This is a genomic window from Gordonia sp. NPDC003424 (assembly GCF_053588655.1).
The window spans coordinates 55,664-101,034 of record NZ_JBSFQJ010000022.1 but is presented as its reverse complement, the minus strand read 5'-3'; the positions used below and the strand labels follow the sequence as shown (position 1 = coordinate 101,034).

Below are 45,371 nucleotides of genomic sequence, written 5' to 3'. Positions count from 1 at the left end.
GGGGCCAATACGTAGGGGTTGGCGTAATTGGTCCTGGGTTTGACCACCCCCGGAAAAACACCCGCTGGTCTCAAACCCCTTGACAAGTTCCGAGGCGGGTCGGACCTCCTCGGCCGGCTCGCCAGGCGGTGTCGGTAAGCGAGACGGCCACGGCCAGCGCACTGCGCCCCTTGTCGACAGGTCTCTCTATTTCATCCGCCGCGCTTGGTTGATAGTCGTACTCGGCCGTCGATGCGTGCGACACCGATCGGGACTGTCCGCCGCGGGGTATCGACGAGTGCAACGTCATCAGGATGGAGCATCATGATCGGCGTGACGCGCTTTGACGAAACCTGGCACCGCCTGCGGGAGTGGACCGCCGGCCAGACCCCGTCCGAACGATTGGCCGCCCTCGTGCTGGACGTCGAGGGCTATGAGGCCATCGACCCCGCCCATCCGCTGGGCGGTAAGGATGGAGGAGCCGACGCGCTCGTCGTGAAGGACGGCCAACGGTGGGTCATGGCTGTGTACTTCCCACGTGGCCAGCAGACGATCGCCGACATCACCAAGAAGTTCACCTCTGACCTCGCCGCGGCCAAGGAGAAGGCGCCGAACCTCGCTGGCCTCGTCTTCGTCACCAATCAGGAGTTGCTGCTCGCCCAGCGCCGGGACCTCTGCGCCCTTGACGACGCCGTCGAGATCGACCTGATCCATCTGGAGCGATTGACGACGATCCTCGACCGTCCGCGCATGTCGCAGGTCCGCGAGCAGTTCCTCGATATCTCCGCGCGCCCTCGTCCGATGCTGGTTTCCGTCGAACTCGACGGCTTCGTCCGCGCCTTCGACCGGACTGAGGAGGTGCTCGACAAGGTAGTCGAGCTACATGACCGTCGCCTCCGCGAGGACAACGCGCGCGCGAAGGAGCGGGCCGCGGCGCCTTCTCCTGTCTTGCCGATCATCGCCCTGCAGACCATGGGAATCTCTGAGACCCCGCAGCCGGTGCTTAGTGACGACGAGATCACCGAGCGTGTCAAACGCTTCCGCGATGAGCTCACCGCGCGCTGGCCGCTATGCCAGGACTACCTCGCCGCCGTCGCGTGGCCCGCGGTCGGCCTCACCGTCGTCAACCGTGAGGCATCCTTTCTCACCGACGTCCAGGTCATCCTGACGTTCCACGGAGCGCGGGGAGTGAAGCACGCCGCGATCGACACATTCAAGTGGCAGCGCCTCGAGGACCCGTCATGGCAGCCACCGCCGGGACCGTACGGCATGAGGCCCCCGACCCTCCCGGACTTCACCCCGCTCGGCTACCCGGTCTCCTGGGGGTATGACGACGATGGGGAGCTGCAGATCACCATCGACCTTCCCAACCTGCGCCCACACCCGCCGTGGCGGCATACCGGGGACGACGTCGTCCTGGTCATGAGGACACCTGCCCGCAAGGCCGTCACCGTCACCTACACGGTGACCGCCGCGGGCCACGGCACGGTCTTCGAGGGCGAGCCGATCGAGCTGCCAGTGGAGCGTGTCGACATGTTCGACTCATTACTGGCAGCGCTCGACGCTGTCAGCGGCGAGGACTAATTGAAGACCCGAAGCACTTCTGCCCAACTGGCGGTTACCTCTTCCGCTCTTCGGTCGTGTCCTTGGCGCCGCCGTAGCGCTCGAGATGCCAGCGGACATGTTTTAGCCGCTCTACTAGGCGCCGACCCTCTTTCGATCGTGAATTGACAGCGTTGATGTGCTGCTGGAGTTCGTCGGCTTCGGCACGAAGCCGACGCCGGTGGCCGGCATACTCGGTTGAGCAGTTGTGGCTGCAGAACAGTGCTTTCCTGCCGGGTTGCCCGACGGCGTAGGTCACCTTGTTGACGCAGCTCGGATTCATGCAGAACGCTTCGATCGAGTGGTCGCTCAGGGATGAGTGCAGTGTGGAGGCGGGTCGCGACGAGCGTGCTGCGGGTCGGAACGGCTGATCTGTTGGAGTCAGTGCTGCCTTGTACACGGCGATGTCACCTCACGGAGAATGGGCTTCGATGTATGTGGTAATCATAGCGAGCTGACGTCTTCTCATGCTGGTAGCAAGGGGTGGGCGGGCAACATGCGGTTCCTGTCAATCACTTGACCTTGGGCCGATCAACACTTAGCTTGTTCACAAGCCCGCCGTAAGGCGGGACGACCGGCGAGGCTGCGCCAACAGCCTGAGAACCGGCCGTCCCATGGCGAGCCCTGATGAGAACGGAACGAATCCGAAGGAGCCCTCCGTGGGCGATTGTATCGACGTACCCCGACATCGTGCACCTAGCTGTGCGCTCCCACTGCCGCTGTCTCCGCCTACCCGGTCGTTCAGGACGTGTGTCCTCGGTTCGGGGGCGGAGGCCGCGCGATGCGGTCGCTGACCAGTTCGACGCTGTGGCGATCGGTTCCCGACCCGGCCCACTTCGCCAGGATGGAGCGGGGGAGCGGCTACGACGGGGACGATGTCGCTGTCAGGACGACGGCCCGCTACATCCCTGCCGGCGCGTCCGAGGTGACGAAACCGCTCCTGGATGTCGATCCGTTGTGTGTCGACGGTGGGGAGATGACGCGGCCGATCCCGAAATACAAAGGCCGCAAGAACTATTCGGGGCACGACGCGCTGACTACGGGTGGACGTGTCGTCGACTTCGAGTCGAGGCTTGAGCACTGTCGCATCATGATCGCCGATTTCGACCCGACGGTGACAGCGATCAACTCGCAGATGATGGAGTTGGTGTTTCGTCCATCGAATGATAAGCCGCGCAGGCATTTTCCGGATCTCTTGTTGCTGGGTGCGGATGGGCCGACGGTCGTCGATGTCACCAGTGAAACGCGACTGTACAACGCGAAGCGGGTGGAGACCTACACGTGGACTGGTGCTGCCTTACGCGGAGCTGGGTGGCGCTATGAGGTGTGGTGCGGCGCGGACCCGATCGCGATGGCGAACCTGAGCCTGTTGAGTGGCTATCGGCGGGAATCGGTTGTGGACCCGGCGATTGTTGCGGCCGCGACATCACGCGGCCGGTCGTCGACCATGGAGGATCTGGTGGCGTACCTCTCGGCAGACTTCCCGCCAATGTTCGTCAAAGCTGCTGTGCGACATTGTATGTGGAAGTCGATCTACCGGTTCGACATGTCGGAGTCGTTGGAGTCGTCGACCTGGCTGACCTACCACAAGCTGCGCGATGCCCGTCGTTGAGGCCGCGGCGCCCCTGGATGTCGGCAGTTATGTCCGGTTCCGGGGCGATGTGCTGCAGATCGAGGGTTATGAACCGACACGCGTTACCGCCCGTGACATGGGCCGCCAGGTGGGACGCACGATATCGATGGCGACGTTCTTCGCCGAGGCGCAGCCGTGCACGCGCGCCGGCGAGACTCTCGCTATCGAGCAGGATTTGCAATGGGACCTGACCTCGGACGCTGACAAGCGGCAGGCGTCTGTGGAGACCCGGGAACTGTTGTGGGTCATCTTCGGTGCCGAACTCGACGACGTCTCCGACTACGAGCAAGCCGTTCCCCTCAAGGGTAAGACCCGGCGTGTCAAGGAACTTGCCGCACGACGGCAGGTATCTGAGCGCACAATCTGGCGGCAGCTGGATGAGCTGCAGGCGGCCGGTGGCCCCACGGGGGTGACCCGACCGAAAGCGACGCGCCGGCGCCGCAGCGCTATCGATCCCCGCTGGGAGGACAAATTCGGCGAAGTCATTTCGCGGTATACCGAAGATGCGACGTGGGATGTGGCACCCGTCCTCGAGGACGTCGAGGACGAACTCGTCGAGGAGTTCGGCGAGGGTGTCGTGCGGGTGCCGGGAAAGTCGACGGCCTACGCCTACGTAAAAGAGAACTTTTCGCATCTCAACTCGTTCAAGGGTTCGGCGAAAGGTCGCCGATCGATCGCTCAGCGGCCTGAAATCTCACTGCGACAACTGAAACCGACACACGCGGGCGAGTACGTCATCATGGACACCCAGGTCCTCGATGTTTTCGCGATGGAGCCCGCGACTCGGCGCTGGGTCCAGTGCCAACTGACCATCGCGATGGACCTGTACACCCGGGCGGTAGTGGGGCTGTCGGTGACGCCGGTGTCGACCAAGGCCGTTGATGTCGCGACCGTCCTGTTCGAGACGTGTCATCCACGCCCGATTCGCGGCCCGATCAACCCGCGCACTACCTGGAACTACCACGGTGTGCCGGAGAACATCGTGTTCACCGAGCGTAGCCACCACTGGGGCATGCCACTGGTGGCCGCGGAGAACTTGATCGTGGACAACGGGCGAGCGTTCATCTCGACCCACGTCATGGAGGTCTGCCACCGCAAGGGAATCAACCTCTGGCCTGCCCAGCCATACAAACCGACCGACAAGCCGACGGTCGAGCGGTTTTTCGGCACTCTGCGACGCCGACTGATCATGCGCCTCCCCGGCTACAAAGGCCCTGATGTCTACTCGAGGGGGCTCGACGCGGAGGATGATGCGTTCTTCTTCGTCGACGAGATCGAGAACATCATTCGGCATTGGGTCACTCGTCACCACCACAAACGCCGCCACGCAGGCTTGGTGGATCCTCGCTTTCCCCACGAAAAGCAAAGCCCGAACCGAATGTATGAGGTCTCGGTGGAGGTTCACGGCCTGCCGCGAATGGCCAGCGACCCGTACGCGTTCGTCGAGTTCTTGCCGACCGCCTGGCGCAAACTGCACCACTACGGTTTCGAGGTCGGTAAGAAGCGTCGCTATCGCGGCGATATCCTCAACACCTTCGACGGCCGTGTCTCGCCGTATTCCGGTCACCACGCCGGGCAGTGGCCGATCCGCTACAACCCCGACGACATCACCCTTGTCTACGTTCAAGACCCGCGCACACATCGCTGGCACGAACTCGAGTGGGAGCACGCCCACAAATTCACCGGCCCGATGTCGGAGGACACCTATGCGGTCCTGCGTAAGTGGGCTCTACGCCGGGGCGAGTCACCGGAGCGGACCAAAGACATTCTTGTCGACTGTATTTCGTCGATTGATATGAGCCGCCACGACCGGAACGCTCTCATACGGTCGGTCCACATGTCCGACAAGCGCACGCACGGCACTGCCGACACGATATTGGGTCCGGCACTGGACCCGGACCTTGCCGCGCCGGAAAGCCCACCGAAACCCGACGAATTGGAGGAGATCTCGACCTGGGATCTGTCCGACATCGACGATGTCGTGGGCGAATGCATGCGGGCCGCCGGTGTGGCAGGCGAGCAGGCCGAGCAACTGCGCTCCACCGATCCCGTCGAGGACACCGACAACGAGACGGCGGCAGACGACGAGGAGGAACCCGCCGACGGGTTAGGCGCGTTCACCGCCCGCACACCTGACGGGCTCGACGACGACGATGACGGAGATGGCGGCGAAGACGACGACTATGTCCCAAAAGCACCCGAAATTCGTTGACTGACAACAGAAATGGAGATCGAAGCATGACTCACGCCGGTCGATGGGACCTGACCCGCCGCGAGGGCTGGCGAGCGTTCGTGACATCCGAGCGCAGGGCACGCCCGGACGCGTTGACCGTGCGCGATCTGAACCGGCTGTCCCATGCGGCGCGAGAAGACTATGACGACAGGCGACTGGACTTCCACGCGAACTTCGGAGTCATCCGGACCCCTCAACTGGTTCAGGCACATGCTCTGATGACCATGGTCCTCGACACCGGCTTACGGGTGGACTCCGACAGAGTCAAACCGTCGGTTGTCATCGACGCCGACGCCGGCGTCGGGAAAACCACCACCGTCAACGAATACCTCCGCGAATTCGAACGACGAGAACTGCGCAAGTACGGGGAGCGAACCGATCGGGGACATGACAGGATTCCGGTGTGCCGGGTCGGCATGAGCGCAAAATCCGGACTCAAACCTGTTGTCGCGACCCTGCTCAGGTTCTATGGCGGCGCACAAGCCGACACCGACTCCCTCCGTCGCAACGAACTGTACGAGATGCTGATCGACTACGTCGACGGTACCGAAACCCGCATCATCGCCGTCGACGACATGCATTTCGTCGACCCCACATCGAGAGACGGCCTGACCGTGTCGAACTTCATCAAGGGCTGGTCCAACGACCTCGGTGTCGCGCTCGTCATCACCGGAGTCGCCCTCGCCAGCCGCGGCCTCTACACCGACGGCAAAGCCTTCAACACCACCAGTTCGCAGAACGGACGCCGGTGGACGCCGGTCAACCTGTCTGAATACAAGAACAAGGGGCGCGAGGGAAAACGGGCGTGGAAGGACCTACTGGCTGCCTACGAACAACAACTGGTCCTCGCCGCGCACGAACCCACCGACCTCGTCGCACATGCCCAGTTGATACATGATCGGACACAAGGCTATCTCGTGTCGCTCAATCACCTGATCACGCGCGCCGCGAGCTATGCCATCGCCACCAAATCCGAACGGATCACCGAGGAGATCCTGCGACTGGTGCCGCTGGACTACATCGCACAGTCCTACTGGGAGAACACCGCCGAAAAGAACATCGCCGCATGAACGGGCCGGAACCGGTGCGCCGGCTCCCGTTCGCGGCACGACTCGACCCCGGCCAAACCTTCGAAAGCCTCATCGAATCCATGGCGATCGACTACCACGTCAGCGTTACTGTCATGCTGCGGCGGCTTGACATCACCGCTGAGCGCACCACACACGCCCTGCTGAATCCCGACGCCACTACCATCGCCCACCTGGCCGATGCCTGCGACCTCGACATCGACCAGATCAGGGCCGCGACCCTCGGCTACTACCGAGACGTCGGGGTCGCACCGTCCAACTATGGGCGATCACGCAGCGCCACCGCGCAATGGACACTGTTCACCCGCGACAGCGGTGCCCGCTTCTGCCCCGCCTGCCTGACCGAAAAGCCCTGTGTCACACCAGTGACATGGCACTTGCAGTGGACCTTCGTCTGCCACCAACACCAGGCCGTCCTGGTAGACCGATGTCCCCAGTGCGCTCACGTGCCCCGCTCGGGAGAGAACCGGCGAACCCACCGACTCCAGCCATGGCGCTGTCAGAACGTGATCCGCAGCGGCGGCACGACAAGCCGTGAAGTCTGTGGCTTCGACCTTCGCGACGCCGAACCCACCCCACTGGGCACCGGACATCCACTCTTTGTTACCCAGGCATGGATCGATGGGCTCATCGGCACCCCACGCCGACCATCCTCGGCCACCACGCGCGTCTGCGGAATCGACGTCCCGCGCATCGAAACGCTGCGCGCGCTGTCACAACTGCTGCGGCGCATGGTGCTGCTACGCGTTGACACCATCGATGCGGTCACGCACAACCTCGGCACACCGCGGCGCATCACCACCGGAGTCACCCCACCACCCGGCGACGCCCCAGCCCAATCGATCCTCGCTGCCACCGTGGCGTGCGCAGCCCGCTTCGGGGAGGCCGCGACAATGGCCGTCGACTGCCTGGCCGCGCCCACCCTGGCCCGCGCTGCACACGAGATCGCCCGCTACGCCGACCTCGCCCTCTCGAAGACCCCGCGGGAGGACATGACCGACCGCGCGGCAGACTGGCGTTCGGACACACCGCGAGTGCAGACGCGTCACCGCGCGGGTCTCATCGATGCCATCGACCTCGCAGGCCAGGAACTGACCCCCAGCGACCAACTCACCTTCCGCGTCCACAACCGCATCCCCCGCAGACCCCTACCGTCGACCGTCGCCCTTCCCACCTGGCCGCACACCGCACTCACCGGACTGACCGCTCGCCACATCCCGCAACGCTTGTGGCCCAACGTCATCGCCGCACTCCCACAGAGCACGCATAAAGACACCGGAGCATTCCCCACGGTCGCAGCAATGATGCTCGCCCGAATCGGCACCTACACGCGCTGGAGCCCGATCGCACTGCAACTGGCGCTCCCCTCAACATTCGCCCGCACCCCCCAATCGGTGATGGCACGCCTGATCGACCACAACATGTTCGCAGAAACCGCGATGGTGCTCGATGCCCTTCGCGAATGCCTCGACGACACCCCACCCCCGATCAACTACGCCCGACGCCGATGGATCTTCCGCAAGCTCATCGACCCGGGCCGCGGCTGGCGCCAAGCCTGCCGCGACGCCGACATAGTCGCCACCGACCGCCGCCGAATGTTCCTGGGCCACGCACTCTACGAACTACTCACCGGCAGCGACGCCCGCTTCCGAACGCACCAACCACTACCGGCAGGAGAGATCCGCGTCGCCTACAAACACTTCCTGGCGTTAGAAGCGCGATCCCTCCACAAGTTTCTCCGACATAAAGCCGAAAGCCTTCTCCTGCGCCACAGGATCGACGAACCGATCCAGTGGGCTCCCAGCTTCGACTACGACGACGGATGGCGATCACCAACCCCCGATCTCGAGCGACACCTGCCCGGGTGGACCTCGCCGAGCCGGACCGACACGCTGCGCCAGTCCAGCCGCGACCACACCACTCACCAGGTACTCGACACACTCACCACCGGCGGCTACCTCGATCACATCCTGACCGACATTATCGCCCACCAACGCACCGGAACACTCGTCCACGGACCCACCCTCGACGTGGCCATCGCCGACCTATACCAAGTCACCCACCAGCAGTGGACCTTGGGCGCAGTGGGTAACGAACTGCAACGCCACCTCATCCACATCTTCGGCCCCACCATCGATCTCGACCTGTGGGAACCCCGCGCGCACCCACCGACCCGAATCCTTCCCCAGCAGAGGCCAGCATGACCCAATACCGCACGCCCCATCCCGATCCCACAGTGTTCTGCGTCTGACTTAATTCGGCATTCGGTGCGGAAAAATACCAGCCAGGATGCGGCGTGCCTGAGCGACTGGGAGGTCGGTGCAGGTGTCGAATCAGAGGGTGTCGAACACACGCAGGAAGCGGCGATTGTTGCCGCCGAGTCAGAAGTACGAGATGTGGGTGGCGGTGCTGACCGGCCAATCCACCCAGCGCGAGGCGGCCGAGAAATACCGGGTCGATCGGTCCACGGTGACCACAATCTGTCACACCGCCAAACAGGGTGCGCTCACAGCACTCTCAGCCACCCCGGGACGGCCCGGGCAGAGTCCCGAGCAGGCCGAGATCGCCGATCTGCGTGCCGAGGTCGAACGGCTCCGCGCCACGGTCACCGAGCAGGCCGTCGCCCTGCATCTGCACGAGGGAAAATCGCGCTGGGACTGACCGCCGGCCCGGTCCCAGTGCGTGTGGACGCGTGCGTCAAGGCCGGCCTGCTGGAGTTGATCGACCACGCCGTCGCCGAGGGCTGGTCACGCCGCCGAGCGTGTCGGCTGCTCGATGTCGACGAGTCCCGGGTGGCGGGATGGCAGGCTCGCCAGGCGGCCGATGGACCCGATGGGTTGGTCGATCACAGTCCCGGCGGCACCGCACTGCACGGCATCCTCGATACCGAACGCGCCGCTATCATCGACCTCTACCGAGAGTGGGGTGGGATTGATCGGTCACATCGCAAACTGGCCCACCGCGGTTCCCGGCTGGATCTGGTGCACGTGTCCGATTCCACAGTCCGCCGGGTCCTGCTCGCCGAAGGGCTTGTACTGGAAGGCAATCCACGCCGAGAACCGACTGAGCGGCGGCCGTGGCCGGACTGGCTGGAATGGAAACCCAACAGAATTTGGGCGTACGATTTCACGCACTTCACCCGGGCCAAACGGGCGGTGATCGCGGTACTGGATCTGGTCTCGCGTAAATGGCTGGCCACCCTGTGTTCCCCGGAGGAAACCTCCACCCAGGTCGAGGCCTGCTTCTGGTCGGCGTTGGAATCCGAGCAGCTGCTCGAGGTGATCGATGCCCGCGACACCACCCAGCTGCGCGCCGCGTTGCTCTGCGGTGAACCCGAACCACTCGCCGATGCGATCGGCGCCGGGCAGATCCCGCTGCTGCTCGCGGTCTCGGACAACGGCCCGCAGATGCGCTCACACACCACCCGCGAGTTCCTGGCCGGGGTGCACATCGCCCAACACTTCGGGCGCCCGCACACCCCGACCGATCAAGCCTGGATCGAGACCCTGTTCGGACACGTCAAAGGTGAATGGCCGCACCTGGAGAAGATCGTCGACCCCACCGTGCTCGAGGCCGAACTCGACGCCGTGCGCACCCAGTACAACACCGTCCGCCTGCATGCGGCGATCGGCTACGTCACCCCCGACGACGAACACGAAGGACGTGGCGAAGGCTACCGCCAACGCCGCCGCGACGGGATGGCCCTGGCCCGCCAGAAACGCCTCGACTACCGTCGAGGACAGCAAGGAGAACCATCATGAACGCACACCGTTCTTGGCTGGTATTTAATCCGGCCCGATGCCGAATTAACTCAGACACACCTCAACAGCACTGTTCGCCGACTGCAAGACCCCAAGAACCCGCCGCGCCTACACGGCGAAATGGTCATACTTCATCGACTGGTGCACCAGCCACGACGTTGCCGCGGCACCCGCCACCTCGACCACCGTCATCCGATACCTCTGGGCACGGACCGACATCGATCCGACCACCGGGGTGCCGAGACGCGCGAGGGCCACCATACGAAGCGACTACGCGGCCATCGTCTACGCGCACCGCCGTATCGACCGTGTCTCCCCTGATCCGGCAACCGGTGCGCCGGCCATCCCGATCTGGGCCGACCACCGAATCCAGGACGCACTCAAAGAGATTGACCTTCAATACCCCACCGACGCAGAGCCGGAACCTTCCGTGCGACCACTCCGCGCCGATCACCTCAAACACATGATCGCGACAGCACGCACCAACGCCGCAACATGGGAAGAACGCGCAATGGAGCGACGCGACACCGCGCTGATGCTGCTGCCGGCCATGAGTGGACTCACCGGCCAAGAAACGGTCCAACTACAAATCGCCGAGGTCCACCGGGCCCGACAACAGTGGTGGATACGCGTCGACCGAATCCGCTCTCAGACCAAGCAAGACGCCATCGCCATCCGCCACCACACCGACGTCCACCTCTGCGCCCCATGCGCGTGGGTGCGCTGGCTCGAAGTGCTCGACACCCACGCCACACGACAGCGACCGGGAGTCATCAGACTGCTTGCCCGCCGCGACGAGCAGCGCTGGCACGTCTGCAAGCGCAGACCCGCCATCCACGGTCTCACCGTCGACAGCCCCTGCTTTCCCGGCGGCGCCCCGGGACGCTTCCGCGAAGGACACCTCACCGAGCCAACCGCCACCAGTGCTGTTCGCCGCCGACTCGCGGCCGCCTACCCCGACGTCGACCCGACCGGGTATGGCGTCCCCAACCTGCGCGCCGGCTATCTCGCCGCCGCCATAGACGCCGGAGAAGACATCCGCCAGACCGTCCACAACCTCGGCGTCGCGTCACTGAACATCAACGCTCTCCACCGACTCGATCACCCCCACGACACAGAGGACGACCGTGTACATACACGCTGACGACCAACCCACCCAGACGACAGATGGCCCCGCACGACAATTCCTGATCATCGACGACACCACCCACACGATCCTCGCCGCATGGTGGGTTCTCGACAACGATCCTCTCCACCAGGACAGCAGCCCCAGCGGGCCCCAGCGACAGGAGCAGCATCGCCGACCCCGCACCATCGTGCCGCCGCGATACACCAACGAGTGGGCGTACTTCGTCGACTGGGCCTGCGCATTCGACCACGAGTACCTGCCGACCACCCCAGCAGTAGTGGCGGAATTCCTCGGATTTGAGAACCCGTCCGAATATACGCGCCGTGGCGCAGTGACGGCCATCAACGCCGTACACAGGGCCAATGGGTTCCCGCCGCCCGGACGCAGCATCATGCTGCGCGGCATGCTCTCCCGACGGTTCCGGGATGTCGACCTGGCGCGCCGTGCCATCGCGAACCAGCCCACCACCGGCTCAGCGATGCTCCGAGGCCGTCGCGATGCACTACTGCTGTGGCTGACCGAAATACTGTTGGTCCCCACCTCAGTGATCGCGAACCTGCGCACCGACGGCATTCGAATCACCGAGAACACAATCGAACTCGTCGATCACGACATCGCCGCACCCCTCGATCATGATGACCCCAACGGGTTGTATCGAGTCATCGCACGATGGGCGACCGTCGTAGCACGAGCCGACAACACAGCCGACGACAACTACCCGATGGATACCTTTCCGGACTGCGAAGAACTCACGCCGGCGGACGTCAGGGAAACACTCGCGAGCCGGTCCCAGCCGCTCATCCCAGGGATCGATCAGTGGGGCAACATCTTGCGACGCGGAGATCACAGCGCACGAGGACTCTCCGCAGGGGCGGCACGAATCGCCGTCAATCGCGCACTCCAGTACGGCGTCACCGGGCCGGACCCAATTGCGGGATGACCAGAATGCCATCGTGAGCACAACGACGATGGCGCCGTCGATCCGATCGCAAACTCGTTCGGCTGCAACTCATTCGACCTCAGAACACCGCCACACCCACGACAAAGGACATGGAATGAGAAGAAACAAACTCACTGCTGCCTACATCAAAGACGCCGCTGATGGTCCCTCCACCGATGCGCTCGCACTCCCTGACAAGCCAACCCCTGAAGAGAGGGCGAAACCGACATCGCGGCGCGCGATGAGCGAACGCATCATCGACAGAAGCTTTTGGAACGCTGACTACTCCGACCCGAGATGGGAGAACGTTGCGATCATAAGTCGTCAGATCAAGCGACATCGTCGCGAGCGCGCGGAGGACGACGCCGCCAACAACGAAGACGAATCGCTGAGTCCCACCGTCGACTTCGACGGCTTGGTGCAGGAGCTGACTCAGATGATGAAGAACGCCGACGAGATTCACCGCCTCCGAGCAGAACACGCAGACCGACGGCAACTCGACAAGTAATTGACCGAGTCCAAAGCCGAAGGCTGCCAGCATCACCCAAGCCCGGCGCGGGCGCGACTACCAGCGCAAGACAATGAGCTGACCCAAGAGGAGCGGAAAATGTCCACTACCCACGACCACGGGAGCACTGGCGACAAACGGGTCGACAACCAGACAGACATCGAGTCCTATCGTCGAAAGTGGCGAGCGAAAGCGAGATCCACCAGGCTCACCAACGCTGACCTGCTTTGGCTTCTCGACATCCCCGAGCCAGAAGCACACGGAGGCAACGCACTTGACTCTGACGCCGGCGTGACCGCAGTGACCCACCCCGACACCGGAATCCTACTGCTCGCAATCGGCAGCAAGGTGCACTGCGACGACGGCGACGCGGAAATCACCTGCCTCGACGACACGGAAGTGACCATACAGCTCGCGCAGACCGGCCATATTCGAACCTGTGCGATCTCGGATCTGGTCTTCCAGGCACAGTTCTACGTCATCGAGTAGCGCCCTGTGGTGTCCGCGCGGATGTATGGCTAGTGGCGGTTCACCCACGGCTCGTTCGCGTCCCGATACACAGGATCCGCATCTACCCACCGCGTAACCGGGTATTGGGGCTGAGCCGCTCGGTCTTCGCGCTCGCTTCCCTGATCTGCAGTGGCTCACTGCTTCCCGGTCTTCGAGCATTGCTGCATTGCGGCGCTCTTTGAAGGACAGGAATTCTAGAATTCTTGCCCCTTGCCCTCCTGACATTGAACCCAACGCCGTTCATGCCGCATCGGGGCTGCGTTCAGGCAAGTACACAACTCTATCCGCTGCAAGTCGTAGAGAGTTCGCCAGCGAGGATCGACTGCTTACAACTTCAGTCCTCAGATCGATACTGGCCACTGCGCTGCTGAAAATATGATCACCGGAGACGACTACCAGGCCACTGAATCTTTCAGCCACAGACTCATCCAGAACCGAAAGAAGTGCCTTGTCTGCGCCATCTGGGCCTGATTGGACCACAACCCGCACTCTCGGCCATTCGGTCATTACTTCTAAGAAATTGATATGGCTGATTCCGACAACAACTTGGTCGAGATCTGTGCAGCAAATAGCCTGCATAATCTTCGGTCGAATCGAGCTCGTCTGGCCGGGGCTAATGCGACCAGCTCCGATTGCATTTTCGATATCGACCAGAACAAGACGACGTCGAGTACGAATCGATGTGAACGATGGAACCTCAGCGTTAGGTAAATGGCGTCTCCGTGTCATAGTCCAATTTCAGCCCAACTTTGGAGCTGGCGGTAGTTCGCGGAAGCGAACCTACTCGGCTACGTCTATGAGTGGACAAACTGAGCCTCTGACCGGGCGTCGACGACCGAGTCCGGGTCCGTCGCTGACCGCCTTGGTGACAAATCGGGAAGGGGTGATCAGCATGCCCCGGTGGTAGTGGGCCGTCACGGCGATCTGACGCTGCGACGCTATGTCGAAGCGCTTCTCACACTGAACGTATGCTGCAATAGTCTCCTAAATTCGACGCCCGACGCTGCCGAAACCGTATAGAAGTCTTCGATGGCTAGCTTCAGCTGTGGTCCACGAGCGAGCTGGCTGAGATTCTGGATCGCGACAGCATCGAGCTAAGCGCTTTCGGAGTCGCTGACAATCAACAAGTCCACGAGTTGCTGCAGAGTTCGGTATTCACTCACAGAGCACAGAGCACAGAGCACAGAGCACAGAGCACAGAGCACAGAGCATCGGCTCGACGCGCAATCGGCAATCACTGGTCTCTGTTCCCTGACGCCGCAATTCGCTGCGCGCTGTCCCGTTGGTGTCGGTCGAACAGTGACGTCCAATTGGGATGCTGCCGCCGGATGTGGTTGTCGACTTCACGGACATCGCTGATCGTAAGTACATGGTGATCGACCAACCAGCGGCACAGAATGCGTGTAAGACCGCGCGGGTTCTCTCGCCTGAGCCTTACTAAGTCGAAGTGCTTACCCATCTGGTTCGCCAGGTTATTGATGACCCCGTTTTCGGTAATCATGTCGTCGAGGTACTTCTTGATGTAGTCGCGGTTGACAATCTCGGGATCAGGGACGCCGAGGATTGCCTCGTGTTCTCGGAAGGCCAACCAATAGCGAGTGGATCGGTGTGCGCGGAGGTACTTCTTTAGTTCCGCTGTGATATGCGCGTTGTCATCTACTTCGCGCATCGCGTGTCCCGTCGGTACGAGGGTTCCGGACATGAAGTCTTCCTCGTCAGACCCCTCCTTTACTCCGGGGGTGTCGACGAATAGCACGTATGAAGGTCGATCCGATGCGATCGCCCCGGGGGGCGGGCCGACGGCGATGCGGTAGCGCGCGGCAGGTTCGGTTAGTACGAAGCCGCGAGTGTTGGCTACTTCACGGGCGACCTCTTCAGGCTCTCGCTCGTCTCGGGGCAGTTTGTCGAGTACCGCCCCGTATTGACGGCTCCCCAAACGGTTTTGGGGGTCTTCGGCGTCCCGCTTGACTGCATTGTAGGCCAAACTCGTTGACTTCCCGGGCACACACATCGCGACGTAAACGGCGTAGCCGCTGTAGTTCACCAAACGCAATTCACCGCCGCGTTGGAGGTCCCACAGCAGTCCTGGGCACCACGAGTTGCTGAGGTACTTGTCGGCTTCGATGCGATTCAGTGTCCTGCGGTCGAAGGCGGTGAACGTGTTGTTGGCGGTGAACCCTTGGATGCCGGTGTCAAGCGGTGGGGTCACAAACGCCGGAGTAATAAACGGATAGGTGGATTGGTCATCCCGCGACATTGGTCATCCTTCTCATGTTGGTGGGTTTGACACAGCCGGATGCGGGTCAGGTGGCGTCGCGGATGTGCACCACCACGACGGTGACGTTATCGGCATTTGCGGCCGAAGGTCTTTTCTGATGCGCCTGGAGCGCTGCCCGCACGAGTTTCGATGCCTGAGTGGAGGGGGTGGCGTCGATGTGTGCGCTCAGCGTGGCAGCGATCGCGTCGGCGGGGTTGATTGATTCCCACACTTCGAGAAATCCGTCGGTGACCATCACGTAGATGTCGCCTGGGGTGGCCAGTTCGGTCCAGGTCGAGACTCGTGGGGACTGTTCGGCGCGGTCGGCAAAGAAGCCGACAGCGTTGGTCAAGGCCGCGTGATCTGGGTTGGTGGCCGTGACCGGGGCGATTGCCATCGGGGCTTTGCTGTGCGTACGGCGGACCTTGAATACTTGGCTGTCGCCGACGTGTCCCCCAGTAATGGTGGCCGTGTCTGCGTCGTACGCGAGGACGTCGAGTGTGGTGGCAGCGGTGCGGACGGGTGTCCTCCGCAGACGTCGAAGGGCGTGGTCGACGGCGTCGAACACCTCGCGCACCTGGTGTTCGGTGTGCACATGTGGCAGGTAGTCGCGCAGCACGGAGCGGATTGTGGCGGCGGTGGTCACGCCGTCGTCACCACCGCCGACGGCGTCCGCGATCGCGGCTGAGGTGCCTTTGATCAGGAAGACGTCGTTGTTGTTCGGTCGGGTCCCTGCTGAGGTTTCTCCAGCGGCGACGAGAATAGGCGGGACTGCGGTGATCCGGGAGTGCATGGCCGGCATACGCACATCCTTGAGAGGATGCCCGAGCTGGAGTTGGTCTTTCGAATCCGCACGCGCGTGGTTGATCGTCGGGGCCTGACTGTGTCGTCTCGACGCTTGATCGCCGGGGGCGGGAGTCGCTTCCAGTTGGTAGTCCATCTGCCACACCGTCTCGCCGAAGACGACGACGTCGGCGTTGTGCACGACGGCGGGTGGATCGCTTGGTTGGTGCCGACGACCAGAGACGAGGGTTAGTGCGTCTGAGGCTGCCTGTAGCGTCCACAGTCCTGTCAGTCGATCTCGGATCAAGACTGCGTGGCTGCGGCTGACGGTGTCGTGGGCGATGATGAGGTCGCTGTGACGGGACCGTCCGAGGCGGATGATGTCGCCGGTCAGTGCGAGTGCTGGCTGACGGGCGTCGAGTTGGTTGCGCAGGTAGGCGGAGATCGGTTGCTGGCTTTCGGGTGGCATGACTTTGCTCGTGATCTCGTCGTCAGGGTCTTGCTGCTCGTAGTCCGGGTGGCGGACTGTCTGTGTGTCGAATCGGTCGGTCCGCTCGGCGATGTCGGTGAACGGTCCTGGTTGCAAGGGTGCTGCCTGGTAGTGAGCGTCGCGGTCCTTTCTGGTCGTGGGCATCGTTCCGTTGCCGATGGTGGATCGCTGCGGCACCCTGAATGCGGTTGACTTCCAGGCGATCACGCCGAGCGCGAGCGCAACGAGGAGCAGCACGATCGCTACCGCCAAGTGATCGAGCACGACCGCCGGGATCGCTAGCAGCAATACGGCGACACCAGCAATGGTGACGCCACGGCGTGCACGAGTGGTGGCACCGGGATTCGTCGGTGGCTGCGACGATGTCGGCCCGTCGGTGGGTACTACGGAGTCGAGATGGGCTCGGTTGCGGCGCAGTCGTGTTCGATTCATGAGAACTCCATCAATGTGCGGTGACCAAGGAGGGTGCGTCGGGATCATCATCATCAGGACGAAGGTAGGCAGAGTGTTGTGTGCTTGCGCTCCACGATGGGTCCTGCTGCCATTGTTGCTGCGGTACGTGTCCGTTCTGTTGTTGCTGCTGAACGGCGTCGTCGATTGTCTCTAACGGCTTGAGAACGGGATTGGCCTTCTGGTAGCGGGTGAAGCCGCCGACCAGCAGGTCGGCGGGAACCTTCCCGTCCGGAGTGGCCTTCTCGATCTCTGCACGCACATATGACAGCTGCTGACGTAGTTCATCGAGGGTGTTGAAGGCGGCTTCCTGGCGAGCCACGAGGCTGCCGTCGCTGGCAGCGAAGTGGCGCTCTTCAGGTGTCGGGCTTAGGGAGCGCTGCAGTAGAGCTTCCAGGGTTGCAGGCACATGTGCGATGTGGTTCGACAGTGGCGGTGGCGGCTGTTGGCGCAACGTCGTGTAGATAGCGAGCGCATCCGGATGTCTCGCGACGATGCTGGGCAGTTGTGCACCGTGAGCCTCTGCTTCGGCGCGGTGCGGTGGTTGCCCGGTGATCATCTCGTACAGCGTGGCCGCCCACGCATACACGTCAGCGGCCACGAGGTGGGTCGGCCATAAATCGCCGGGCGCGTCCTGCTCGGGTGGGGCGTAGTAGGGGCTGCGCATGCTGATCCGAGAACTGGTGTGGCCCTGCTCGTCAAGAGGACGCGACAGCGCCCAGTCGAACACCTTGGGTGTGCCGTCGTGATCGACACCGACATTGGCGGGTTTGATGTCGAGATGCACTCGTGCCGAGTCGGGGACGCCGGGTTCGACGCGGGTCCACACCGAGCCGACCGCTTCGAGGATCTGCTCAGCGATGTCGAGCGCGTCACGAAGTGTGAAGGCGTTGTCATCGATCAGTTTGTTCTGCCAGGTCTTAAGTGTGTATGGGTACTTCTTTGTGATGATAACTACCTGGTTCTGGAAGACGCCGCTGAAGTAGACGCGGGCGATATTGCTGTTGATGGGCTCGCCGGGAGGGATGGCGTGCAGTTCAGCGCGTCCTTGCGCCTTCTGCTCTCGGCGGAGGCGATCGGCAGCGTTGTACACCTTGAGCACATATTCGACTCCATTATTGGCGGCGGCGTCGACGGCGATATAGAGCTTTCCGTCATGGGTGTCTCCCCACACGGACTTGATTTCCCATTCGCGGTCAGAATTGTTGTCCATCAAAGTGTTGTCAGGGAAGCGTTTTCCGACTCCGATGCCGTAGCCGTCGCGGGGCGCGCGGTCGGGCTCGGGTGCTGGTATAGGTGCGGGGGGCCGTGGAGGTTTCGATGGTGTACGCGATTCGGTGTCGAGTGCGTCGTCGTCAAACGGGCGGTACTGGGTGACTCTGCTGACCGGTGGGCGCGGTGTGGTCGGTGGTCGGTCGCCGCTGGCCGCGTCGTGCCAGCGACGGCTGCGTGAGCGCAGATGCGCGAACGAGGCTTGCAGGTAGCGGCGGGCGAGGTCGTTGACGCCAGGGTCATCGGCGGCTTGGGCGCGTAGCGCGGCGCGGGTGTGGCGGGCGGCGTGTTGTGCGGCGTCGGCAGCGACCTCGTACTCGTGGTCGCGGGTTTTGGCATCCATGCGGTTGCGGTGTTCGCGTTCGTCAGTGGAGTGTGCAACTTCGGCCAGTTCTCCCAACGCCCGGCGTCGAATCTGTTCGGTCTCGGCATATTTGGTGGCGGCGGCTCGGCGCGCGTTCTCCAGGTACGGGGTGTGGGGGGAGAACAGCTTCAGCAGTAATGGAGTGAGATCGACGACGAGGATCACCAGGGTGATCCCCACCCACCAGGACAAGTAGCCCCAGTCGTGGGAGACGAGGCTGACCAGTGCTTTGTGTCGGGTGGCCGCGTTGGTGTCTGCCTTGTTCACGGCCGCGTAGTCGGCGACCTTTCTGTCGATCTCGGCCTGGCTACTGTTCTTTAAGTCAGTCACCCTCTGCTGCGCAGCAGCCGCCGCATCTCGCGACGTGGCGGCTGTCCTCGCAGTGCTCTCTTTGACCTGCCCTGCGTCGCTCTCGGCGCAGATCGAGCGCCCATCAAAGGGTTCGAGGCAGTTGGCAGAATTCGGCGAGGGACCCTCGACGCCGGTTCCGCCCGTTCCCTGATACTCCCGCTCCCACGCGGTGTAGGCCTTGGCCGCTTCGGTGGCGTCGCGGTTTCTGTTCTCGTTGGCGGTGTCACGCGCCATCTCTGCGTCTTTGATCTTTTGGGCGTATTCGGCTTCGACGGTGTTGCTGTAGGCGGTGACGTTTTGAGATTGGATCGTTTCCATCTCGCGATCGATCGCGGAGGTAAACAGCGCGAGGGCAACTGATTCGGAGATAACGTAGCCGACGACGACGGCCATGAAAATGCGGGCGGCGTAGAACCAGAGGGTCTGCCACATTCGCTTTGCCCAATGCTGGGGCCCTGTCAGCAGCTCTCCGTAGTTGATCGAGGCGGTGATCCACCGGTCGATGCAGAACACCGTGGCCGCCCACAGTGTGGCGAGAACGAAGATGAACCAGTAGAGGCGGTGCTGGTAGTTGATCGACCACGCCGCGACGATCACACCTCCGAACGCCAGGGCCGAGGTGAACACGACGCTACCGCCCTGGGAGGCGAGTTTGGCGGCGTCGCTGCTGTTGTCGATCCATGGCATGTGGGCTCCGCCGATGCGTATCAACGCTTTGGTCAGCCACGAGCAGTCGGTGCTGGGGTTGAAAGCGTGACGGCCAGTGGGGATGTCGCTGCTCATGGCAGGGCTCCTCAAAGTGTGTTGGAACCTGAAATCGTTACATAGGCGTCGCAATGGTGCTGAACGAGATCACGGTTTTGGATTGCTCGGTGGACAGTTGGCCGCCGCGAGATAGAAGGTGGCGGACTGGCGGCTGGGAGTGGTGCCGAAGGTGAGGGTGTCTGCGTCCGACAGTCGGTTCCAGGTGCGTCGGGCGACCTGGTGGCCGTTGATCAGTACGCCGGTGCTGCTGCAGTCCTGGTACCACCAAACCCCATCGTGGAACGCGATGGTGAGGTGGTGGCGGGAGACGTGCGGGTCTGCGCTGATGGTGATGTCGCAGTCCGTGGATCGTCCGACTGTGATGTCGGTGCCGACCAGGTTGTAAGGGTGGGCGTCGGGGCCGACGAGAACTGGACCGACGCGGGGTGTGGCGGCGCGGTGGGTACGGTCAGCGATCTCGTCGTTGTAGGGGCGGGTCCGTTCGAGGGAGGTGGTCGAGTGGGGGTGGACGGCGCCAGTGAGGACGAAACGGTGTGCGTGCACTGCGGGGTTGGGGACGATCTGGATCAGAGTGGGCAGGCCGCTGAGGGTGCGTGCGTGGTAGCGGCGGGCGACGTCGGTGGTCTCACGGGTGAGGTCGCTGACGACGTCGTTGATTTCGAACTGGTCGAGCAACTCGCGGTAGTCGGCGGGGTGCAGTTCGATCGTGATGATGTCGGGCAGATACCAGTGGTGATCGGGGTGGCAGCTGGCCAGGGTGTGCAGTTGTTGGGCGGCGTTGTCACAGATGGTCAGGGGCGAGACGTATTGGGGGCGTCGCCATTCGCCGCGTATGAGTTGGATGGCGGCGACGATGATCAGTGCGGACATGATCAGCAACGCGGTGCCGCCGGCGATGCCGCAGGTGAATGCGAAGGTCAGCCACAGCACGGCGAAGGTGGCGACTATGGCGCGGGTGTGGGGTGCCCAAGCGGCCATCCACTGTCGGATTGCGATCAGCGTGTGGCCGACGGGAGCGAGCATGGCGCGAATGGCGGCGAGGTTCATAGTGATGGCGTCTTTCGTGTGGAGCGCGGGTGAGTGATACAGCGAGCATCGAGCTCTCATGCGGCGCCTGTGAACGGGTCGGGACGCGGCAGTGACCTCGCGATCGCACCTGTCATTAGGCACGGGCCGCCGATTACGACATCCCCTCGGAACGTCAGCGCAGGGTTCGCAATGATCTCGTCAGGCGACAAGTCTGCGATCAGGTTGAATATGTCCGCGAGAACCATTGCCGCCCAGGGGTTGGGACGGTGGTCTGCATGACGGTCACTATTCGTCCAAACCGAGACAGCAGTGGCACCGGCCCGTACGGTGCGTGCGCGAGCGGTGCTGCAGGCGAGGACGCGCAGCACTTCGGGCGGCGGGTCTGCATGTTTACCGGCGAGGCGGGCGGTGAACGGCGTGACATCGTAGGCTAGACCGGCGCGGATGAGGAGTGCGTGGAATGTATTCACAAGTGCCACTCCACTGCATTGGCGGGACTGATAGTAGTTCGCGCTTGCGCACCTACGACCTGCGGCCGTGCCCGAATGGGATCTGCAATGACCGGGACCAAGCGGCCTAACCGAGTCCCCGATCGACTGGGCAGACGACGACTTCAACATTGGCGTCGAACGGCTGACCCGCCACCACAAGGCCAAAGAGCACCAGCAGCTCGCCATCAACAAGGTCTTTGCCGTCTTCGCCATCGGCAATGATCGCGGCAACCTGATCATGGCCCGGGGTACCGGCAAGACTTTCGCCGCACTTCGGATTGCCGAGCGCACCGCCACCGCGAATGGTGGTCGAGCGAGAACTGTGTTCTGCGTGCCGTCGATCTCGCTGCAGCACATGCATCCTGATATTGGAGCGCCGATCTCGGACTCAGGACGGTTCATGACGGGAACCCGCAATACCCGGTAGTGTGCGAGGATCCCACTGGGCGGAGCCCGGTCGCCAAGGCGGCGATGTGACGACACGTGGTTGTGTCCTGGCAATGATGATCAGGAGGGAGTCAGGGTATGACGGGCCTTGATGCTGACCTGATACTGATTCACGGGTTTTGGTCCAAGCCGGATACCTGGGATAATTTCGCGGACGCAATAGGGCACGACACACAACTCGGTGGTATTCGCTTGCACCGTTTCGGCTACGAATCGCCAAAAACTCGCTTGCCATTTTCCCATGCCCGGATCCCGAATTTTGACGACATTGCTCAATCAATTCCTGCATATATCGCCGCCAACGCTCCTGCCGGCAGTCCCATCGCCTTCGTTACACACAGTCAAGGAGGGCTAATTCTGCAGCGGTACTTGGCGTGGATGCTTATCGAAGGCCGCGGGCGAGAATTGGAGCGCATTCGGTTAGTAGTTATGCTTGCGTGCCCGAATGAAGGATCTGAGTTCCTGCGGCCCCTTCGAAAGCTTGTGCGATTCTCTCGACATCCTCAAGCTGCCCAACTCGCTGTGCTGAACACGGCAGTAGGTGAGGCGCGCAAAATTGTCCTCCGACAAGTTGTTAGCGCCACGACGGTTGATGATCGGAACTGTCCGATCCCGCTATACGTGTACTCTGGCCGCACCGACAACATTGTTACCAAACAATCTGCCCAAAGTGTCTTTCCTGAGGCCGAGTCTTTGCCTGGTGACCACTTTTCTATAATCGACCCACGTTGCGACGGTAATCTAACGGAACCCACAATCGCAGGCCACCTTCTACGTCATTTATCACCGACGCCGCCGGTGCGTGACCTTACAGGCGCGCTAGGCGAAGACCTCGACGCAAGAAGGCAGAGCAGTCGTATTTCGTACTTGTATGGCTTGCCGGCAGCGGTGAGCGATTTCGTGGGCCGAAACAACGAACTTGCAGCGATACGACATGCTCTCGTATCGGGAAGTCCATCTGCGCCCTACATTGCAGCTATCTCAGGCAAACCCGGCGTAGGAAAGTCTGCGCTCGCCATCCAGGCGGCGCAGTGCGTTGCCGGTCATTTTAGCGACGGCCAGTTGTACGTAAACCTTCGCGGGCAAGGTGGCGAGGCGCTGGACCCGATGGAGGTCATAACCGGGTTCCTTCTTGCGCTTGGCGTCAAGCGCGATGAGTTGGGCCGTCGCGACGATCTTGTCGCTCAGTACCGGTCAGAGCTATATACGCGACGCTGCCTCCTGGTCATAGACAATGCTGCCGACGAGTCTCAAGTTCGCCCACTCGTACCGTCAACCCCGCGCTGCGCCATGATCGTGACGTCAAGGGCCGTGCTCGCGGCGCTCGATGGTGCGACAAAGTTTGATCTCGATCTAATCGGGATGGAAGAGGGCGTAGCCCTGCTTTCCGCCGTCTCGGGCAGGGACCTGACTAACGATAGCGACGCGGAAGTGGTGGTGAGCCTTTGTGGCTACTTGCCGCTCGCAGTGCGAATCGCAGGAGGGTTGTTAGCGCAGAGGCGTTATTGGACTTCGGAGCGGTTACGAACCGAATTGTCTGACGAGCAAAGTCGAATCCGCAAGTTGACAGTGGGAGACTTGGATATTCGAGCGTGCTTCGGCCTGTCACTTCAAGGACTTGAGGCGTTTGACCTAATGGCTTTTCGATCGCTAGCTATTTCTCCCGTTCAAAGGTTCACGGTCCACTCAGCAGCCGACATCTTGGACTATGATCAATCCAAAATGGAGATTGCATTAGAACGTCTGTTCAATGCTCAACTTCTTGAGGCGCGCACAGATGGCTACTTCATGTTCCATGATCTTATCAGGCTGTACGCGAAGCAATTGCCAGGTGACAAGGCCGCGCAATCCATTGCAATTGGTCTCGAAATCGAGTCCCGAATGGCTTCGGAGTTTGAGGAAGCGTACATTAATAGCGCGCGTCTCCTTTACGCTACGACTCAGGTCTGGAACGAGGGAGATTTGAGCGTCCGCACGAGGTTCGACGATCTGTATGTGGACCAAGTCCTGTTATCAATCAGCGATGTGTCCCGTCTGAGTACTTCGGTGGCAGCTCTATATTCTGTCAGTAGGGGTATTATTTTCGGAGATCCGGGCGCAGGAAAGTCGATGCTAGCTCAGCGATTGGTATCTGATCTCCTAACCCCCGCCACACTGAGTGAAATCGGTCAGCGCGTGCCTTTTCTCATTCGGATGCGAGACTGGCGTGAGGGTGAAAACGCCTTGGCCTTCGTAGTGCGAGAGGTACGCCGTACATTCCAAATCGAGCTGACGCCAGCTGTGCTCGAACTTCTGATTCACTCTGGCAGAGTAGTCCTCGTGTTCGATGGCCTGGACGAGATTTCGCAGTCTCTGCGGTCGTCAGTCTCCCGAGAGCTCGGATTCCTGTCGGATAGCTACCCGTTATTGCGGCTACTTATCACGTCCAGGCCAATCGGGTTTGTACCCATTCCCACGGCAGGCGCCTTTGAGATGTACCAAATCGCGCCATGGTCGAAGGCAGAAGCGGTCCATTTTGCAGCGAACTATTTCCGCATTCTCGGCCTCGACAGCCAGGAGGATGAGAGCCTTGAACGCCTCAGCCATGGCTTCGCGCGTGAATTGGAACGCCTCGACACTCTTGGTTCGAATCCGTTGCTCATTGCACAACTAGCGTGGATCTATCGCTCCCAGGGTTACTTGCCACAGCGTCTCGCCGATCTGTATTCGCATGTCATTGTGCAGGTGTTCGAGCGATGGGACCGAGCGAGGGGAATCGACCCAGGCCCTTACGTTGGCGTTTACGGCCAGCGCGTATTCGAGATCCTCGCGGGCGAATCGTTGTTCAGCGAACGATGGCAGAGAGGCTTGCCAAGCTCTTGGGTGTGGAGGACGGCGAGGAACTGGATCGAGTCCACAGTCGGGGTGTCGGCGGACGAGGCCGCTGCTTTCGCCAGCGATTTCGTGGATTTCTATCGCGGTCGGGCAGCGCTGCTGGTTGAGATCGATATCAGCGACCACGAAGAACCTATCTTCGCGTTCGCAACTCCGGTACTGAGGGATTATCTTGCAGCGACATACTTGGTCAGAGTCTCTTCGATAGAGGACTTAGGTAAACGCATAGTGCAGCTTGTTGAGTGGCAGCCTTCGAGCCAAGTGCCCGAATTAGTTCTTCAAGTGGCGGAGTGGAGGCTCGAACGCGGTGCCGAGAGGGTGGCGGTACTCGCCTTGGATGCGGCGCGAGGACAGCGTGGGGAGGCCCTAGTAAAAGAGTTGTTGCGGTCTGTTGCTTTCGACCTGCGCATCCCGCCAGCACTGATCGAGTCGCTGGATAATCCCTGACGAGGGTGGCGCCGCCTCGCGTCGGCCTCCCGGGTCGTAGCAGCACTCTGCCGGGTGTCGATGAATGAGCGGTGGCCCTGTTCGCGGCCGGTCGCTTCGACCTCAGGCAGACAGATTGTGACTGCCCACGGTTTGGATATCGTCGGGATCAGTTGGCCGACAATCTGGTTCGATCCTGGGTAGTTGCGTGCCTTTCAACTGACTATTCGTACGCCTGCTGTGTGTCGTAGCAGAAGAAACTTAGGATGATTAAAACTTGAAGTCGGATCCCCATTGGAACCAAGATTCGCAGACGAGGATACTGACACGCTTAGCTGGAAAGCCGAACTGACAGAAATTGGAAACACGCAGGTTGGCGAGGTCGAGACTGACAAAAGGAGATGGAGCCTACACCCTGCCACTACCGCAGAATATGTCTGAATGCCACCAGGACACACACAGATGGAGCGGTGGCAGCCGCAACGGAAAGGCACACAAGCTGCGCAAGTCGCGTGACGTCCATCGACCACTTCTCGAGCGGTAGCGTCACCTTCATGACCATTACGACCTCCTTGTCGTCCGACACCCGGCCGGCGTGACCGCATCCTGGAACACATGACGGCCCCGAGATGACCGTCGAGCAGTTCGCCCGCGGCCCGGTGTGGGCGGCCGCGGCCGCTCAGGGCGTGCTGCTGACGGTGTTCTCGACCGGCTACGACTACCACCGCGACGAGCTCTACTACCGGATGCTCCGGCCTGCCTGGGGTTATGTCGACCAACCTCCGCTGACGCCGGCCATCGCCCGGATGACACTGCACCTGGCCGACGCGGAATGGGCGCTGCGCATCCCCGCGACGCTGGCGTCGGCACTCTCGGTCGTCGTCGTAGCGATGATCACCTGGCGGCTGGGTGGCGGCCGCACCGCCCAGGCCCTGGCAGCCTGGGGTTACGCCACCGCGATGCTGCCCCTGATGCTCGGCCACGTCCTGTTCACCTCGACGATCGATTTGCTCCTGATCTCGCTGGTGGTGTATGCCCTGGTCGTGGCGGTGCACGGCCACGACCGCTGGTGGGTGGCGGCGGGTCTGATCGCGGGTCTGGCCACCTACAACCGGTGGTTGATCGTGACGGTGGTCGGCGGGCTGGTCGTCGGACTGCTCCTGCTGGGTCCGCGGCAGGCGTTCCGGACACCGTGGCCGTACCTCGGCGGCGTCGTCGCGGTGATCGTGGGCCTACCGAACCTGCTCTACCAGGCCCAGCACGGATGGCCGCAGCTCGAGATGGGCTCGGCGCTCGGCGCGCACAACGCCGCGGGTGTGCGCAGCGGCTTCGTCCTGATGCTGATCGTGATGCTCGGCCCGCCGCTGGTGGCGGTGTGGGGCACCGGGATCGTCTGGCTGCTTCGGTCCGAGCGGCGCCACGTCGACGGCTGGCTCGTGGTCGGCTTCGCCGTTCTGTTGGTGTTCACCTTCGTCGGCGGCGCTCAGCCGCACTATCCGGTGCACCTGTTGTCGGTGATGTACGCCGCCGGGTGCGTGCCCGTGGCACGGTGGGTGTCGGGCCATCGACGCCGACAACAGTTGGTGCTCTGCGTGGTCGCCATCAATGCCGCGGTGTCGATCGTGCTGGCGTTGCCGGTCATCCCGCTGCGCGTCGTCGGTCGCACCCCGGTGGTCCACGCCGGACCGATGGTTGCCGACCAGATCGGCTGGGACCGGTACGTGGCGCAGATCGCCCGGATCTACCACGATCTGCCCGCGCCGCGACCGCCGATCCTGGCCTCGAACTACGGGGAGGCCGGAGCGCTGGCCCGGTACGGTCCCGCACTCGGCCTGCCCGCACCATACTCCGGTCACAACGCGCTCCACGACCAGCGCCGCCTTCCCGAAGACACCGCCGCGATCCTCCTCGTCGGCGGTCAACTACGTAGGGCCGCAAAACTTTTCAGATCATGCACAATTCTCGGGACACTCGACAACGGGCTCGGCGTCGACAACGAGGAGCAGGGTATGCCGGTCGCCCTCTGCGAACATCCGCACGACCCGGGGCAGCTGTGGCCGGCGCTTCGCCACCTGGACTGAGGTCACCGGCGTCGTCGTCCGCTTTCGGCCGCGGAGCGCGGCACACCGAACTTTGACAACCTGCTGCCGCGCAACCCGCGGTCTCGTAGGTTGGAGCGTAGCCTCCAACGACGAAGGGCGGCCTGCCATGGCGATCACTGACATTCCGGTGTACGCGCACCTCACCGAGGCAGACGTGGAAACGTTGGGCGCTGAGCTCGACGCCATCCGGCGCGACATCGAAGCCGCGCGCGGTGAGTCCGACGTGCGTTACCTGCGCCGGACGATCATGGCCCAGCGTGGTCTCGAGGTGGCCGGTCGCGCGATGCTGCTCGGCGCGCACAAGCGCGGTTTCTGGTGGGGTTCGGCGGTGTGCCTCGGGTTGGCCAAGATCGTCGAGAACATGGAACTCGGGCACAACGTCATGCACGGGCAGTGGGATTGGATGAACGATCCCGAGGTGCATTCGACCACCTGGGAGTGGGACAACGCCGGCACCTCGCGACTGTGGAAGCACACGCACAACTTCGTGCACCACAAATACACCAACGTCCTCGGAATGGATGACGACGTGGGTTTCAACCTGCTCCGCGTCACCCGGGATCAGCGGTGGACACCGTTCAACGCGGGCAACCTCGTCTACAACACGCTGCTGACGATGCTCTTCGAGTACGGGGTGGCGGTCCAGCATCTGGAGATCGGGCGCGCCATCAGCAAGTGGAACCGGCCGTGGTTCGACCGCGAGACCTTCAAGGCCGACGCCGCTGACGTCGGCCGCAAGATCGGCCGTCAGGTGGCCAAGGACTACGTCGTGGCACCGCTTGTCGGAATCCCGTTCGGTGGAAAGCAGGGCTGGCGCAGCGCACTGACCGCCACGCTGACGGCGAACCTGATCCGCAACGTGTGGACGAACGCGGTCATTTTCTGCGGCCACTTCCCCGACGGCGCGGAGAAGTTCACCAAACAGGACGTGGACAGCGAGACGCAAGCCGAGTGGTATCTCCGGCAGATGCTGGGCAGTGCGAATCTGTCCGGCGGCCCGGTGGTCGACTTCCTGTCGGGCAACCTCAGCTATCAGATCGAGCATCACATGTTTCCCGACCTGCCGTCGAACCGGTTGTCGGAGATCGGCATTCGGGTGCGCGAGCTGTGCGACAAGTACGACCTGCCGTACACGATCGGACCCCTGTACGTGCAGTACGCGAAGTCGTGGCGGACGATCGCGAAGCTGTCGCTGCCGAACAAGTACCTGCACGACACCTCCGACGACGCGCCCGAGACCGCCAGCGAGAAAATGTTCGAGGGCACCGAGTGGGCCGAACCGCGCATCGACGAGCGGACCGGTCGGCGGTTCGGCCTCAAGACCGCCCGGAAAGCGGTGCACGCTCGGCGTCGTCGCTGAGGACTCGACGCCGCTGGACGGCACCTGCCACCGGATCTTCATCGGGCAGGGTCGGGTGCGGCGGTTCTTGCTTTGTGCGGCGAAAGTATCCGCCGCACCGACACAAATGCGCCGCGTCGACGATGCACCCCGCGGTCGGCGGGCTCAGAAAAACGCCGGCCGGAACGTGGTGTACCAGGACTGCTTGAAGTCGCGCTCCCAGTAGTCCCACCAGTGGGTGCCGTCGGGCGTGATGTGGGTGGTCAGCTTGACGCCGGGGACGAGTGCCACCCGCGGGATGTAGAGCTGCGTGCTCACCGAGGCGGCGGTCTCCAGCGGCACCATCTGTGTGAACCGGACGGGATCGAATGACGGGCTGCCCGGGTTTACCCGCGGGTCGTATCGGCTGCCCAGACCGGACCCTGCCGAGAGGTAGACGTACTTGCCCGCGAGGTTGTTCGCGCTGAGGAACGGGTCGTTCGCGAACCACTCGCCGAACGGGTAGAAGCCCCACATGTTGATCGGATTGCCGCCGACCTCGACCACCGACAGTTGAATGCCTTGGTTGAAGCCCGGGGCGGTGACCGTCGGGTATCCGCTGTAGGACGCCACGGAGTTGTAGAACCCGGGATGACGCGACGCGAGGTTCAGTGCCGACGTGCCCGACATCGACAGGCCGGCGATCCCGTTGCGGCGATTGTCGCTGTTGTGCCTGCGTGCCATGTACTCGGGCAGTTCGCGGGTCAGGAACGTCTCCCACTGATTGACGCCCAACTTCGGGTCCGGGCGTTCCCAGTTCGTGTAGAAGCTTCCGGCACCGCCGAACGGCATGGCCACATTGGTGCCCCTGCCCACCATGAACCTGTCGACGTCGGTGTTGATCAGCCAGCCGCTGTCGTCGTTGGGCGCTCGCAGCCCGTCGAGCAAATACAGCGTCGGTTTCAGCCCGCCGCCACCGTCGATGATGCGGACCGGGATGTTGCGTCCCATCGCCGCCGAGTAGACCAGCTCGGTCGTCCCCGCGGCGCGGGCCACGGGCGCCGTGACCGCAACGATGCCCAACGCCACCATCAGGGCCACAAAGCCGGCGATCAAGCGAGTTCGAGCGAGAGTCACCATAGGGTCGTCCCATCGTCGGACCAGGTTTCGGCTCACCGGTCGCGTGTGTGCCGAGCCTAAGGTCCGATGTGGTTGTTGTGAAGGCCAATGACCGAACCGTGACGTGAGAATCGACGTGGTCACGGACAGATGCGGCATGTCGGGCACGCGGGAGTGCGCCACTGGCGACTCCGGCGACGTCTCACAGGCGCCGAAGGCCGCGCAGCGCGCGAATCAATGACATGTCCGACGTCATCCCACGGAGGGTGCTCGGGCGCAAGCGACACGACGACCTACAGGGCCTGCACCGCGAGATCGACGGAGTACCACGTTGCCCGTATCCCGGCGTCGGCCGCTGCGCGAAGGCTCGGATTCTGCAGTGCCAGGCCGTTACCGAAGTTGACGACGTTGAATCCGCTGAAGCCGGCAGTGGTGATTCCGTTGCCGGACAATGCATTGAGCGCGGGGCCGACGGCGTTGCCGAACACCGCAGTCGTTCGGTCGACGATGACGTCGGTGTTGCGCCCGATGGTGTCGAGGACGGTGAAGTAGTCGCGTGCGTTGGCGGGCCGCGTGCCGATCGCAGCGACGGCGAGGGGCATGTCGACGGTGAAGTGTGCGTTGTATCCGGCCATCGCGACGCGTCCGAGCGATACCCGGCAGTCGTGGGCCAAGGCGAAGTGCCGTGCCCAGCGGGGTTCGACATGGCCGGAGTCGAACTCGCCGTGCAGGTTCACCAGGAACTGGCTCATCACGGCAATGCTGAGCCGGTGCGCGTAGCCGGGGTTGTCGAACGCCGACTCTCGGCGCTGCAGCGGCAGCACCGCCTGTTGTTCCAGGGCATCTAGGCCGAGGGCGAATGCTGCACGCCAATCCCTGTGGTGGGCAAGGATATCGGTGATGGTGTGCAATCGGGCCGCGGTGGCTTCCAGTCGTGGCAGAGACGGTCCGATCGGCAGGGTGGTGAGGTCGGACAGGCGGACGATCTCGGATACCTCGGTGGCGGTGAGTGGTTCGCCGCACGCGGAGCGTGCCCTCGTCGTGGGAGCGCCCGACGCAGGTTGCGTCGTCGCGAGAAGGGCCACCACGGCCGCGCCCAACAGGACAATGAGGCGAACGAAGATGCTGCGCACAGGACGATGATGCGCCGTGCTGCGGTTGCATGCGCCCCGATCTGGCATCGCGGCATCGGTGCCTCGAGTTCGCGATATCGGGTTGGGGTCGCACAAACGAGCGGCGGCCTGGCGGTGGTCGCCACCGTCGTCGGGCATTGCCTGAATCGCTGCAGGACGGGGCGGACGGAATCGTCCGTGCCGGGTGTGGCCATTCGGCACGGACGACACGCCCGTGCCAAGTAGAACTGAGGTATGGGACACACCGACGGCTTGCTCTTCGACCCGAAAACATACGACCCGCAGCAATTCGACGACGAGACCCGCCGGTTGCTGCGGGCGACGATCCAGTGGTTCGAGGACCGTGGCAAGAACCGCACCCTCGCCGACGATCTGTCCGCACAGTGGCCCGCCGATTTCGTCGACTTCGTGAAACGCGAGAAATTGTTCGCGACGTTCCTCACGCCGTCGGAGTTCGCCGACGGCAACCCGCACAAGCGTTGGGACGCCACGCGTAACGCCGCACTCGCCGAGATCCTGGGTTTCTACGGGCTGACCTACTGGTACATCGAGCAGGTCACGATCCTCGGTCTCGGGCCGATCTGGCAGAGCAGCAACGTCGACGCCCGACGTCGGGCGGCACGCGACCTCGAAGCCGGGGAGGTGATGGCGTTCGGGCTGTCCGAGCGCGAACACGGCGCGGACGTCTACCAGACCGACCTCGTCCTCACCCCGGCCGACGCCGAGGATCAGGCGAACGGCATCCTCTTCCGTGCGTCGGGGGAGAAGTACTACATCGGAAACGGCAACGTCGCGAGCATGGTGTCGGTCTTCGGGCGGCGCGGGGACATCGACGGCAACGACGCATACATGTTCTTCGCCGCCGACAGTCGCCACGAGAACTTCCATCTGATCGACAACACCGTGCACATGCAGATCTATGTGAGCACGTTCCGTCTCGACGACTATCCGGTGCGCGCCGAGGACATCCTGCACACCGGTGTCGAGGCGTTCGCGGCGGCGTTGAACACCGTGAACGTCGGCAAGTTCAACCTGTGCAGCTGCACCATCGGGATGACCGAGCACGCGTTCTACGAGTCGATCACCCACGCGCACAACCGCATTCTCTACGGCAACCCGGTCACCGACTTCGCGCATGTGCGAGCGATCTTCGTCGATTCCTACGCGCGGCTGGTCGCGATGAAGGCGTTCAGCCGCCGCGCGGTCGACTACTTCCGCAGCGCGAGCCTCGACGACCGGCGCTACCTCCTGTTCAACCCGATGACCAAGGCCAAGGTCACCATGGAGGGCGAGACCGTCATCCGCGGTCTGCACGACGTGATGGCCGCCAAGGGGTACGAGAAGAACACCATGTTCCGCGAGGTGTCCCAGCTCATCGGGTACCTGCCCCGGCTGGAGGGCACCGTGCACGTCAACGTCGGCCTGATCCTCAAGTTCATGCCGAACTACATGTTGAACCCGGCAGCCTACCCGGAGATCCCCACCCGCGACGACCCCGCCGACGACGTCTTCTTCTGGAATCAGGGGCCGACCCGTGGCGCGGCGAAAATCCAGTTCGCCGACTGGACACAGGTGTACGAGAAGCATGCCAGCATTCCGAACGTCGCCTGCTTCTACGATCAGGCGCAGGCATTCCGGCAACTCCTCCTGACCGCGGCCCCCGACGCCGAGCAGCAGCAGGATCTGGATTTCCTGCTGACCATCGGTCACCTCTTCTCGCTGATCGTGTACGGCCAGTTGATCCTCGAGCAGAGTGCCCTGACCGGACTCGACGAGGATCTGATCGACCAGATCTTCGACTTCCAGGTCCGCGACTTCAGCGCGTATGCGATTGCGCTGCATGGAAAGACGGCCTCGACGCCGGCGCAGCAGGAGTGGGCACTGGATTCGATCCGCAAGCCGATCGGCGATGCCGAGCGATTCAACCGTGTGTGGGAGCGGGTCGCGGCCTACTCCGGCGCGTACGAGATGAACCCATAGGCGTCCTCCGTCATTCGCGATGCCGGGCGGTGACGATCGCCGCGTTGGCGCACGTGATGCACAGCATGCCGATCCATATGTGACGAGCGGGAAACTCGTACATCGCAACAGAATTACTGGACATCATCCGAGGTGCGTACGCTGCCGACTGACATGCGGCCGCGCCCGAGCGCATTGCGGGGCCGACACCCGTCGACCCCGCAATGTGTTTGATCGGCCGCTCAGCGGATGACGTCTCCGCCCGAGAGCACCACGGTCTCGCCGGTCATGAAGCCGGCGTCGGTGCTGCCGAGGATTCTCACCCACTGCGCGATCTCGCGCGGCTGGGCAACCCGGCCGAGGGGGATCGCAGCAGCCGCTGCCTCCATCCGTCCGGTCGCCTTGTTCCCAGGGGTGTCCACCCATCCGGGGGCAATACCATTGACGCGAATTCCCTTGCCGGCCAACTCGAGAGCCATTGACTTGGTCAGCATCACGACGGCGGCCTTCGACGCACCGTAGAGCAGCTGGCCGGGCGAGACGGTGAAGGCGTCGACCGAGGCGAAGTTCACGATCGCCGCCCCTGCCGTCATGTGCGGTACCGCAGCGGACGCCACATTCACGACGCCCAGCACGTTCACGTCGAAGATGAGCCGGTAGGTCGCCTCGTCGTAGGTGTCCAGCGTGGTGGGTGGGTACACGCCGGCGACGTTGGCCACCAACGCTATTGACGATCCGGTCGCCGCGACACGAGCGTCGACGGCCGCACGGACGGCGGCCCCGTCGGTGACGTCGACGCCGACGGTCTCGACCTTGCCGTCCCCTGCGGGGTAGCTGGTCTCGGTCCGGTCGAGGGCGAGTACGTCGTAGCCGGATTCGGCGAGCAACTCCGCGGTGGCGCGACCCATTCCGCTTGCTGCTCCGGTGACGATGGCGATTCCGGTCATTTGCTGTCCACTTCCTTGATGTCGATACGTGCAGTGTCGGCGACGATCTCCAGTTCCTCGTCGAGGCTGGCGTTCTCGGCGGAGATGATGGCCTCGGCTTCTGCCTTGGCGGTGTATTCGGCTGCCAGAGAGGTCATCTCGGGCACCTTGAAGCCGGTCTTGAGTGCCCAGTAGTAGGCGATCAGGCCGACCACCATGGCCGAGACGGTGTCGAGGGGGAAGCCCAGCAGCGGGTCCTTCATCGGTCCGTACTCGCCGATCGCCGAGACGGTCAGCTGGCCAAGGAGCAGGAACACCAGCCAGTAGCCGCCGCGGAGATGGCGCACACCTTCGTCAGCGGTGAGCAGTCGCAGCCCGACCAGGAAGGCGACGCACAGGACGATCGTGCCGACGAGATACTCGGCGAGTTGTCCGTTGTTGCGCAGGCCGGTGTCCGGCGTGGCCAGGACGAACCCGCTGCGTGCGGCGATGATGACCCAGCCGATCAGGAACGCGACGCTCAGAGCGGCGGCCGGTCTGCGGCGGGTCCAACCGCGATACGAGGAGAAGCAGACCGCGTAGACTGCGAGGGCACCCAGCAGAATCGTGATCAGGTTGACCAGGGTGATGAACCCGCACCAGTAGATGATCAGCGACGCGGCGACAAATCCCGCGGGCGCAAGCACATTGGCGGCCGGCAGCTTGAACGGCCGGGGCAGGTCGGGTGCGGTGCGGCGCATCACCATCAGCGCCACGGATGCCGCCAGAGTACTCAGCACCAGCGCAGAGCTGATGAAGCCGACCAGGCGGTACCAACTCGGTGCCGGGGCGAAGAACAGACAGCCGACGACGAAGGCGACGATGGCCGACACCGCGGGGACACCGTGGCGATTCATCTTGGTAAGGGCCGCGGGGAAGTACTTGTTGATCGCCAGTCCGTAACCGACGCGGGCGCCGCCACCGAGGTAGAGGTAGCCGGCCGCGCTCGGCGACAGGATGGCATCGATCAAGAGCATCGTCACGAACGCGCCCAGCAGTGCGTAGCCCGAGGCGTGCAGGGCGGCGCTCAGCGGACCGTCGGCCCACGAGCTCTGTGCCAGCCCGGCCCAGTCGCCCGGCGCCACCTTGGCGTCGGACCAGTTGATGGCGCCGAGGAAGGCGACCTGCAATCCGATGTAGATCGTCATGGGGATCAGCACGCAGCCGATGGTGCCGAGCGGGATGTTACGGCTCGGCTTCTTGACCTCACCGGCGAAGTCGATGACCCCGCGGAATCCCATGAGCGCGAACGCGATACCGGAGGTCGCGACGGCCTGGAACATGGAACCGGCGCCGGAGTGGCCCTCTCCACCGTTGCCGAAGAAGCCGTACTGGGTGAAGTTGGACCACTCGAGAACCGAGAACAGCAGCAGGAACGTCGCGGTCGGAATGATGATCTTCCACCAGGTGATCCAGCGGTTCGCCTCACTGAGGAGCTTCACGCCGAACAGATTGATCAGCAGGAAGATCACCATGAGCACCAGTCCCACCACAATGCCGCGCGGCCAGGAGAGCATGGACACGCCGTCGCGTGTGGTGAGCAAACCCAGGCCGGGGAACACGCCGCCGACATAGGTGATCGCGGCGATGGCCTCGATGGCCGGGAGCGACACGTTGGCGAGCCAGTACGACAAGCCCATCAGCCAACCGGTCAGCCCGCCGTGGGACAGGTACGGGTAGCGGACGATGGCGCCGCTGAACGGCAGGGCGGTGCCGACCTCCATCCAGGCCAGCGCGATCAGCAGGGTCAGCAGGCCGCCGATGATCCACGAGATCACCGCCGACGGTCCGGCGATGCCGGCGGCCGCCAGCACGGCGAAGAGCCAGCCGGAGCCGATCTGGCCGCCGACGCCGATGAACATCGCGGCCTGCAGCGACATTCGGCGTTGGAATCGGGTGTCACTCGCGTAAGTGACCGGGGGACTGGAGGTTGTCATGGCGTGTGCTCCTGGAGGTCTACCTGCTCAGGTGGGGGTGAAGGCATCCGACGTCGGATAACTCGAAAGTCTGCGGCGCCCGATACCCCCGGTACATGGGCAACATTCGGGAGCCGCTCAAGGGTTTGACTATAAGGCCAGGTCGTGATGTATCCCAGGTCACATTGCTGTGGTGTTACATCTTCAAATCCCCAGTTGGGGGCGCCTACGAGGACCGGCTCGGTACCTGTCCGCAGGGGATGTCGGCGAGTAGTTGGCGGGCGAGCCGGATCATGATCGTGGTCGCCGGGGAGAGCGTCGCATAACGGCGGGTGATGAACGCGAAGCTTTCCGGCAATGCCGGTGACAGCGGCGCCCAGTGTAGGTGTTTGGTGGCGCCAAGGACTTCGGCGACGGCGTGGGTGACGATCGTGTCTCCTACGCCCCGTCGTGCCAGTTCCAGTGCGACCGTGGGTGATTCGACCTCGATGACGGGACTGATCGTGACCCCGGCGGTCTGGGCCATGGCGAGCAGTTGGCGACGGGTCGGGTCCATCTCCCGCCACTTGGAATCCGGCAGGATCAGATCAGCCGCAGCGATCTCCTCGATCGTCATGGGGTGGTCGGCGCGCGTCCGGTCTTTGGTCAGATACACCGCATCCGAGGTCCATTCGAGTTCACCGATGTCCAGGCCTCGGTCGTCGACCGGCAGGGCGACCAGACCCGCCTCGAGCTCTCCCTCCCGTACCGCATCGGCGATCTGGACCGAGTTCAACTCGACGATCCGTACTTTCACCAGCGGGTAGAGCGCACGGAAGTTCGCCACGAGATCGGTGTGCAGCAGCAGGTGCGCGCTGCTGAATGTCCCGAAGGCGACACTGCCGCCGGTGAGGGTGCGGACCGGGTCGACTGCGGCGGCCGCCTCCTCGGCCGCGGCGATGGTGCGTTGCGCATGCGGCACGAGCATGCGGGCGGCGTCGGTGAGGATCAGTTTGCGGTTGGTGCGCACGAACAGCGACACCCCGAGATGGTTCTCGAGCCGCCGGATCTGCTCCGACAGACTCGGCTGGGCGATGAAGTTGGCTTCTGCTGCCGCAGACAGCGAGCCGTGCTCGACGGCGGACAGGAAATAGGCGAGCTGCTGCAAAGTGACGGGGGTGGTGGCAGACATCGAGACCCTCCGTTCCAGCACAGATGCATTCACTCAAGGATAAACCTTGAGTCGATGTCGTGATCTCGGTATGGACGAGAGCATCGAAACGTCGCGAGACTTGTCACATCGGCCGGCCATCAGGGAAAGGCCCGAGAAGACAAGGAGATTCACCATGACCCGCTATTGCGTCATCGGTGCCGGGGCTGCCGGCATCTCGGCGGTACACCAGTTGCGTTCCGCCGGCCACGAGGTCGAGTGCTTCGAGAAGACCGACCGGGTCGGCGGCCACTGGCACACCGACTACGACGCGCTGCATCTGATCACCTCGCGGGACATGACCCACTTCGAAGACTTCCCGATGCCCACCGAGTACCCCCACTTCCCGCGCCGCGACCAGGTTCGCAACTACATCGAGTCCTACGCGCAGAGCACCGGGCAGTACGACCTGATCAACTTCAACACCGAGGTCGCCTCGGTCACCCCGATCGACGCCGGTAACGGTCAGGTCGGGTCGGCCGGCTGGCGGGTGGTCACCTCCCGCGGCGACGAGGGTGTGTTCGACGGCGTGCTGGTTGCCAACGGTCACCTCTGGGACGCCAAGATCCCCTCGGTTCCAGGCACTTTCGCGGGCACGCAACTCCACTCCAGCGAATATCAGAACACCGGCGACGTCGCGGGCACGCGCGTGCTCGTCGTCGGCGCCGGCAACTCGGCATGTGATCTCGCGGTCGACGTCGCCCAGCACCGCCTCGAAGCCGACATCGTCATCCGCAAGGGTGTCTACTTCCAGCCCAAGATGTACTTCGGCGTTCCGCGCCAGGAAGTCCCGTTCCTCTCAGGGTTCTCCGCCGACGAACAGGATCTGCTCGCCTGTCTGTTGGCGCGGGTGTCCATCGGCGAGAACCACAACTATCCCGGCCTGCCCGATCCCGAGGTCCGCACCCTGGCCGACGGCGCGACCACCGTCAACGACCTGCTGCTGTACTGGATCCACCATGGACGCGTGAACGTCCGCCCGGGCATCGAGCGCTTCGACGGCAACACCGTGCACTTCAGTGACGGCACCGCCAAGGACTACGACACCATCCTGTGGGCCACCGGCTTCAACGTGTCGCTGCCGTTCCTCGACGACAGCCTGGTCACCTGGCGCGACAACGTCCCGGTCCGCTACGCCGGCGGCATACTGCCGGAAGGCGTCGAGAAGTTGTACTTCGTCGGACTCATCGCCCCTCGCGGTCCGCAAATCCCCGTCTACGGCGTGCAGGCCAAGCTGATCGCCCGCATGATCGAACTGCACAACGAGGCCGGCCCACGCGGACTCGCGCTGACCAACTACTTCTCCACCGTCCAGGACCCCGAACTCCGCGTCGACATCGTGCGCGCCATCTGGAACGACCAGATGGCCGACACCGAACGGCTGCTCACCGCCTTGGCGGTCTCCTCCTCGCTCGAACGAGACACCACCAGCGTCTAAACGTAAGCGCACGTAGGCCCGCGAGCGCCCCCCTCCTGCTGATCGAGTAAGCCCGCGAGCGCCAGCGAGCGAGCGCATCGAGATCGACGCGCACAGGATCTCGATGCGCTCGTCGCTAGCGCTCCTCGCTTTCTCCCCGGATCGAGTAAATGAGGAGCTTGCGACGAATGCATCGAGATCGATCAGCGAAAATGGCTGCCACTCTTCGGATCAGCCCGCGAGCGCTCAGCGGTGGGCAAGCAGCGTTGAGGCACGTCTCCTCGGATCGCGCTCGAAAGTGACACCGCCGCCACCCCTCCCACCGTAAGGACCTCCGAACAGATGACCGCCATCTACTCCCCTATCCGCTCGGACGAGGTTGCCGAGCACATCTCCGCAGTGATCTCCGCCGTACACCGTCGCAGTCCCGGCGAAGCGGTGTTCCACCAGGCGGTCGACGAAGTGCTGACCGCGCTGGCGCCGGTGCTCGACCGCCATCCCGAGTACATCGACGCCCGGATTCTCGAGCGGCTGTGCGAACCCGAGCGGCAGGTGCTCTTCCGTGTCCCGTGGGTCGACGACCGTGGCCGGGTTCAGGTGAACCGGGGCTACCGAGTCGAATTCAACAGTGCTCTCGGACCGTTCAAGGGCGGCTTGCGATTTCACCCGTCGGTCGATCTGGGAGTCATCCGATTCCTCGGGTTCGAACAGATCTTCAAGAACGCACTCACCGGTCAAGGGATCGGTGCCGGCAAGGGCGGCAGCGACTTCGACCCGGCGGGCCGCTCCGACGGCGAGGTCATGCGCTTCTGTCAATCCTTCGTCACCGAGCTCTACCGGCATCTCGGCGAGCACACCGACGTCCCCGCCGGCGACATCGGCGTCGGCGTGCGTGAGCTCGGATACATGTTCGGCCAGTACAAGCGGATCGTGAACCGCTTCGAGGCCGGCGTGCTCACCGGCAAGGGTGTCGGCTGGTCGGGCTCGCACGCACGGACCGAGGCCACCGGCTACGGCGCCGTGATCTTCTTGCGGGAGATGCTTGCGACCCGTGGTCTGTCACTGGACGGCCGGCGTGCGGTGGTGTCCGGATCGGGCAACGTCGCGATCTACGCCATCGAGAAGGCACACGAACTCGGCGCCACCGTGGTCGGCTGCTCGGATTCCTCCGGGTATGTCGTCGACGACGCCGGCATCGATGTAGCACTGCTCAAGGAGGTCAAAGAGATTCGCCGCGACCGCCTTTCGGCGTACGTCGCGGAACGTCCGTCGGCGCGATATGTCACCGTCGGCTCGGTGTTCGACATCCCGTGCGAGGTGGTCCTGCCCAGCGCGACACAGAACGAGCTCGGCGCCGATCACGCCGCCACCCTGATCCGCAACGGCGTGACCGCGGTGTCCGAGGGCGCCAACATGCCGTGTACCGCCGCGGCGGTCGCCACCTTCCGTGAGGCCGGCGTGCTCTTCGCACCGGGTAAGGCGGCCAACGCCGGCGGTGTGGCCACCTCCGCGCTCGAGATGCAGCAGAACGCCGCCCGCACCTCGTGGACCTGGCACGAAACCCAGGACCGGCTCGACGAGATCATGTGCGACATCCACGGTCACATCCGGGAGACCGCCGGCAGCTACACCGCCGACCCCGACGACTACGTCTCCGGCGCCGCAATCGGCGGATTCACCCGGGTCGCCGACGCCATGCTCGCGCAGGGCGTCGTCTGATCCAACTACTCGAATACGAAAGGTACACAGCATGTCCGCAGCCTTGCAGCAGATCTCGAATCGACTCTCCGGACGGGTCGCGCTGATCACCGGCGGCTCCCGCGGCCAGGGCGCCGCCCACGCACTGCGCCTGGCCACCGAAGGCGCGACGGTCTACATCGCCGACGTTCTCGACGATGACGGGCACCGCACCGCCGAGGAGTTGCAGGCCAAAGGACTCGAGGTCGGCTATCTGCACCTCGATGTCACCTCGGTTGCCGACTGGAAAGCCGTGCGCGACACCATCTCCACTGCACATCGGCGTCTCGACATCCTCGTCAACAACGCCGGGATCGTGCACGTCACGCCCATCGCCGACGAGACGCCGGAGGCGTGGCACAAGGTACTCGAAGTGAACCTCACCGGGGCCTTCCTCGGGCTCCACGCGATGATTCCCCTGCTGCGCAAAGGCAACCGATCGTCGGTGGTGAACACCTCGTCGATCTTCGGACCGTCCGGGGCGGTCGGCTATGCCGCCTACGCCGCGAGTAAGGCCGGGATGCTGGGCCTGACCCGCACCGCCGCACTGGAACTCGCCGACGACGGTATCCGGGTCAACGCGCTCGTACCGGGCGGGGTGTCCACTCCGCTCAACGCCAACGAACCGGGTACCGGCGTGGTCCCGGAAACCCCCATGGGCCGCCGCGCCGATGCGGCCGAACTCGCGGCCGCGGTCGCCTATCTCGTCAGTGACGACGCGAGCTTCGTGACCGGCACCGAACTCGTCGTCGACGGGGGCTTCCGCGCCCGCTGACCAATCGACCACGCCACGCCCACATCGACCCCGCCCGCCGTGGAACCCCTTGCGCCTGCGGCGGGCAGTCCCATCGCAGCCCATGGCGGATGGTGGTCACGGCAACGCGATCACGCTTCCGTCCTCGATCCTGTCCGGGATCACCGCGAGTGTGCCGAGCGGAGTCCAAGGCTCGGTGCGGTGAGGACGCGGCCGGTCGATCCGGGCGATGGCCAGGTCATCCGCGCTCGCACAGTTCGCCTGCCGCATCGACGTTCTCGGCTTTCTTCAGCAGCACCGGTAACGCGGCATCGCCGAGCGGGATGCAACTGTCGGCACTTGCGACTCGCGCGATGCCACCGCGAAAATCGTTCTTCACCAACGCCTTGACGATCCTCTGGCCGATGTTGCCCGAACGGCGGGTCTCGTCGATGACCAGCACTCTGGCCCATGCCGGGATTGCTCAGTGGTCGTCACAACCGGGGCACAGGCCGCTGGCTGTGAGCTGAAAGCCGCAGCCGTTGGGGCATAGCCTCGACTCGCGCTGCGCCCGACGACCTCCGGTTCGGCGGTCGAGATCGCCGTGTTCGGGGTGCGAGACCATCCAGCCGCCGCCGGGCTGGGAACTCTCTCGGATCATGTCGGCCCCCGCCCCCACCCGCCGAGCCTCGTCCTCGTCGACGAAGCGATTCGTGAAGCCATAGTGGATACGGAGTTCACCGCGTCCGTCCCGTCGGATTGCCGCGATGTAGCGCTTGTCGCCGTCATCGACGAACCGGTAGTCGGAGATGCCGATGGTGTCGGTGATGTGCCGGATGAACTCGTGGTTGTCAACCGGGAAGCGCGCTTTGGTAAGCGCGGAGGCCAGAGATTCGGTGTGGTCGTCGGTGGTGCACATCGCTTCCGAGGGTACGGGGTGGGTCTCGATGCGCCGGGCTCGCTGCGCTCGCTCGGCTTACTCGACCAGCGGGGGATGGGCCGGGCTGGCTGCGCTCGCGCGACCAGCGGGGGGTGGGCGGGGTGGCTGCCCTTGGTCGGCTCCCGACCAGATGGGTGCTCTCCCTTGGCCGCCGCGGATAAGGTCACCCTTACTTCAGCGAACACTGAGGTTCGGCTTGACGCCCCGCGAATCGGGCGCAGACTGGACGATGTCACCACCATGTGACGCGTGGCACACCGGTGTGTCCGTCGAGTCGAGGATGTGTAGATGCGAGATGTCCTGCCCACGCTCGTCGAGCAATGGCGCAACGGCGAGACGGTCGGGCTGACGACCGTTGTGACGACGTTCGGCTCGGCACCCCGGCAACCGGGTGCTGCGGCCATCCGCTCGCCTGACGGCAGTGTGCTCGGGTCGGTGTCGGGTGGGTGTGTCGAGGGCGCGGTCTACGAAATGGCCGGTGAGGTCATGGAGTCGGGCACACCACAATCCGAGCGTTATGGGATCGCCGACGATGACGCGTTCGAGGTCGGACTCACCTGCGGCGGCATCCTCGACGTCTTCTGTGAACCCGTGTCGCGGGAGACCTGGCCGGAGCTCGGCGATCTCGCCGACGCCGTGACGGGTCGGCAGCCGATCACCGTGGCCACCGTGATCGCCAGTACCCACCCGGGCGCGCGAGTCGGCAGCCACCTCACCATCACTCCCGACACCGTCGCCGGCACCCTCGGCGATGCGAATCTCGACCGGGTCGTCGCCCAGGATGCGCGCGGCCTGCTGGACCTGGGGGAGTCGTCGACCCTCCGATACGGTCCCGACGGACAGCGCATGGGCGATGACATCACCGTGTTCGTCAATTCGTTCGCGCCGTCGCCGCGCATGATCGTGTTCGGCGCCGTCGACTTCGCGGCCGCCGTCGCCGAGGCGGGCGCATCGCTCGGCTATCACGTGACGGTGTGCGACGCCCGCAGCGTCTTCGCCACCCGGCCGCGCTTTCCCGGAGCCCATGAGGTCGTCGTCGACTGGCCGCACCGCTACCTGCGCGCCGAAATGGCTGCCGGCCGTGTCGATTCACGCACCGCGATCTGCGTGCTCACCCACGATCCGAAGTTCGACGTTCCGGCGCTGCAGGCGGCGTTCGAGACACCCGAGGGCGTCTACATCGGCGCGATGGGGTCGCGACGAACCCACGAGGACCGGCTGCGTCGGCTGCGCGAGGTGGGTGTCGCCGACACGGACCTGGCGCGGCTGCATTCGCCCATCGGCCTCGACCTCGGTGCGCGCACACCCGCGGAGACGGCGGTGTCGATCGTCGCCGAGATCATCGCCACCCGACGAGGCGGCAGCGGCACCAATCTGACCGGGCTCGCCGATCGCATCCACCCAGAGGTCATCCGGTAATCCCGTCATCGCAGCAGAGGAGACACCATGCAGGTTCCGGCACCATTCGAGTACGAACGCGCGACGAGCGTCGACGACGCCATTCGGCTCCTCGGTCAGCTCGGCGACGAGGCGCGTCTGATCGCGGGTGGCCACAGTCTCCTCCCGATGATGAAACTCCGGCTGGCCACACCCGAATACGTCATCGACATCAACGATCTGCACGACGAACTCGGCTACATCCGATTCACCGACGACGACGTCCGCATCGGCGCCCTGACCCGGCACTGCGAACTGCTTGCCAGCGACCCACTCTTCTCGACCTTTCCGATCTTCCGCGACGCGGAGAAGGTGATCGCCGACCCGGTGGTCCGCAACCGGGGAACGCTCGGCGGTTCCCTGTGTCAGGCCGACCCCTCCGAGGACCTGTCGAGCGTGTGCAACACCCTCGATGCGAGTTGCGTCATCCGCGGTGCGGAGGGCGAACGGGTCGTCACGATGGAGGAATTCCATCGTGGTCCCTACGAGACCGCCGTCGAGCAGAACGAGATGCTCACCGAGATAAGGATTCCGGTGCGTTCCGGCGGCAGCAGCGCGTACGAGAAGGTGGAGCGCCGTGCCGGTGACTGGGCGGTGGTCGCCGCCGGCGCGGCGCTGTGGCTCGCCGATGGCGTGATCGCCGATGCGCGAGTCGGTTTGGCCGCGGTCGGCGCCAACACCACGGGGATTCCCGCGATCTCGGAGGCGCTGCGTGGTCAGGAGCCGACCGAAGCCGCCTGGGAGCGTGCCGGAGCGATCGCCGCCGAATCCTGCGATCCGGTCACCGATGGCCGCGGAACCGCCGACTACAAGCGACATCTCGCCGACGAACTGACCCGACGCGCACTTCGCCGCAGCGCGGCGCGGTTGGGTGTCGCCAGCGCCGCCACCGCCTGATCCGACAACAGCCCTGGGACAGAGGAGAATTCGATGCAAGTGACGATGACCGTCAACGGCGAGTCGGTGACCCGCGACATCGAGCCGCGGCTGTTGCTCGTGCATTTCCTGCGCGACCATCTCGCGCTCACCGGCACCCACTGGGGGTGCGACACCAGCAACTGCGGCACCTGCGTGGTGCAGATCGACGGGCAGCCGGTGAAGTCGTGCACCATCCTCGCCGCGATGGCCGGTGGCCACGAGGTGCGGACCGTCGAAGGGCTCGAACAGGGCACCACCCTCGACCCCATCCAGCAGGGATTCATGGAATGCCATGGGCTGCAATGCGGTTTCTGCACACCCGGCATGCTGATGACCACCCGCGCGCTGCTCGACGAGAATCCGGACCCGAGCGAGGACGAGATCCGCGAGGCGATCAGCGGGCAGATCTGCCGCTGCACCGGTTACACGACGATCGTGCGGTCGGTGCAATGGGCCGCACGACATTCGAATGGTGCTGTCGCGGAACAGGCCACCACCGACGACACCACGGCAGGAGCGGTCCGATGACCATCACCACGCCCCCCGAGCCGACGGCGGCGGATCTCGTCGACAACAACCAGAAGCCGGTCGGCTACGGCCGGATGCTCCGCAAAGAGGATCCGCGCTTCATCCGGGGCCTCGGCCGGTACGTCGACGACGTGCAGCTGCCCGGCATGCTGCACATGGCGATCCTGCGTTCGCCGGTCGCCCACGCCAGGATCGTCAGCATCGACACGTCGGCGGCCGAGGCGTTGCCGAAGGTGAAGGCGGTGATCACCGGCGAGACCCTCAAAGGCCTTGGGCTGGACTGGATGCCGACGCTGTCCAACGACGTGCAAGCGGTGCTCGCCACCGACAAGGTCCGCTTCCAGGGTCAGGAGGTCGCCGCGGTGGTGGCCGAAGACCGTTATGCGGCACGGGATGCGCTCGAACTCATCGACGTCGACTACGAGATCCTCGACGCCGTCCACGACGTGCGTAAGGCGCTCGATCCGTCGGCGCCGGTGATCCGCGACGACCTCGAGGACAAGACCGACAACCACATCTTCGACTGGGAGACCGGCGACAAGGCGGCCACCGAGGCGGTGTTCGCGTCGGCCGACGTG

General features: G+C 63.7%; 35 protein-coding genes (1 of these 35 cut by a window edge). 23 read left to right on the top strand and 12 right to left on the bottom strand.

Annotation, left to right across the window (positions count from 1 at the left end):
- Positions 1-312: 312 nt before the first annotated feature.
- From ACWDTI_RS23905 to ACWDTI_RS23875, 7 genes are all read left to right on the top strand, one after another.
- Positions 313-1,563 (top strand): hypothetical protein, encoded by a 1,251-nt coding sequence (locus tag ACWDTI_RS23905; protein WP_449740623.1) that lies wholly within the window; start codon positions 313-315, stop codon positions 1,561-1,563.
- Positions 1,564-2,557: 994 nt separating this feature from the next.
- The gene (locus tag ACWDTI_RS23900; RefSeq protein ID WP_449740622.1) at positions 2,558-3,193 is read left to right on the top strand and encodes a TnsA-like heteromeric transposase endonuclease subunit; all 636 of its coding nucleotides are present in this window, start codon (positions 2,558-2,560) and stop codon (positions 3,191-3,193) included.
- Complete coding sequence (locus tag ACWDTI_RS23895) at positions 3,180-5,426, top strand: hypothetical protein (RefSeq protein WP_449740621.1); 2,247 nt, start codon at positions 3,180-3,182, stop codon at positions 5,424-5,426. Before ACWDTI_RS23900 ends, ACWDTI_RS23895 begins: the two co-directional genes overlap by 14 nt.
- 26 nt (positions 5,427-5,452) lie before the next feature.
- The gene (locus ACWDTI_RS23890; RefSeq protein WP_449740620.1) at positions 5,453-6,517 is read left to right on the top strand and encodes an ATP-binding protein; all 1,065 of its coding nucleotides are present in this window, start codon (positions 5,453-5,455) and stop codon (positions 6,515-6,517) included.
- Positions 6,514-8,739: a TniQ family protein gene (locus tag ACWDTI_RS23885; RefSeq protein ID WP_449740619.1), complete on the top strand. Its 2,226-nt coding sequence runs from the start codon at positions 6,514-6,516 to the stop codon at positions 8,737-8,739. Before ACWDTI_RS23890 ends, ACWDTI_RS23885 begins: the two co-directional genes overlap by 4 nt.
- 136 nt (positions 8,740-8,875) lie before the next feature.
- The gene (locus ACWDTI_RS23880; RefSeq protein ID WP_449740618.1) at positions 8,876-9,196 is read left to right on the top strand and encodes a helix-turn-helix domain-containing protein; all 321 of its coding nucleotides are present in this window, start codon (positions 8,876-8,878) and stop codon (positions 9,194-9,196) included.
- Between the two features lie 17 nt (positions 9,197-9,213).
- Positions 9,214-10,296: an integrase core domain-containing protein gene (locus ACWDTI_RS23875; protein WP_449740617.1), complete on the top strand. Its 1,083-nt coding sequence runs from the start codon at positions 9,214-9,216 to the stop codon at positions 10,294-10,296.
- Between the two features lie 108 nt (positions 10,297-10,404).
- On the opposite strand, the gene ACWDTI_RS23870 is transcribed toward ACWDTI_RS23875, so the two are convergent.
- Entirely contained in the window at positions 10,405-10,557 is a 153-nt protein-coding gene (locus ACWDTI_RS23870; RefSeq protein WP_449740616.1) for a hypothetical protein, read from the bottom strand.
- 202 nt (positions 10,558-10,759) lie between these two features.
- On the opposite strand from ACWDTI_RS23870, the gene ACWDTI_RS23865 reads away from it, so the two are divergent.
- From ACWDTI_RS23865 to ACWDTI_RS23850, 4 genes are all read left to right on the top strand, one after another.
- Positions 10,760-11,440, top strand: a complete 681-nt coding sequence (locus ACWDTI_RS23865; RefSeq protein ID WP_449740615.1) for a hypothetical protein — start codon at positions 10,760-10,762, stop codon at positions 11,438-11,440.
- Positions 11,424-12,365 (top strand): hypothetical protein, encoded by a 942-nt coding sequence (locus ACWDTI_RS23860; protein ID WP_449740614.1) that lies wholly within the window; start codon positions 11,424-11,426, stop codon positions 12,363-12,365. Before ACWDTI_RS23865 ends, ACWDTI_RS23860 begins: the two co-directional genes overlap by 17 nt.
- 13 nt (positions 12,366-12,378) lie before the next feature.
- Positions 12,379-12,873, top strand: a complete 495-nt coding sequence (locus tag ACWDTI_RS23855) for a hypothetical protein (protein WP_449740613.1) — start codon at positions 12,379-12,381, stop codon at positions 12,871-12,873.
- A 291-nt stretch (positions 12,874-13,164) separates the two neighbouring features.
- Positions 13,165-13,362 (top strand): hypothetical protein, encoded by a 198-nt coding sequence (locus ACWDTI_RS23850; RefSeq protein ID WP_449740612.1) that lies wholly within the window; start codon positions 13,165-13,167, stop codon positions 13,360-13,362.
- A gap of 1,255 nt (positions 13,363-14,617) precedes the next feature.
- Here the strand turns inward: ACWDTI_RS23850 and ACWDTI_RS23845 are convergent.
- The 4 genes from ACWDTI_RS23845 to ACWDTI_RS23830 form a co-directional block, all read right to left on the bottom strand.
- Positions 14,618-15,640, bottom strand: a complete 1,023-nt coding sequence (locus ACWDTI_RS23845; RefSeq protein ID WP_449740611.1) for a hypothetical protein — start codon at positions 15,638-15,640, stop codon at positions 14,618-14,620.
- A 46-nt stretch (positions 15,641-15,686) separates the two neighbouring features.
- Positions 15,687-17,399: a SpoIIE family protein phosphatase gene (locus ACWDTI_RS23840; RefSeq protein ID WP_449740610.1), complete on the bottom strand. Its 1,713-nt coding sequence runs from the start codon at positions 17,397-17,399 to the stop codon at positions 15,687-15,689.
- A complete protein-coding gene (locus ACWDTI_RS23835) occupies positions 17,356-20,133 on the bottom strand; it encodes a DUF4407 domain-containing protein (RefSeq protein WP_449740609.1) in 2,778 nt (925 codons plus the stop codon). The genes ACWDTI_RS23840 and ACWDTI_RS23835 overlap by 44 nt, the downstream gene beginning before the upstream one ends.
- 69 nt (positions 20,134-20,202) lie before the next feature.
- On the bottom strand, positions 20,203-21,162 hold the full coding sequence (locus ACWDTI_RS23830; RefSeq protein WP_449740608.1) for an FHA domain-containing protein: 960 nt from the start codon (positions 21,160-21,162) through the stop codon (positions 20,203-20,205).
- A 573-nt stretch (positions 21,163-21,735) separates the two neighbouring features.
- On the opposite strand from ACWDTI_RS23830, the gene ACWDTI_RS23825 reads away from it, so the two are divergent.
- The 4 genes from ACWDTI_RS23825 to ACWDTI_RS23810 all read left to right on the top strand — a co-directional run bounded on the left by ACWDTI_RS23825 (position 21,736) and on the right by ACWDTI_RS23810 (position 28,844).
- The gene (locus ACWDTI_RS23825; RefSeq protein ID WP_449740625.1) at positions 21,736-22,062 is read left to right on the top strand and encodes a DEAD/DEAH box helicase family protein; all 327 of its coding nucleotides are present in this window, start codon (positions 21,736-21,738) and stop codon (positions 22,060-22,062) included.
- Between the two features lie 98 nt (positions 22,063-22,160).
- Complete coding sequence (locus ACWDTI_RS23820; protein ID WP_449740607.1) at positions 22,161-25,403, top strand: alpha/beta fold hydrolase; 3,243 nt, start codon at positions 22,161-22,163, stop codon at positions 25,401-25,403.
- Positions 25,404-26,011: 608 nt separating this feature from the next.
- Entirely contained in the window at positions 26,012-27,463 is a 1,452-nt protein-coding gene (locus tag ACWDTI_RS23815; RefSeq protein WP_449740606.1) for a glycosyltransferase family 39 protein, read from the top strand.
- Positions 27,464-27,590: 127 nt separating this feature from the next.
- Positions 27,591-28,844 carry a fatty acid desaturase family protein gene (locus ACWDTI_RS23810; protein ID WP_449740605.1) on the top strand — a complete coding sequence of 418 codons (1,254 nt, stop codon included), beginning with the start codon at positions 27,591-27,593 and terminating at the stop codon, positions 28,842-28,844.
- Positions 28,845-28,988: 144 nt separating this feature from the next.
- Here ACWDTI_RS23810 and ACWDTI_RS23805 read toward each other — a convergent pair whose 3' ends face one another.
- Both ACWDTI_RS23805 and ACWDTI_RS23800 read right to left on the bottom strand, forming a co-directional pair.
- Complete coding sequence (locus ACWDTI_RS23805) at positions 28,989-29,942, bottom strand: alpha/beta hydrolase (protein WP_449740604.1); 954 nt, start codon at positions 29,940-29,942, stop codon at positions 28,989-28,991.
- A gap of 272 nt (positions 29,943-30,214) precedes the next feature.
- Entirely contained in the window at positions 30,215-31,054 is an 840-nt protein-coding gene (locus ACWDTI_RS23800; RefSeq protein ID WP_449740603.1) for a DUF5995 family protein, read from the bottom strand.
- Between the two features lie 234 nt (positions 31,055-31,288).
- Between ACWDTI_RS23800 and ACWDTI_RS23795 the strand changes: the two genes are divergently transcribed.
- Positions 31,289-33,034: an acyl-CoA dehydrogenase family protein gene (locus ACWDTI_RS23795; protein ID WP_449740602.1), complete on the top strand. Its 1,746-nt coding sequence runs from the start codon at positions 31,289-31,291 to the stop codon at positions 33,032-33,034.
- Positions 33,035-33,255: 221 nt separating this feature from the next.
- Here the strand turns inward: ACWDTI_RS23795 and ACWDTI_RS23790 are convergent, their stop codons facing one another.
- The 3 genes from ACWDTI_RS23790 to ACWDTI_RS23780 form a co-directional block, all read right to left on the bottom strand.
- Positions 33,256-33,960: an SDR family NAD(P)-dependent oxidoreductase gene (locus ACWDTI_RS23790; RefSeq protein WP_449740601.1), complete on the bottom strand. Its 705-nt coding sequence runs from the start codon at positions 33,958-33,960 to the stop codon at positions 33,256-33,258.
- Positions 33,957-35,915 carry an APC family permease gene (locus ACWDTI_RS23785; RefSeq protein WP_449740600.1) on the bottom strand — a complete coding sequence of 653 codons (1,959 nt, stop codon included), beginning with the start codon at positions 35,913-35,915 and terminating at the stop codon, positions 33,957-33,959. Before ACWDTI_RS23785 ends, ACWDTI_RS23790 begins: the two co-directional genes overlap by 4 nt.
- 205 nt (positions 35,916-36,120) lie before the next feature.
- Positions 36,121-37,065, bottom strand: a complete 945-nt coding sequence (locus ACWDTI_RS23780) for a LysR family transcriptional regulator (RefSeq protein ID WP_449740599.1) — start codon at positions 37,063-37,065, stop codon at positions 36,121-36,123.
- Between the two features lie 154 nt (positions 37,066-37,219).
- Between ACWDTI_RS23780 and ACWDTI_RS23775 the strand changes: the two genes are divergently transcribed.
- The 3 genes from ACWDTI_RS23775 (at position 37,220) to ACWDTI_RS23765 (ending at position 41,012) form a co-directional block, all read left to right on the top strand.
- Positions 37,220-38,521: a flavin-containing monooxygenase gene (locus ACWDTI_RS23775; protein ID WP_449740598.1), complete on the top strand. Its 1,302-nt coding sequence runs from the start codon at positions 37,220-37,222 to the stop codon at positions 38,519-38,521.
- A 321-nt stretch (positions 38,522-38,842) separates the two neighbouring features.
- Positions 38,843-40,219, top strand: coding sequence for an NADP-specific glutamate dehydrogenase (gene gdhA / locus ACWDTI_RS23770; protein WP_449740597.1), 1,377 nt, complete (start codon positions 38,843-38,845; stop codon positions 40,217-40,219).
- A 31-nt stretch (positions 40,220-40,250) separates the two neighbouring features.
- A complete protein-coding gene (locus ACWDTI_RS23765) occupies positions 40,251-41,012 on the top strand; it encodes an SDR family NAD(P)-dependent oxidoreductase (RefSeq protein WP_449740596.1) in 762 nt (253 codons plus the stop codon).
- A 217-nt stretch (positions 41,013-41,229) separates the two neighbouring features.
- Here the strand turns inward: ACWDTI_RS23765 and ACWDTI_RS23760 are convergent, their stop codons facing one another.
- Positions 41,230-41,433 carry a hypothetical protein gene (locus tag ACWDTI_RS23760; RefSeq protein WP_449740595.1) on the bottom strand — a complete coding sequence of 68 codons (204 nt, stop codon included), beginning with the start codon at positions 41,431-41,433 and terminating at the stop codon, positions 41,230-41,232.
- A 21-nt stretch (positions 41,434-41,454) separates the two neighbouring features.
- On the bottom strand, positions 41,455-41,889 hold the full coding sequence (locus tag ACWDTI_RS23755) for a hypothetical protein (RefSeq protein WP_449740594.1): 435 nt from the start codon (positions 41,887-41,889) through the stop codon (positions 41,455-41,457).
- Between the two features lie 309 nt (positions 41,890-42,198).
- Here ACWDTI_RS23755 and ACWDTI_RS23750 point away from each other — a divergent pair, with 309 nt between their 5' ends.
- The 4 genes in view from ACWDTI_RS23750 to ACWDTI_RS23735 are tightly spaced (at most 33 nt apart) and all read left to right on the top strand, a layout consistent with a single transcriptional unit that may run on beyond the window.
- The gene (locus ACWDTI_RS23750; protein ID WP_449740593.1) at positions 42,199-43,329 is read left to right on the top strand and encodes an XdhC family protein; all 1,131 of its coding nucleotides are present in this window, start codon (positions 42,199-42,201) and stop codon (positions 43,327-43,329) included.
- Positions 43,330-43,356: 27 nt separating this feature from the next.
- Positions 43,357-44,244 (top strand): FAD binding domain-containing protein, encoded by an 888-nt coding sequence (locus ACWDTI_RS23745; RefSeq protein WP_449740592.1) that lies wholly within the window; start codon positions 43,357-43,359, stop codon positions 44,242-44,244.
- A gap of 33 nt (positions 44,245-44,277) precedes the next feature.
- Positions 44,278-44,793: a (2Fe-2S)-binding protein gene (locus ACWDTI_RS23740; protein ID WP_449740591.1), complete on the top strand. Its 516-nt coding sequence runs from the start codon at positions 44,278-44,280 to the stop codon at positions 44,791-44,793.
- Positions 44,790-45,371, top strand: the 5' end (the start) of a protein-coding gene (locus tag ACWDTI_RS23735; protein ID WP_449740590.1) for an aerobic carbon-monoxide dehydrogenase large subunit. The gene runs 1,818 nt beyond the window's last position; 582 of the gene's 2,400 nt are visible here — the first part of the coding sequence; the start codon lies at positions 44,790-44,792; its stop codon lies off the right edge, out of view. The genes ACWDTI_RS23740 and ACWDTI_RS23735 overlap by 4 nt, the downstream gene beginning before the upstream one ends.

Excerpts from the sequence above, each read along its gene's own strand:
- ACWDTI_RS23900 (WP_449740622.1), top strand. The coding sequence starts at position 2,558 with ATGACGCGGCCGATCCCGAAATACAAAGGCCGCAAGAACTATTCGGGG.
- ACWDTI_RS23895 (WP_449740621.1), top strand. The coding sequence starts at position 3,180 with ATGCCCGTCGTTGAGGCCGCGGCGCCCCTGGATGTCGGCAGTTATGTC.
- ACWDTI_RS23890 (WP_449740620.1), top strand. The coding sequence starts at position 5,453 with ATGACTCACGCCGGTCGATGGGACCTGACCCGCCGCGAGGGCTGGCGA.
- ACWDTI_RS23885 (WP_449740619.1), top strand. The coding sequence starts at position 6,514 with ATGAACGGGCCGGAACCGGTGCGCCGGCTCCCGTTCGCGGCACGACTC.
- ACWDTI_RS23870 (WP_449740616.1), bottom strand. The coding sequence starts at position 10,557 with ATGGTGGCCCTCGCGCGTCTCGGCACCCCGGTGGTCGGATCGATGTCG.
- ACWDTI_RS23865 (WP_449740615.1), top strand. The coding sequence starts at position 10,760 with ATGATCGCGACAGCACGCACCAACGCCGCAACATGGGAAGAACGCGCA.
- ACWDTI_RS23845 (WP_449740611.1), bottom strand. The coding sequence starts at position 15,640 with ATGTCGCGGGATGACCAATCCACCTATCCGTTTATTACTCCGGCGTTT.
- ACWDTI_RS23840 (WP_449740610.1), bottom strand. The coding sequence starts at position 17,399 with ATGATGATGATCCCGACGCACCCTCCTTGGTCACCGCACATTGATGGA.
- ACWDTI_RS23835 (WP_449740609.1), bottom strand. The coding sequence starts at position 20,133 with ATGAGCAGCGACATCCCCACTGGCCGTCACGCTTTCAACCCCAGCACC.
- ACWDTI_RS23830 (WP_449740608.1), bottom strand. The coding sequence starts at position 21,162 with ATGAACCTCGCCGCCATTCGCGCCATGCTCGCTCCCGTCGGCCACACG.
- ACWDTI_RS23820 (WP_449740607.1), top strand. The coding sequence starts at position 22,161 with ATGACGGGCCTTGATGCTGACCTGATACTGATTCACGGGTTTTGGTCC.
- ACWDTI_RS23815 (WP_449740606.1), top strand. The coding sequence starts at position 26,012 with ATGACCGTCGAGCAGTTCGCCCGCGGCCCGGTGTGGGCGGCCGCGGCC.
- ACWDTI_RS23810 (WP_449740605.1), top strand. The coding sequence starts at position 27,591 with ATGGCGATCACTGACATTCCGGTGTACGCGCACCTCACCGAGGCAGAC.
- ACWDTI_RS23805 (WP_449740604.1), bottom strand. The coding sequence starts at position 29,942 with ATGGTGACTCTCGCTCGAACTCGCTTGATCGCCGGCTTTGTGGCCCTG.
- ACWDTI_RS23795 (WP_449740602.1), top strand. The coding sequence starts at position 31,289 with ATGGGACACACCGACGGCTTGCTCTTCGACCCGAAAACATACGACCCG.
- ACWDTI_RS23790 (WP_449740601.1), bottom strand. The coding sequence starts at position 33,960 with ATGACCGGAATCGCCATCGTCACCGGAGCAGCAAGCGGAATGGGTCGC.
- ACWDTI_RS23785 (WP_449740600.1), bottom strand. The coding sequence starts at position 35,915 with ATGACAACCTCCAGTCCCCCGGTCACTTACGCGAGTGACACCCGATTC.
- ACWDTI_RS23780 (WP_449740599.1), bottom strand. The coding sequence starts at position 37,065 with ATGTCTGCCACCACCCCCGTCACTTTGCAGCAGCTCGCCTATTTCCTG.
- ACWDTI_RS23775 (WP_449740598.1), top strand. The coding sequence starts at position 37,220 with ATGACCCGCTATTGCGTCATCGGTGCCGGGGCTGCCGGCATCTCGGCG.
- gdhA (WP_449740597.1), top strand. The coding sequence starts at position 38,843 with ATGACCGCCATCTACTCCCCTATCCGCTCGGACGAGGTTGCCGAGCAC.
- ACWDTI_RS23765 (WP_449740596.1), top strand. The coding sequence starts at position 40,251 with ATGTCCGCAGCCTTGCAGCAGATCTCGAATCGACTCTCCGGACGGGTC.
- ACWDTI_RS23755 (WP_449740594.1), bottom strand. The coding sequence starts at position 41,889 with ATGTGCACCACCGACGACCACACCGAATCTCTGGCCTCCGCGCTTACC.
- ACWDTI_RS23750 (WP_449740593.1), top strand. The coding sequence starts at position 42,199 with ATGCGAGATGTCCTGCCCACGCTCGTCGAGCAATGGCGCAACGGCGAG.
- ACWDTI_RS23745 (WP_449740592.1), top strand. The coding sequence starts at position 43,357 with ATGCAGGTTCCGGCACCATTCGAGTACGAACGCGCGACGAGCGTCGAC.
- ACWDTI_RS23740 (WP_449740591.1), top strand. The coding sequence starts at position 44,278 with ATGCAAGTGACGATGACCGTCAACGGCGAGTCGGTGACCCGCGACATC.